The sequence below is a fragment of the Vibrio harveyi genome, assembly GCF_030060435.1.
Classification (GTDB): Bacteria; Pseudomonadota; Gammaproteobacteria; order Enterobacterales; family Vibrionaceae; genus Vibrio; species Vibrio harveyi.
In genome coordinates, this window is record NZ_CP125875.1 from 2,941,245 (window position 1) to 2,998,915 (window position 57,671).

Here is a 57,671-nt window from a genome sequence, read left to right on the forward strand (position 1 = left end):
CTGTCGTAGAACGCACTGTGCTATCACTATCAACATATTCCCATGTTGAATCGGCAATCACTTCAGCTTGGTAAGGTTCAACATCCATTTCTTCCATCAAACGTTGAAAGACTTGCACTAAGTATGGACGAGTTGCTTGCGCGCCATTAGGTTGGACACTTGCCAATACGTTCAAGTTAAAGCACGCCTGTTTATCGATAATACGACCAGCGGCTTGACCATAGTCGAGCGGATAAACCTGCTCTTTGATCGCCCACGGCTGACTTAAATTAATGGTATCGCTGTCTTTGTAACTTTGCTCAATACCAATTTCGGCTAGAGCCTCTACCCCTAAGCTGTACCAATACGCCTGCTGATAATTAATCTGGTTTGAAGCGCGTTGAAACTGCAAAAACAGTCGCTCTGACATACTTGCGGCAACTGTCGTCATGATGGCAAGTAGCATCAAAACGATAAGGAGCGCGACCCCACGTTGACGACTAGCCATTATTACCTCCAGACGAGTTGCTACCGCCAGAGTTATCTTGGCTACTTGACGCAAGTTTTCCATCCGGCGTCAGATAGGTGCGAGTGATCTCACCATAGTCTTTTAGCTTCAAAATAACCGATACCGCTTTAGGTAACTCACTGCTACTTGCCCATTCTTTCTTCCATGACTTTCCATCATAAAAGCGCATATCGAATTCTTCGACCTGAGTGAGTAAAGGCGTCACGATCCCTTCTTGCCCTGTTGGCGTATCTGGGTATCGCCACCACACACGTTGCAGCACTTCATCTTTAATGCGATAGCCCACTTTCGTGACTTCACCACGTGGAAATTGCTGTTGTGGGTTGTGCCAACCTAGACGAGCAAACATCACGCCTTTTGCATCTGAATCAAGCAGATAATCTGACCAAAACAGTAGTTGCTTTGATGGTTCTTCGCCATTGGTACGCATCTGACGCATTGCCATTTGGCGAAAATCGTTATCCATCATCACCATCGCACGTTGCAGCTCATTAAGGCGCTGAGTACGTTCTTGGGACAACACATTGCTGCGCTGCACTTGTGACACGACTTGGTAAGCAGCAACACTCATGCTGGCAAAAATGGCAATCGACACCAGTACTTCAATCAAAGTAAAACCACGTTGATTGCGTTTGCGGTGTTTGTTGATACGTTGAATCTTACTGCGCAACATAACTTCTCACCGTAACCACTGGGCTCGCGTTTTTCTCAGTCGCGACACTGACATCAAATGCTTTCAGCAATGGCTGCGTGGTGGCAACGGGTGTGATTTTCCAATACCAAGTGCGCCCTGCTAGCTCTTCAGTACCGTTCTTTGCTTTAAGCTTTTCCGTTGAGAGCATCACATTCGCCATTTGGTTATCCACAACCATAGCTGCAAACATTTTTTCTTCTAAATAACTGACCGTATTGATGTGTTGGCTCACAGAGCGGATCACACTGATCGCGGCTGTGGCAAAAATCGCAAGTGCGACTAACACCTCAAGTAATGTCATACCTCGAGTATTGCAGTGCGATGTGCCAATACGATTTGGCTTAGAATGTCGTATTGTCATCGTTTTCTGCTTCTTCTCCTGGCGCTAATAACTCTATCTCGCCAGTCTCTTTACCAATGATCCGCCAGCCATCGTTAAATGCATCTCCCTCTTCAGGGAAGAATGACAGAGTGAAAGGCGTAATCTCTGCACTAGAGAAAATGAACACTTGAGGTGGCTTCACTTTCTTTTTCTTTTTGTCCTCTTCCTCGGCAAACATGTCTTCATCAAACAAGGAGCCAGGTTCGAACAGTCGATCGTCTTTATCCCACGCACCACCACCTAAATCCAACTGCAGAGAAATATCCCCCTCAAGCTTGGTTTCACTTGGGATCTGCTTTAATTCCAGTGGTTGCCAGCCATCTTGGGTCAAGCTCAACAAAGTGTAGGTAGATTTAACGTCATCAACACGCAAACCAAAATCTTTACCACTTAGTACTGCTTCTTCATTAAGCAGTTGTAAGCGCTGAAAAAAACTGTGCGCGTATTGTTTGGAAAGGTCTTTTTGACTGGTAGGCAAAGTTGCGATCACCGCGACAGCGGTAAGGGATAACAAAACCAGCACCAATAGAATTTCTATCAATGTAAAACCGAGGTGTTTTTGCATTTTTTTCATTAGTGCTGGTTTAAGCGAGGGCTTATTGGAAATCTTGCATGTTCCAGTTGCCGATATCTGCAGCCGGACCTTCGCCGCCTTCTTGACCATCAGCGCCTAGAGTAAAGATATCAATCGTGCCATTGTCACCAGGGCTTAGGTACTGGTACTCGTTGCCCCATGGATCAGATGGTAGACGCTTGATGTAACCACCGTCACGGTAGTTACGTGGCTCTGGGTTAGAAGGCTTATTCACCAATGCATCTAGACCTTGGTCTGTCGTTGGGTAAACGCTGTTATCCAGCTTGTACATGTCCAACGCGTTTTCCAATGCCACGATGTCTGTGATCGCCTTTTGTTGGTCTGCTTTTTCTTTGTTACCTAGTAGGTTAGGAACAACAACACTCGCCAAAATACCTAGAATAACAACAACAACCATTACTTCTAATAGAGTGAAGCCTTGTTGCTTACTGCGCTTAAATTTCATTATTTTCTCCGAAAGTTAGATTCAAGCCGTGCCATCAATAGACACGACTTAACTCGAATTTTATCCGCTCATCAAGTTATTCATTTCCAACATTGGCATCAATGTCGCCATTACGATGAAAAGAACGAGACCAGCCATCAGTGCAATTAACACTGGAGTGAAAATCCCCAAAGCGATATTCACTGTAGATTCAAAGTTTTGGTCTTGGTTGTCAGCCGCACGGGTTAGCATGCTCTCTAGTTCACCACTCTGCTCACCACTAGAAATCATGTGCAGCATCATTGGTGGAAACAAGCGAGTTTGATCCAACGCTTTGCGCAGACTTGCACCTTCACGTACGTTGTCAGCCGCCACTAAGACCTGTTGTTTCACGTATCGGTTTGACATAACGTCCACCGCGACGCGCATACCTTCAAGAATAGGAATCGCACTTGAAGTACAAATCGATAACGTGCGCGCAAATCGAGACGTATTAAGACCTCGAGAGATTTTACCTAGCAAAGGCAGACTGAGGATTTTTCTGTCCCATGCTAAACGGAAATTGGGTCTTTGCAGTGCGAGCTTCAAGCCATAGAAAAACACCACCAACACAACAAAGATGATTAAACCCCATTCTTGGACAAATTCACTGGCTGACAACAATACTTGCGTCGACTGTGGTAGCTCTTGCCCCATTTGAATGATTGGTTCGATGATTTTCGGCACCACTGAAGAAAGCAGTAACGACACGATACCCACCGCAAACACCACAAGTACCACAGGGTAAATCATGGCTTGAAGCAGTTTATTACGCATCTTCTGGCGGTTTTCTACGTATTCCGCTAATCGCTCCAATACCGCATCTAAGTGACCGGATTTTTCACCAGCAGCCACCATAGAACGAAATAGCTCATCAAACACATGTGGGTAATCACCCAAACTGTCTGCCAGCGGATAACCCTCAGTCACTTTTGAGCGCACTGCTGCGATCATCGAACGAATACGCGGCTTTTCAGCTTGCTCAGAAACAGCTTTTAAACACTCTTCCAAGGGCATACCAGATTGTACAAGCGTTGATAGCTGACGCGTAATCAAGGCAAGTTCTGCGGTTTTGATACCACGTTTGAAGCCAACCGAACCACCTGAAGACTTAGCGGCTTTCGCTTTGGCTTCCATCACCTCAACAGGGATCATGCCCTGCTCTTTTAGGCGTTGGCGCACCTGACGGGCGTTATCCCCTTCAATAGTGCCTTTCTTTTGTTTGCCTTTCGCATCCAGCGCTTTGTATTCAAATGCTGCCATTACGCTTCCTTGGTCACTCGCATGACTTCTTCAAGAGAAGTGATACCACGGTGAACCTTACTTAAACCATCACTACGAATGCTTGGTGTGTGTGCACGTACGGCTTTTTCAATTTCTTGCTCACCCGCTTCACTGTGGATCAGCTCTTGAACCTTCTCATCCACCATCAGCAGTTCATGAATACCAGTACGTCCACGGTAACCTTTCTGGTTACACACTTCACAACCTTTAGCACGATGCAAAGTCAATGATTCGTGTTCTTCTAAACCAAACAGCTTCTTCTGTTCTTTATCCGCTTCGTATGGTTCTTTACAGTCAGAACAAAGCGTACGAACTAGGCGCTGAGCTAGCACGCCCAATAGCGAAGAAGAAATCAGGAATGGTTCGATACCCATATCGCGTAGACGCGTGATTGCGCCAACTGCGGTATTGGTGTGTAGCGTTGACATTACTAAGTGACCAGTCAAAGACGCTTGTACGGCAATCTGTGCGGTTTCTAAGTCACGGATCTCACCGACCATCACGACGTCTGGGTCTTGACGAAGAATCGCACGCAAACCACGCGCAAAAGTCATGTCGACCTTCGGGTTCACTTGCGTTTGACCGATGCCATCGATATCAAATTCAATCGGGTCTTCAACGGTAAGAATGTTGCGCTCGTTGCTGTTGATCTCTTGTAAGCCAGCATACAAGGTGGTCGACTTACCCGAACCTGTCGGACCGGTCACCAATATGATGCCATGAGGACGACCAATCAAATGACGGAAGTTATCATGCACAGACGGCGTCATACCCAAACTATGCAAATCAAGACGAGTTGCGTTCTTATCCAACAGACGCATTACGACACGTTCACCATGTGATGAAGGCATGGTCGATACACGCACGTCTACTGCACGACCACCAATACGCAGCGAAATACGACCATCTTGAGGTACGCGTTTTTCTGCAATATCAAGCTTCGCCATTACCTTCACACGAGAAACCAGCAAAGGAGCGAGCTTACGGCTTGGAGTTAAGACTTCACGCAATACACCATCAACACGGAAACGAATCGAAAGGGTTTTCTCAAACGTCTCGATATGGATATCCGACGCCCCTTCTTTGATCGCTTCACCAAGCATGGCGTTAATCAATTTGATGATTGGTGCATCATCTTCAGACTCCAACAAGTCTTCATCGTGCGGCAATTCTTCCGCTAAAGAGAAGAAGTCATCACTGTCTGCACCAATGTCTTCCATCAACTGACGAGCTTCAGAAGAGTCTCGTTGATAAGCTTCAGTGAGCTTTTTGTCGAACGCTTCTTTATCCATCGCTTGAGGGATAAAGTTTTGTTTTAGAACTCGGCGTACTTCAACGAGAGCCGCAGGATTGAGCGGCTCTACGTAATACAGAATTGGAGGGCGCTCAGGGTGCTCCGTCTCCAATACCAGTTTAAAGCGGTTGGCAAAACTGAATGGCAGACGGCGCATACTTGGCGCAGTGTCTAACATATCAACCATTATTCTTTACCATCTGATCGATGAAGGCTTGGATTTCAGCAGGGTGCTTACGTTCCTGACCAAATTCAGGCATCACTGGAATGTTTGAATCATCCATCAGTTTCAAACCTTCTTGTGCTTTGTATAGCTGCTCAGCACGGATGAAGTTGTACTTACGCTGCGTAATACCATCAGCCGTCATACCATCACGGATAATGGTCGGCTTGATGAACACCATCAAGTTACGCTTCTCAGTTTGTGTGCTGGTTGATTTAAACAGATGACCAAGCACTGGAATATCGCCCAGCAGCGGCACTTTAGATTCACTTTCAAGTGCACGCTCATCAACTAGGCCACCAAGAACCAGCATTTGACCGTCTTGAATCATTACTGAAGTGTTCAATTGGCGCTTAGCAAAACGCACGTCGACAGCACCATTTGCACCTAGCACGTTAGAAACTTCTTGTTCAATGTTCAGTTGAACAGAGTCACCTTCGTTGATCTGAGGAACCACTTTCAGTTTGATACCCACTTCCTTACGATCGACCGTTTGGAATGGGTTGTCATTGTTTGAGCCTGCAGTAGAACCAGTAATTACTGGCACTTCCTCACCAACAATGAATGACGCTTCACCGTTATCCATTACAGTAATGCTTGGAGAGGACAGAATGTTTGAGTTTGAGTCTGATGACACTGCCGTAATCAGTGCAGTCCAGTCACCCATCATGATGCTCATTGCCGCACCATTAACACCACCAAGAGCAGATGCTAGGGTCGAATAGTCACCTTGTTCAGTAGTAGTCTCATTACGTAAGAAATTGCCGTCTTGATCATAAACAGCTTTCGTGGTGGTGGTGTCTTTCGCTTCTTCCAAGCCGACCATCACCTTACCAATCGGGGCACCAGTGTTGCCGTATTGGATAACCGCACCCGTTTCCAACGAGCCCCATTGAACGCCAAGGTTAATACCATCACCTTCCGACATTTCAACGATTAGCGCTTCAATCAATACTTGCGCACGACGGATATCCAACTGAGAAATCACGTCCTGCAGTGCCATCATGATATCTGGCGGAGCCGTCAGTACGAGCGAGTTAGTAGCCTCATGAGCTGCAATCACCACTTCACCACGTTTTGCAGAAGATGAACCACCTTTTTGACCCGCTTGTTTCTCAGCCTGTAGGTTATCAGAAACACCTTTTAGTACATCAACTAGGTCTTCTGCTTTAGCGTACTTGAGGTACACCACGCGGTTGTTACCTTTAGTCGCCATTTCGACATCAAGTTGACGAATCAAACGCTTCAGACGAGCACGTACTTTTGGGTCACCAGAAATCAGGATTGAGTTGGTACGCTCATCCGCTACGATTTTTGGTTCTAGGAATTCAGGTGTGCTTTTTTGGTTCGTCGTTTTGTTCAGGGCATCAACGATACGAACCATTTCAGAAGCAGATGCATTACGCAGCTCAACCACTTCGATCTCTTTGTCACCCGCTTGGTCAACACGCTTGATGATTTCAGCAAGGCGGTTAACCACCGCAGCACGACCTGTGATCAAAATGATGTTAGCAGGGTCATAGTGCACGACGTTACCCGCGCCCGCATTATCGATAAGTTGACGCAGTAGCGGCGATAATTCACGAACCGATACGTTACGCACCGCTACCACACGTGTAATCACGCTGTCGCCTTGCGCACTGTCATCACCCAAAACTGGAATCGCAGAGGTTTTTGAATCTTTCGCCTTGATGACTTTTAGTACGCCGTTGTCCATTTCCACAACAGCATAGCCATACACCTCAAGAACGTTAAGGAAGAAGCTATAGTATTGCTTTTCGTTAAGAACGTCGTAGCTGCGTACGTCGATTTTGCCGCGTACCGATGGGTCAACGATGATGGTCTTCTCTAGGTTACGACCAACAATGTTGATGAATTCTTGAATGTCTGTGCCTTTGAAGCTAGCACTAAACTCGTTCGCCATCGCACCCGGTGCGCAGAGTAGTGTACCTGCTAGTAACCAAGCACTTTTGCTAAACCAATGTTTCACGTATGTCTCCCTGAACTTACGCTGGTTGCCTAAGTATTACAATTGGATATAGATGTCGTACTGTTGGCCATCACGCTCAACAGTCAAATTCAATTCTTGCGGATCGTTCATCACTTGCATCAGTTCTACTGAAGATGATGGATCACTTAAATCGATCCCGTTTAATTGCACCGCAATATCACCAGCTTTTAGACCGACATCATTAAACAGTGCCGCATCACGTCCTGGTGAAACGCGATAGCCGACAATCCCTCCGTCTTTCTTAACCGGAGAAATGTTGATGTACTTGAATACGCTTTGCGGATCTTTAGCAATTTCCGCACGGATTTGATCAACCTTTTCACTCACCGCGGATGAGTTATTTGCTTTTTGAGCTTTGGGTTGATTAACCGGTCGACTTTCAGACAGTTTGCTGTACTCGATGCCTTGTAGCATCAAGGTTTCGTCTCGACCTTGGTTGTCAATGATCACGCGATCGACCAATACCGCTTTTAATTCTGCTCGTGTGCCGTCAATTTCTTCGCCAATACCATATGTCGCTTGCTTACCTCGATTGGCAATAACCGCCAAACTCGTTTTTGCGTTACTGCTCGCAACTGCACCAACAAGTGTTAGGTTTAAGCGGGTTTTAGGCGCATCTTGCACGACAGGTTGTTCTATTACGACCGGCTTTTGCTCAGTGTACTTCCCGAACAAATTGGCATTTTGGAGGGCGTTAAAATCAATCGCGTCTTTTTTACTCGTTGACGCAACAGCACTTGCTGACGGCTTCCATTGAGCCACATCAGAAGTTTGAGGCATTGCTAGCCACACCACTTTGCCAAGTATCCAACCCGTCATTGCTATAAATAGACAAGTAAGAAGCACACTAAGTTTCGCTTGAATGGTGTGATTGTTGGACTTAATCTGAGCCAGTAGCGGGCTGCTTGCTAATCCTGCACTTAGCTCTAAACGCTTCACTGAATTGATTCCTTTATTCTTACGTCCGTCGACCTTAAGTATAAGTCAAAGAATGTCGACCCTATCTTGCTAAAATTGCAATAAAATTACTACTCAACAAAGAGCAGTGAACTATATCACAAGTTCCTTTTCATACCTTTTTCTTATGCCGTTTTTGCCAACTCCCTTGAAAAAAAACAGCCTTGGCACCATCTGTAGGTGAATAATCCACCAGTCACTGCGCCATTAATGCAGTGATTAGATTGCACAGAGTTCTATGAGTTCCGTAAATGAAGCCGTAAGGCTAGATAAATGGCTGTGGGCTGCCAGATTCTATAAAACCCGCTCTATCGCTCGTAATATGGTCGATGGCGGTAAAGTCCACTATAATGGGCAACGAAGCAAACCAAGCAAAATCGTTGAATTGGGTGCTGAGATTCGCCTTCGTCAAGGTAACGAAGAGAAGACGGTGATCATCGAGAAAATCTCTGATCAACGCCGAGGCGCACCTATCGCTCAAACGCTATATCGCGAGACTGAATCAAGCATCAGCCAACGTGAAGAGCATGCGATGCAGCGCAAACTCAACGCCCACAACCCAAGTCCGGAACGCCGCCCAGATAAGAAGCAGCGCCGCGACATCATCAAGTTCAAACACCAATAAAAGCCGGAATTACCGACGAGGAAAGCACTCCATGGCAAATAATGTTTTAAACCGCTACCTATTCGAAGATCTTTCAGTACGTGGCGAGTTGGTTCAATTGGATGAAGCATACCAACGTATTATCTCCAGCAAGGAATATCCGGCAGCACTGCAAAAACTGTTGGGTGAGCTACTCGTTTCAACCACTCTTTTAACTGCAACTTTGAAGTTCGAAGGCTCAATCACTATCCAACTACAAGGTGATGGTCCTGTATCACTAGCTGTCATTAACGGCGACCACGATCAGAAGATCCGCGGCGTTGCACGTTGGGAAGGCGACATTGCTGAAGACGCAAGCCTGCACGACATGATGGGTAAAGGCTACCTGGTGATCACCATCGAACCTAAAAAAGGCGAACGCTACCAAGGCGTGGTTGGTCTAGAAGGTGAAACGCTAGCTGACGTTATCGAAGGTTACTTCGTAAACTCAGAACAGCTAAAAACACGTCTTTGGATCCGCACTGGTGAACATGAAGGCAAAAAGCACGCAGCAGGTATGATGATTCAGGTAATGCCAGATGGTACAGGTACACCTGAAGACTTTGAGCACCTAGAGCAACTGACTGCGACAGTGAAAAACGAAGAGCTGTTCACACTACCTGCAAATGAACTGCTTTACCGTCTATACAACCAAGATTCTGTTCGCCTATACGAACCGCAACCGGTGGAATTCCACTGTGGTTGTTCTCGTGAGCGTAGCGGTGCAGCGATCATTACTGTTGATAAAACTGAAATTTATGACATTTTAGCCGAAGAAGGATCAATTTCTTTACATTGTGATTACTGCGGCACGTCATACACGTTCGACGAACCTGAAATTACCGAACTGTATACGCAGGCAACTTCAGACAATAAAACCGTGCATTAATTTTCATAGCTTAACAAGCATGTAATTTACCCTTCAAAAGGCCAGCGCAACGCTGGCCTTTTTGTGATCAAACCCTCGTATAACTTAGCTTTCCACGTAATAAAGCAACCGCTTAATTTTAAATAATTAATAATTCTTTTGCCCTAGCGCAAAGGTTTGCGCCCACGATAAACTATTCGCACCAATATGTGACGGGTTACCTAAAACCACATTGAAATCATGGATAATTTTTGAACTATATCCCTGTTTTCTCCCCGCCCCGTTGCTAGCATGGTGAGCAGATAAAAATTAAAACATTCTTACAAAATCCCTACAAAAATCCTTATAAGGAGCACCTATGACCGTTATGGAACATACAAAGGCTGCAACACTTGATCTAACCAAACACGGACTGCATAACGTTAAAGAGGTTGTTCGCAACCCAAGCTACGAAATGCTGTTTGAGGAAGAGACCCGTGCTGACCTAACAGGTTATGAACGTGGTGTGGTTACAGAACTCGGCGCGGTTGCCGTAGACACTGGTATCTTTACTGGTCGCTCACCAAAAGATAAGTACATTGTTAAAGATGCAACGACAGAAGAGCACATGTGGTGGACTTCTGACGCAGTGAAAAACGACAACAAACCAATCAACAAAGAAGTATGGGACGACCTAAAAGAGCTAGTGACCAACCAGCTTTCAGGTAAGCGTCTATTTGTGATTGACGGTTATTGTGGTGCAAACCCAGACACTCGTTTGAGCATTCGAGTGATCACAGAAGTTGCATGGCAAGCACACTTCGTGAAAAACATGTTCATCCGTCCAACAGAAGAAGAGTTGGCAACGTTTGAACCTGATTTCGTCGTAATGAACGGCGCGAAATGCACGAACGAGAAGTGGGAAGAGCACGGTTTGAACTCTGAAAACTTCACCGTATTCAACCTAACAGAGCGCACTCAGTTGATCGGCGGTACTTGGTACGGCGGCGAAATGAAGAAAGGTATGTTCGCCATGATGAACTACTTCCTTCCGCTGAAAGACATCGCATCAATGCACTGTAGTGCAAATATGGGTGAAGAAGGCGATGTAGCAATCTTCTTCGGTCTGTCTGGCACAGGTAAAACTACCCTATCTACTGATCCTAAACGTGCACTAATTGGTGATGACGAGCATGGTTGGGATGACGACGGCGTATTCAACTTCGAAGGCGGCTGTTACGCGAAGACCATCAAGCTATCTAAAGAAGCTGAGCCTGATATCTACAATGCTATCCGCCGTGATGCGCTATTAGAGAACGTAACGGTTCGTAGCGATGGTTCTATCGACTTTGATGATGGTTCTAAGACTGAAAACACTCGTGTGTCTTACCCACTGCATCACATCGACAATATCGTTAAACCAGTATCGAAAGGCGGTCACGCAAACAAAGTGATCTTCCTATCGGCTGATGCGTTCGGCGTACTTCCTCCTGTGTCTAAACTGACACCTGAGCAAACTAAGTACCACTTCTTGTCTGGCTTTACCGCTAAGCTAGCAGGTACTGAGCGTGGCATCACGGAGCCGACGCCAACCTTCTCAGCATGTTTTGGTGCAGCATTCCTAACTCTACACCCAACTAAGTACGCAGAAGTGCTAGTGAAACGCATGGAAGCAGCAGGTGCAGAAGCTTACCTAGTGAACACTGGTTGGAATGGCAGCGGCAAGCGTATCTCTATCCAAGATACACGCGGCATTATCGATGCAATCCTTGATGGCTCAATTGAGGATGCGAAGACTAAGCATATTCCTATCTTCAACCTAGAAGTGCCTACTTCACTTCCTGGCGTGGACCCAAGCATCCTTGACCCACGTGATACCTACGTTGACCCATTACAATGGGAAAGCAAAGCAAAAGACTTGGCAGAGCGCTTCATCAACAACTTTGATAAGTACACTGACAACGCAGAAGGTAAATCACTAGTGGCTGCAGGTCCTCAACTCGACTAGACCACTCGCTAACTCTTCGTGACTTAGCTACAAAAATAATCGTCAAGCCCCTCTTTTGAGGGGCTTTTTATTGAATCTGCCTCAAGATTGATACAAGCTTAAACCTATCTTAGTAAGTCGAGACTCTCACACTTACTTCATATTACTTACAGGTTTTGGCAGGGATGAAAACAGCAGTTCGAATTCTACTTCTTATACTCATAGTGACGATTGCAATTCCGGTTGTCTTTGTGGGGATGCTGACCACCTCTTATTCTCGCCAAACATGGAATCTATTTTCTGATCTAGTCGATCTACCGCTGCATGCAGATAACGTGCAATACGAATTTCCTTATCACCTCACCCTCAATGGAGTGGCGACAAAACAAAAAAACTTGCCGTTCATTGAGCAAGTCGATCTATGGCTGAACCCCGATGTTCGTCGTGACGGAAATTGGATTGTCGACAGTCTGTTGATTGATGGTCTGAGCCTGCAACACGGCATGCCAACATTGCCGACGCTCAGCAATGTTTATTTCCATCAAATCGCGTTAAAGAACATCGATTACGCAGATGATGCATTCAGCATTAATGGCTTGAATGTACAGATCCAAAACCCAATTTGGTCGAGCGATGCTCAGCAAATACCTTATGGTGAGGTTCAACTTTCGGCTGATCAATTGTATTGGAATGGCGAAGCTTTCGATAAGTTGCTTATAGACTTGGATTACAAAGCCCAAGACAGCACGCTTTACGGCGCTTCATTTAACTGGCGTGGCAGTGAAGTCTCAGGACAAGGCGAACAGTACCCACAAGGCTGGTCACTGGTGAATGTGACCCTTGATAAGCTGAAAATCGATAACCTACAGTTGCAATCTTTACTCGCTAAACCATGGCAAGCGTTGCCAATTAATATCAACCATATCAACAGCCTCGATCTCCTGAATGCAAATATTGAGTACGGAGATTGGCATTGGCACAACCTTGAGTTATCAGTAGAAAACGCCTCTCTGCCACTGTCATTTTGGAAAACAACAGCACAGGTTTCTTTGCAAGCTGACAGCGTCAGTTTCCAAGACCAAACCGCAGTTGAGCCTCGTTTGAACGCCCAACTCAAGCCAGAGTCAATCCAACTACAAGAGCTAAGCTTTGATTGGCAGCAAGGTAGTGTGCAGGTATCTGGTGAGTTCGAGCCACAACATTGGAAAATCAACAGCGCAACCATCAATGGATTGAAATGGGCTATCCAACCTGACGATAAGACCGACTGGTGGCAAATCGCCACAGAAAGGCTCCAGCAAGTCGATGTGAAGCAGTTAGAGATTGAACGCAGCCAAGTTATCCAGTTATCTAAACAACCTTACTGGCAGCTTTCTGGCTTGAATTTGGAAGGTGACAAGCTCGAAGTAAAACACCGCAATGGTCACTGGGGAATTTGGAACGGTAAGCTTGATGCTAGCGTGGTAAACGCAAGTTACGATCAAGTAATCACATCACACGCAGCCATTTCTACACAGAGTGACAATGGCTTGTGGCAACTGACACGTTTGTTTGCACCGTTAGAGCAAGGCTATATCGAAGGCTTAGGGCAAATCGATCTCAGCACCACCAGCCAACCTTGGGCGTTGAGCCTCAACGCCGATGGGATTCCCTTGCAATTGCTTCACCCCTATTTGCCAACAGTGCTCGCGGTCAATGGCTTCTCAGATCTAAGTCTCGACTTAAAAGGCTTAGCCGGCGATCAAAACATGCTTGCTTACAGCTTATCGGGCGAAGTGGAAGCCAACTTACGTGATACCACCTTAAAGTCACAAGCGGATAATTCACTCACAGCGATCACTTTGAGCCCTTTGCGTTTGGCAGCTCAACGTGGTGCTGTTGAGCTTCAACCAGTGACCATTTCAGGCGAAGCCATCTCGGGCAATCTGTCTGGTGAGTTTGATATGGCGAACAACCCGTTAAGTGGCGTGATTTACCAACTCCAAGAAGCGTGTGGTTCGATCCAAGGTGATGTGCTAAGTGGCGAAGTCAAAACAAATGAATGCACAAATACATCAAAACAGACTGAATCAGTAAAACCAGCAGAATCAGAACAGAGCTCGTCAAAAACAACAAGCCGCACCAGTATTGATCCCATCAACTTAGAACAATATGAGGAAGAGTTAAGTGAGATTGTAGAGGAAGAACAAGAATCAGCCGTAGCGCCGCATTCAGAAGAGCAACTTATCACACAACAAAAAGACTCAGACCTTGCAGAAAAATCAGCGAAAGAAAGCGAGAACTCAGCTATCGATGAAACCAAGGCAGAACAAGGCGCATCTGAAAGCCAAGATGCGCCGCAAGAAATACCAAAGTCTGAGAATCTAACAGCTGAGTAACTTAGAGTAATTCGGCAGTAGCATATACGTACCGACAAAATCAACCGCTGGTACGTCTCCACTGTAAATCACCACATGGATAACGATACGCGCTTTACGCCCCGATGCGAGCCTGTCCAAATCACCACTAATGCCATCGAGCGAGGTACTCGCTACTGGGTTCTGCTCGACCGGATGACGATAACGAATTGAACTGTCTGCTAATACGATGTCACCGTGCAAACCACGCTCTTTCATCAACAGCCACGTCATGCCCCACCCAGTTAGCGTTGCTAGGGTAAACGCAGAACCGGCAAACATGGTGTTGTGCGGGTTTAGGTTTGGATTGAGCTGCGCACTGCATTCAAACTGATAGCCAGTGTACTGGTTAATTTTGATCCCCATTTTGTCTGCAATCGGGATCTGCGCTTCCCAACGCTGTTGCAGCTCGGTACACCAATCAGGACGACGTAGCACATCCGCCATTGGGTCAAGCTGTTTAACCATTTGTTGGTGACGCACGGGACCACGTTCATCGGTCAGCTCACCGCGACGCTCAAAACCATTCTTCTCATAGAAGGCAATCGCATCTTCACGGGCATTACACACCAGACGCTTCGCCCCTTCTTGTCGAGCTAGCGACTCAAGCGCCACCAGCACTAATGAGCCCATGCCTTTACTGCGACGGTTGTTCTTCACCGCCATATAGCGGATCTGACCATCGTTATCTGGGGTAATGTACAAACGACCAATCGCCATCGGACGACCACGACTGTCGGTAATCATGCGGTGATGGCTCATGCCATCGTACTCATCACGCTCGGAGCCTACAGGCATACGCCAAGGTTCGCGCAGCAACTGCCAACGAAATTGATAGTACTTGTTGAGCTGATTTTCTGTTTTTGGAGTTATGAGTTTGAACATATCAATCCTTTGAAAGTACAAATCAAATGAAAGCCTTAGGAGAAAATACCCAAGCAAATTCAATTTACTTGGGCTTAAAGCTTAGACCATGATGTTGTGGTTGCCAGATTAGACCTGTAGCCAAAAAGTCACTGGACCGTCATTAATTAATGACACTTTCATATCTGCCGCGAAGCGACCGCGTTGTGTTGGCAGTTCTTGCTCACACAAATCCGAGAAATAGTCATACAGACGTTCTGCATCCGCAGGGTGCGCGCCACGAGAAAAGCCTGCGCGAGTGCCTTTTTTGGTATCCGCTGGTAACGTAAATTGAGACACCACCAAAACCTTACCGTTCACTTGTTTGACGTTAAGGTTCATTTTGCCTTCATCGTCTTCAAACACACGATACGTGGTTACGCGCTCCATCAAACGTTTTGCTTTTGCTTCATCATCGTCCTTCTCTACACCAAGTAGGACAAGTAGACCTTGGTCGATTTCACCGACAACTTCACCGTCTACACGAACGGCGGCTTCACTGACTCGTTGAATTAGCGCTATCACGACTCTCGCTTCCTTCATCTGTTAATTGCAATTCAGCGGTCGAGTGTATCATTTCTAGGTCGTCACTCCAGTGCTCTCTTTCCCCCAGAGCAGCAGTCACTTCCGCGCCAATCAATACGATCAGCCAGCACAGATACACCCACACAAACAGGATCGGAATCGCGGCGAGCGCACCGTAAATCAGCTGATATGACGGGAATTGAGTAATGTAGAAAGCAAAGCCTTTCTTACTCAGTTCAAACAGCACAGCGGCAATGGCAGCACCAACCGCACCATGGGATAGATAAACCTTTTTGTTTGGCACTAAGAAGTACAACCCCATGAACGCAAAGAAGGACAACAGTAAAGGTAACCAACGTAAAAACAGGTTGTAAGCGCCCGATAAGGTTTCGTTTTCAATTAGCTTTAGCGATGTCACGTAGGAGGTCGCTGCAATACTCGCGCCGACTAGAATCGGACCAAGGGTCAACACCATCCAATACATGGAGAAAGAAAACACAGGACGACGTTTATCTTTCACTCGCCAAATGTAGTTTAAGTTCTTGTCGATATTCGAAATCAGCATCAAAGCGGCAACAAACAAGAACGCACCACCTACGGCGGTCATCTTGCCTGTGTTTGAGACAAACTCTTGCAACGCAACTCTGACTGCATCACCAGAAGCAGGGACAAAGTTATCAATGATGTAACCTTGCAAGGTTTCGCCCACATTCTCAAATACCGGAAACTTCGACAATATCGACAGCAATACCGTCAACATCGGCACAATAGACAACAAAGTGATGTAAGCTAAATAGCCTGCATTAACGTTGACGCGATCGTGCGTCATACGCTTGAGCAAATATTTGAAAAACGCGACGCTCCCCGGCACGAGCTTGCTCAATCTCACCTTGTAACTCTCTGATAACTGGTTCATAGTTCATCCCATAAATTAGCGTCGAGGACATAAGAATGCCTTATTTATTAGCAATTGTACTATCAATTTTCACTTTGACAGGATGTCAGTCCGCATATTATTCAGCAATGGAACAAGTGGGTTACCACAAACGTGACATTATGGTTGATCGTGTGGAAGACGCCAAAGAATCGCAACAAGACGCACAAGAAGAGTTCACCAGCGCGCTAGAAGCTCTTTCTGCGTTGACTAACTTTGACGGCGGTGAGCTAGAAAGCGTCTACAACAACATTAACGACAAATACGAAGACAGCGAAAAAGCGGCGCAAGATGTACGCGACCGCATTGCAGCAATTGAAGATGTGTCAGATGCTCTGTTTGATGAATGGCAAGGCGAGCTAGACCTATACACCAGTGCGAAACTGCGTCGCTCTAGCGAACAGAAGTTGCGTGAAACCAAAGCGTCTTACAAAACCATGCTTAACGCTATGAAGCGTGCAGAAGACAAAATGACGCCAGTATTGAATACACTGCGTGACAACACGCTTTACCTCAAGCATAACTTGAACGCAAGCGCGATCGGCTCACTGAAAGGTGAATTCTCTAGCCTAGAGAAAGACATTCAATACGCAATCAAACAAATGAATGCCGCGATTACTGAGTCAGATAAGTTCTTACAGCAGCTGAATCAAAAGTAATTCGATAAAGCCTCCTCCTCGTGAGGAGGTTTTGCTATCTAGCGACCATGCTATCCCTCGCTCCGTCAGTTACCGGCATACCTACCAAGCTCTATCTTTACTCCCCACCTTCTACCTCAGCAACTAAGCCCATTACTTGTCGAACAAACACCACCCGTTCAGCTACGCTTCCCCATGGCACTTCAACCACTTCATACCCCAGTTCAGTATAGGTATCGACTAAGGTTTGATGGATTTGTAGCGCCTCTTTAAAACTGTGTGGACGCACATCATCTTGAACATAAATAGAGGCTTCAGGTCGACATGTGAGCACCTTACTCTGGTACCCAGCACTCTCAATCAAGAAGGCTTGTTCAACGGGACAGCCGCCCACTTTTAAATACGCCACGATGTCTGGGATAGCGCGGTCAACAAAAGCGACTGGATGATTCAGCGCTTCTCGCTTTTGCTTGCCCATAAACTCAAGGCATAAGTTGGCAAACTCAGGTAAATTCGTCCAAGGCAAAATACCATTGTCCAATTGGCTTTGCTGCTCAATCAAGGTACGTGAACCTTCAGCAAAGGTGGCGTACCCCAACTCGCCTAACGCATTCAACAAGGTGGTTTTACCTGCACCCGGTCCACCAGTGATAACAATTGGCGTCATCGTCTTATTCCTTCAGATACAAAAAGCCCCGAGCATAACTCGGGGCTTATTCTTAATCGAATCCGTTACAGCAAATTATTTTGCTGAACGTGAAGCACGTTTACGATCGCTTTCCGTTAGGAATTTCTTACGGATACGGATGCTTTCAGGTGTTACTTCTACTAGTTCGTCATCATCGATGAACTCTAGTGCTTGCTCAAGAGTCATCTTGATTGGTGGAGTAAGAACCTGTGCGTCATCTGTACCAGATGCACGAACGTTGGTTAGCTGCTTACCTTTCAGTGCGTTTACTGTTAGGTCGTTGTCGCGGCTGTGAATACCGATAACCATGCCTTCGTAAACTTCAACACCGTGACCGATAAATAGACGACCACGTTCTTGAAGGTTGAATAGTGCGTTAGTTAGCGCTTTACCCATTGCGTTAGCAATTAGTACACCATTTACACGTTGACCGATGTTACCGCCTTTGTGTGGCGCGTAACGATCAAACGTATGGTATAGAAGACCAGAACCAGAAGTCAGCGTCATGAACTCAGTTTGGAAGCCGATCAGACCACGAGATGGCATTTCGAAGTCCATACGTACACGACCTTTACCATCTGGAGACATGTCTTTCAGCTCACCTTTACGTAGGCCGATGTTCTCCATGATGCCGCCTTGGTGCTCTTCCATAACGTCGATAGTTACCGTTTCGAACGGTTCCAATAGCTGACCATCTTCTTCTTTGATGATTACTTCTGGACGAGATACAGCAAGCTCGAAGCCTTCACGACGCATGTTTTCGATCAGGATAGATAGGTGAAGCTCACCACGACCTGATACGCGGAATTTGTCTGGATCGTCTGTTTGCTCTACACGCAATGCAACGTTGTGTACCAATTCCTTCTCTAGACGCTCAAGGATGTTACGTGAAGTAACGAACTTACCTTCTTTACCCGCGAATGGAGACGTGTTTACTTGGAACGTCATTGTTACTGTTGGTTCATCAACAGACAGCGGCGGTAGTGCTTCTACTGCGTTTTGCGCACAGATAGTGTCAGAGATTTTTAGCTCGCCAAGACCTGTGATTGCAATGATATCACCAGCGTTAGCTTGCTCAACTTCGTGACGCTCTAGGCCAAGGTAGCCCATTACTGTACCCACTTTACCGTTGCGAGTTTTACCGTCAGCACCGATAACTGTTACTTGTTGGTTTGCTTTCACGCTACCACGAGTTACACGAGCAACACCGATAACACCAACGTAAGAGCTGTAGTCTAGCTGAGAAACTTGCATCTGTAGTGGACCGTCTAGGTCAACTTCTGGAGCCGCTACTTCTTCAACGATAGTTTCGAATAGAGGTTCCATGTTTTCGCCAGTTTCGCCTTCTTCTAGAGAAGCCCAACCGTTAAGTGCTGACGCGTAAACAACTTTAAAGTCTAGCTGTTCGTCAGTTGCACCTAGGTTGTCGAATAGGTCGAAGACTTGGTCCATAACCCAATCAGGACGTGCACCAGGACGGTCAATCTTGTTGATTACAACGATTGGTTTAAGACCGTGAGCAAATGCTTTTTGAGTTACGAAGCGAGTTTGCGGCATTGGACCGTCAACAGCGTCAACGATAAGTAGAACTGAGTCTACCATCGACATGATACGTTCTACTTCGCCACCGAAGTCCGCGTGTCCCGGAGTATCTACGATGTTGATGCGGTAGTCATTCCAGTTAATTGCTGTGTTCTTAGCAAGAATGGTAATGCCACGCTCTTTTTCAATGTCGTTCGAGTCCATGACTCGCTCTTCAGCTTCACCGCGAGACTCAAGCGTGCCTGATTGTTGTAGCAGCTTGTCAACCAACGTTGTTTTACCGTGGTCAACGTGCGCGATAATCGCGATATTTCTTAATTTATCAATCTGTGGAGTAGCCATGGATATTGATTCACTTAGATAGATGAAATGCCCTCATGCTGAGAACGGGTGCTCTCTGACGACATTTACTGATTAAAAAAACGGCCATAATGTACCAGATTCTAGCAAAAAGCATAGAGATATGTGATCTACTCCCGAGCATTTCTGTCAAATTTACGCTTAACACCCGCTTTAGAGCGCCATGCGAATTGATTCAACGCAACTTTATTCCAATCGCGCATATTACAAATTGACTCTTGCTCAAAAACTGGGCTGAATAAGCAACGTAGTTGTCACATTGTGGTGCAATAATAAAATAATGCACCATAACGGTGCGCCTACAGATCATTTTGGTGCAATCGTTTGCACCAAACTCGCGTATAAAAACGCAATCCATTGAAATTAAGGGAATAATTTTTTTGGCACGGTTTTGGCTTTAGAGAAACCAGCATCGATTAATAAAATGTCAAACAGATTAATCAATGCTGGATTTAATTAATGTTTCATAAATCGAGCTTTTACCGCTTTATTAACACTGGAGGTTATCCAAGATGTCAGTAGAAAACGTTTTATCACTGATCCAAGAAAACGAAGTTAAGTTTGTTGACCTACGCTTCACTGATACAAAAGGTAAAGAGCAGCACATCTCTATCCCTGCTCACCAAATCGACGCAGACTTCTTCGAAGAAGGTAAAATGTTCGATGGTTCATCAGTTGCTGGCTGGAAAGGCATTAACGAATCAGACATGGTTATGATGCCAGACGCATCTTCTGCAGTGCTTGACCCATTCACTGAAGATGCAACGCTAAACATCCGTTGTGACATCCTTGAGCCTGCAACAATGCAAGGCTACGACCGCGACCCACGCTCTATCGCTAAGCGCGCAGAAGACTTCATGCGCTCTACTGGTATTGCAGACACCGTTCTTATCGGTCCTGAGCCAGAGTTCTTCCTATTCGACGACGTTAAGTTCGCAACTGACATGTCTGGTTCTTTCTTCAAGATTGATGACGTAGAAGCAGCATGGAACACAGGTTCTGATTACGAAGAAGGTAACAAAGGTCACCGTCCAGGCGTTAAAGGTGGTTACTTCCCAGTAGCTCCAGTAGATTCATCTCAAGACATCCGTTCTGCAATGTGTCTAGTAATGGAAGAAATGGGTCTAGTTGTAGAAGCGCACCACCACGAAGTAGCAACTGCGGGTCAAAACGAAATCGCAACTCGCTTCAACACGCTAACAACGAAAGCTGACGAAATTCAAATCTACAAGTACGTTGTACACAACGTTGCTCACGCATTTGGTAAGACGGCGACATTCATGCCTAAACCACTAGTTGGCGACAACGGTAGCGGCATGCACGTTCACCAATCTCTAGCAAAAGATGGCGTAAACCTATTTGCTGGTGACAAGTACGGCGGTCTATCTGAAACTGCACTTTACTACATCGGCGGTATCATCAAGCACGCTCGCGCAATCAACGCATTTGCGAACCCATCAACTAACTCGTACAAGCGTCTTGTACCAGGCTTCGAAGCACCAGTAATGCTAGCTTACTCAGCGCGTAACCGTTCTGCTTCTATCCGTATCCCAGTGGTACCAAGCCCTAAAGCGCGTCGTATCGAAGTTCGTTTCGGTGACCCAGCGGCTAACCCATACCTATGTTTCGCAGCAATGCTAATGGCTGGTCTTGACGGTATTAAGAACAAGATCCACCCAGGCGAAGCGATGGATAAAGACCTTTACGACCTACCAGCTGAAGAAGCAGCAGAAATCCCAACTGTTGCATACTCACTAAAAGATGCACTAGAAGAACTAGATGCAGACCGTGAGTTCCTAACTGCAGGTGGTGTATTCTCTGACGACTTCATCGATTCTTACATCGGTCTTAAGTCTCAAGACGTAGAGAAAGTAAACATGACAACTCACCCACTTGAGTTCGAACTTTACTACTCTGTATAAGGTTTCAGCTGTGTAAAATGTAAACGCAGTTACAAAATATTAGGCTCGCCTCGCAGGCGGGCCTTTTTTGTATTCGCTCACTCTATTTGGGCGTTTAACATGGAGGGATAACTAAAATACGCTCAGACTCTTTTGCTTGATAAGTCAAAGAGCTAAGCACCTAAACGTGAAATCATCTATCAAAAGAAGGTGAGCAATGAAAGTTCAGCTTTTACCATCACTATGCGCCCTCAGTAGTGTACTGATTGCAACGACAGCCTTAGCTCAAGTCGCGTACACTTGGGTGGATAAAGACGGTGTGGTGCACTTCAGTGACACACCAAACCAAGGCGCAAAGACCATCTCTCTGCCAAATCTTGAATCCAGCGCTCCAGCCCCTAAAGTGGAGAGCACCGAGTCTCTCGCTCCACAAGCAAATGCAGCTCAGGAGCCGACCACAGAGAAAAAAACTAAAACGGATAAACCGTTACCCCTTTCCCTCTCTATGCTCACTCCACAGCACGATGAAACCATTCGCAGTAACTCTGGTGTCATCAATATTCAGCTCGAAGCAAACCGCAAATTAGGCATCGGCGAACAACTGCAACTCATCCTTGATGGTAAGCCTTATGGAGCTCCTCAAAGCCGCTTAACTTGGCAGTTAAACAATATCGACCGTGGCACACACACCCTTGCGGTAAAAGCAAAAAGAAGCGGCAAGCTTATTGCATCTACTAGCCCTATAACGGTGCATTTACATAGAGCGAGTATCAAGCCGACCATTAAAGGGGCAAAGTAGAATATTAAGTGAAAAAAACCGCACTCTGATGGCGCTTTTCACTTTTTCTTCTTAGATTTATTCGCCATACTTACGTTCTATTGCACCAATATAGTGCAACGCACAATCACAACGCAAACAAGGACGTAATGTGGATACCAGTCTCTCCAGTGCTATTCTCAATAATATGGTGACAGCTACGCTGATTCTTGATGATGGGTTAGCGGTACGTTACGCCAATCCCGCTGCTGAGTTGTTGTTCTCACAAAGTGCTAAACGCATTGTTGAACAGTCGTTATCTCAGTTAATTCAGCATGCGTCACTGGATCTCGCCCTGCTCACTCAACCATTGCAGAGCGGACAAAGCATCACTGACAGCGACGTCACTTTTGTCGTCGATGGGCGTCCTTTGATGCTCGAAGTCACCGTCAGTCCTATTACATGGCAAAAACAGCTGATGTTGTTGGTTGAGATGCGCAAAATTGATCAGCAACGCCGCCTCACTCAAGAGCTCAATCAACACGCTCAACAACAAGCGGCGAAACTGTTAGTACGCGGTTTGGCGCATGAAATTAAAAACCCACTCGGCGGTTTACGCGGCGCAGCACAACTATTGGAAAAAATGCTGCCCGACCCTTCCTTGACGGAATACACACACATCATCATTGAACAAGCCGACCGATTGAGAGCCTTGGTTGATCGTCTTCTTGGACCGCAAAAGCCGGGTAAGAAAGCACAAGAAAACCTGCACCAAGTGTTGGAGAAGGTACGTCAATTAGTCGAATTGGAGTCACAGCATTCGATCGTCATCGAACGAGACTACGATCCGAGCTTGCCAGAGATTTTGATGGACGCGGACCAAATCGAACAGGCAATGCTCAACATCGTCAGCAATGCGGCACAGATTCTGTCCCACAAAGAACACGGTAAAATCACCATACGCACCAGAACGGTGCATCAAGCCAACATTCATGGTCAGCGTTGCAAACTCGCGGCTCGCGTTGAAATCACTGATAACGGACCAGGAATTCCACCCGAACTGCAAGACACGCTTTTCTACCCTATGGTCAGTGGACGCGAAGGCGGAACCGGACTTGGGCTATCTATTTCACAAAATTTGATCGACCAGCATAGCGGCAAGATTGATGTCGAGAGTTGGCCAGGTCACACCACTTTTACTATTTATTTGCCAATCTGACTTGGTTAATTGGCTTTGCTATTCGTCAGTTTTTAGGCTTTTGCTGCAAGGATTTATTACATGAGTAAAGGATATGTTTGGGTCGTCGATGACGACAGTTCGATTCGTTGGGTCATGGAGAAAACCCTCTCCTCAGCCGACATCAAATGCGAAACCTATGCGGATGGGGAAAGCGTTTTAATGGCGCTAGAACGTGAAGTACCAGACGTTTTAGTTTCTGACATTCGCATGCCGGGTATCGATGGCTTAGAGCTATTAAAACAAGTACAACGCGACTACCCAGATCTCCCCGTCATCATCATGACGGCGCATTCCGATTTAGATGCGGCAGTAAACGCCTACCAAAAAGGCGCTTTTGAATACTTGCCCAAACCGTTTGATATCGACGAAACGCTCACATTGGTAGAGCGCGCCATCGCTCACAGCCAAGAGAACAAGCGCGAGCAACTTCTACCGGACGATATCCCTACTGATACACCTGAAATCATTGGTGAAGCACCAGCAATGCAAGAAGTATTTCGTGCTATCGGTCGTTTATCGCGCTCTTCTATTTCTGTTCTGATCAACGGTGAGTCGGGTACCGGCAAAGAATTGGTTGCTCATGCCTTGCACCGCCACAGTCCGCGCGCCAACAAACCTTTTATTGCCCTCAATATGGCTGCGATCCCAAAAGACTTGATTGAATCGGAACTGTTTGGTCACGAGAAAGGCGCATTTACTGGTGCCAATAGCGTCCGTCAAGGTCGCTTTGAGCAAGCCAATGGTGGCACGCTGTTTTTGGATGAAATCGGTGACATGCCATTAGATATTCAGACCCGATTATTGCGCGTGTTGGCGGATGGTCAGTTTTATCGCGTTGGCGGGCACTCTCCAATCCGTGTCGACGTTCGTATTGTCGCAGCCACCCACCAAAACCTTGAAAAATTGGTCCATGAAGGTGATTTCCGCGAGGATTTATTCCATCGTTTGAACGTTATTCGCGTGCAAATCCCCGCACTGAGAGAACGTAAGCAAGACATTGAAAAACTCACCCAACACTTCCTCGTTCGAGCGGCTGATGAACTCGGTGTTGAAACCAAAACCCTGCATCCATCTTCGGTGGAAATTCTTAATCGCCTTGATTGGCCGGGTAACGTTCGCCAACTGGAAAACATCTGTCGCTGGTTAACCGTTATGGCCAGCGGAAGTGAGGTGCTACCTAGTGATTTGCCTGCCGAATTGCTGGAAGAAAAGAAAATCATCACTGAAACCACCAGCGGCAGTTGGCAAGAACAATTGGCGGATTGGGCACGCCATGCGCTAGAAGCTGGGGATAAAGAACTGCTTTCCTACGCTTTACCAGAATTTGAGCGCATTTTATTGGAAGCCGCATTAGAACATACTAAAGGTCATAAGCAAGATGCCGCTAAAGTATTAGGTTGGGGACGCAATACCCTAACCAGAAAATTGAAAGAACTGTACTGACCTTAAGCGGCAACGAGTTTGACAAAAGGTTATCAAGCGCACACTTTTGCTCTCGCTTGATAACCTAAGTATCAGTACAATTATGGTACGACACCCCTTATATGGCTAGGCAATGTCAAACGCAACGACTCAAATTACACTACGCACCGCTGTACTCATCCCTTTTGTGATGATTTTTTTGCTGGCTATCAGTGTGATTGTTTACGTCCAGAAACAGAGCTATGAAGAGGTTGTTACCGACATCAGTGACAAACAGCTTTCTGTATTAACAGAGAGTGTCCACGATCATCTGAATGATTACCTGCGCAAGCCTTTCACTGCAGTGACTGCGCTTGGTCACAACGTTAGTTACCACAATCTTTATCGCCCGCACGACACCAAAGAAATCCAAGACTATCTGTTAAGTGCCTTTAAGGATTTGTATCATTCGATCCCACAGTTAGATGTCATTGCATTCGGTTCAGAATCTGGGGACTTTACAGGTTTTCGTCGTGAATCTGATGGCGCCTATACACTGATGCTTCAAGACCATCGAACCAATGGCAACTTAGTGATTTACGGTAGTGAAACCATCAGTGATGACATTCGCACCATCATCGAGCCTTACGATCCTCGCACTCGTCCTTGGTACCAACCCATCGCTCAAGACAACAAACCTCGTTGGTCGAGCATCTATGCTAATGCCGACGAACGTCAAGACATCACTCTGTCAGCGATGACGCCTATCTATGAAATGGGTGAGTTTGCTGGTGTGTTGGTAACCGATGTGCGCATCAATACGTTTAACTTATTTTTGCAAAAGCTTAAGCAAGATACGAATGCCTCGGTTTACATCATGGACCAAGAGCAACGCTTAGTGGCGCACTCTGGACAAGGTAGTGTGATTTCTTGGGGGACAAAGTTCTCAGATAAAGGTCAGCGCTTATTCGCTTCAGAAAGTGCAGATCCAGTCATTCAGATGAGCGCGGCTCGCGTCAGTGGCAAAAACCTAAGCTACAGCGATAAGCCTTATACTTTTGAGTTCGACTTCAACGGTCAGCGCACCTTTAGCCGAGTCACGCCATATCATGATGCTAACGGTTTAACTTGGTTTATTGGCACTTCGATCTCTGAGACAGAACTGCTTGGCACCCTACCAAAGAACCAGCAAAGAAGCTGGATGGTGGGTATTTTCGTTAGCTTGGTTGGCATCGTCATTAGCATGCTTATCTTCAGCCGAGTTACTCGCCCCATCAATGCCACAGCGACAGCAGCCCAACACCTTGCGAAAGGCGATTGGGATAGCACTATGCCTCGTCCTGGTTATGTGTACGAGACGACTATTCTGGTGCAAGCGTTTAACGAGATGGCAAGCAACCTCAAAGCGTCCTTTAAAGCACTGCGTGAACAACTTGAGTTTGATTCTCTAACCCGCCTGTATAGCCGCCAAGGGCTAATAGAAGTGAGTGACAGCTTACCTCACTCAGGGCAAGGGAGTTTGTATCTTATTGGGATCAACAAATTTAGAGATATCAATGACAGTGTTGGTCATCACAACGGCGATAAGCTTCTGATACACATCGCTGAACGCCTTAAACAGCAACTGCAAGATGAAGCGACACTAGCGCGCATCGGTGGTGATGAGTTTGCCGTATTCATGCCCAACACAAACAGTGATAGCGACATCAGCTTAGTTGAGCGCCGTTTACACCAACTGTTGGCAGCACCATTTGTTCTTGATGGTGAAACGGTCGTCATTAAAGTTTCTATTGGCGTCGTACGCACTCAGCCCGATCAGACAATGTCTTTATGGCTGCGTAATGCCAGTATTGCGTTGAGTTACGCGAAACAAGATTCTCGCACCAGCGTCTGCCACTACAGCCCTGAAATGGCGAGCGCGTCTAAATTCCGAACTCAGATGATCGCTAAGATTCAAACAGGCATCGATAACCGTGAATTTGTGCCTTTCTACCAACCTATTATTGATCTTGCATCAGGCAACATTTGTGGCGCCGAAGCACTCGCACGCTGGCACAGTGATTCGGGAATGATATCTCCGTTAGATTTCATCCCAATCGCCGAAGAAAGCGGCATGATCAAGACCATTGGTCAACAAATCTTATTCCAAGCGTGTAGTGATACTCGTAAAGCAATCGACAGTAGACGTTGGCCTGAAGACTTCCAATTACACGTTAATGTGTCGGTTCATCAGCTTTCAAGCCCTAACTTTGTTGAATCCGTCGCGAAAGTGCTGCGAACAACGGGTCTGCCTGCCACCAATGTAACGCTGGAGATCACCGAGTCGCGCATCATCGACAGCGCACCAACGACACTGGATAATTTGCTCAAACTGCGAGAAATGGGACTAGGTATTGCTATTGATGACTTCGGCACAGGTTACTCATCTCTGGCTTACTTACACGCATTACCGTTTACCTGCTTGAAGATAGACCGCACCTTTATTAATCGTCTGACTAAAGAGAACCTCGACAGCTCTGTTGTATCAGCGATCATCAACATCACCAAAGGCATGAAGACCAATGTAGTAGCAGAAGGCGTGGAAACGGCTGCGCAAGCACAACTGCTCAGTTCACTTGGCTGTAATCAGGTTCAGGGCTTCTACTACAGTCGCCCAATGCCGATGGAAGAATGGCCAACACATTTGGTTAACATGAAGTAGAAAACAGCTGAAATCGTTGATTTCCTAGTCATCCTCTACTGACAACTTGCCTAACTGTTATTTATACTTAACTGCAAATCTTCCCCATGTATTGTCATTGATAATGTTTGGGCTGAGTTCCTGTTCACAACAAACCCGGATCGCCATAATGATAACTAAGAATCTTCCCCTAACTGATTTGCACCGTCACCTTGACGGCAACATTCGTACTAAGACTATTCTTGAGCTTGGTCAGCAATTTGGTATTGCGCTACCTGCTTACGACATCGAGTCACTAACACCACACGTTCAAATTGTTGAAGCTGAGCCATCTCTTGTTGCTTTCCTTTCTAAGCTTGATTGGGGCGTAGCAGTGTTGGGTGATCTAGATGCGTGTCGCCGCGTTGCTTACGAAAACGTTGAAGACGCACTAAACGCGCAAATTGATTACGCAGAACTGCGTTTCTCTCCATACTACATGGCGATGAAACACAAACTACCAGTCGCAGGCGTAGTAGAAGCAGTAGTTGATGGCGTGCAAGCGGGTATACGTGATTTCGGTATCAAGGCAAACCTAATCGGTATCATGAGCCGTACTTTCGGTACTGATGCGTGTCAGCAAGAGCTTGATGCAATCCTTAGCCAAAAAGACCACATGGTTGCCGTTGACCTTGCTGGTGATGAGCTTGGTCAACCAGGTGACCGTTTTGTGTCTCACTTCAAACAAGTGCGCGACGCAGGTCTGAATGTAACGGTGCACGCAGGTGAAGCGGCTGGCGCAGAAAGCATGTGGCAAGCTATTCAAGAGCTTGGAGCGACACGTATCGGTCACGGTGTGAAAGCAATCCACGATCCTAAACTGATGGATTACCTTGCAGAAAACCGTATTGGTATTGAATCGTGCCTAACGTCAAACTTCCAAACTAGCACTGTTGAATCATTAGCAAACCACCCACTGAAACAGTTCCTAGATCAGGGCGTACTTGCGTGTCTAAACACGGACGATCCAGCAGTGGAAGGTATTGAACTGCCTTACGAATACGAAGTGGCGGCACCAGCAGCAGGCCTAACTCAAGAACAGATTCGCCAAGCACAAATCAACGGTCTAGACATCGCTTTCCTATCAGATGCAGAAAAAACTGAACTGAAAGAAAAAGTGAAAGATCGCGCTTAATTGCCGCAAAAACATAAAAAAATGCCAGCATTTGCTGGCATTTTTTATATCTAGAATCGGCTAAAGATTAGATAACGCGCGAGAATTGCTGCTGACGCGCTTTCGCTCTTAGGTATTTATCGAAGCTCATGCAGATGTTACGGATCAACAGACGACCACGAAGCGTAACGCGAATTTCACGGTCATCCACTTCCACTAACTCGTCATTAATGAAGGTTTGTAGTAGCTCTAGGTCTTCTTTGAAGTATTGCTCAAACTTAACGCCAAATTCAGACTCAATCGCCTTCTTATCCAGCTTAAAGTTACAGATAAGCTGTTTGATCACTTCACGACGTAGCAAATCATCCGCATCCAGTGATACACCTTTCCACAGCGCGTGGCGAGATTCATTCACTTGTGCGTAGTACTTTTTCAATTCTTTTTGGTTTTGTGCGTAGGCATCACCAATCATTGAAATTGCAGAAACACCAAAGCCTACCAAGTCACATTCACCTTGCGTCGTGTAACCTTGGAAGTTGCGGTGCAAGATGCCTTCACGTTGAGCAACAGCAAGCTCATCATCTGGCATAGCAAAGTGGTCCATACCGATGAACTGGTAACCAGCACCTGTTAGCGTAGCGATGGTGTCTTGCAGAATCGCCATCTTCTCTTCCGCTTTTGGCAAATCTTCGTCTTTGATCTTACGCTGCGCAGCAAACAGTTGTGGCATGTGCGCATAGTTAAACACAGACAAACGACCTGGCTGCATTTCTAACACTTGCTCTAGTGTCTTCGCAAAAGATGCCTTAGTTTGCTTCGGTAAACCATAAATCAAATCAAGGTTGGTTGAGCGGAAACCAAGTTCTTTTGCGCGAGCAACCATCGCAAAGATAAATGCTTCATCTTGCTCACGGTTCACGAGCTGTTGAACTTCTTTATTGAAATCCTGCACGCCAATGCTCAGACGGTTGAAGCCTTCACCACGCAAGTGATCCAGCATAGTGAGCTCGATTTCACGTGGGTCAACTTCAATACTGATTTCCGCATCCGCACTAAACGTAAACTCTTGGCGTAGCAAGTTCATCACACGCGTGATTTGCTTTTCAGATAGGAAAGTTGGTGTACCACCACCAAAGTGCAATTGAGTCACCTGGCGTTCACCCAATAGTGACGCGCGTTGACGAATCTCGTGCTCAAGTACATCCAAGTATTCGTCAGCCTTATGCGAATGGCGAGTAATGACTTTATTACAGCCACAGTAGTAGCAAAGCTTATGACAAAACGGAATGTGAACGTACAGAGATAGCGGACGATCTGGGTACTGAGTGCATGCCATATCGTAGTCCGAAATGGTAAACGCTTCATGAAACTCCAGTGCTGTCGGGTACGACGTGTAGCGCGGGCCAGAGTAGTTGTACTTATCCAATACCGCTTGATCCCAGACAATTTGCTGTTTCGATTCAGTGTGTTGATTCGACATGGTGGTACTTTCCGTTAAATGCTAGGGAGACGAAAGCCGTCGCCCGATATTCAGAAACCGTTATTTTGCCATACGACGATGACAACTACGGTAGTCGCTGTCGGCTTTTTAAGTATAAAACCAAAGAAGTGCTAGCGTGATCACGATACCCCCATTGGTTATAAGGAAACCATCGGGGGCACCAATTAGATCATCTGAATATTGATTTGGTTATTCAGTGGCTGAACGTCTTTTTGCAACACTTTGAGCTCTTCGATGATCGCGTCCGTTAAGCGCTGTTCAGCTTTGTGACGCGTCAGGTTCTGTTGCATACGTTCTTTTTTGGCAAGCTGCTGGCGATCTTCGCCGCGCGCCATATCTTTCACGGTATGGTACAACTCAGAAATCGCAGGGTATGTGGCATCAAAATCGATACGGTCTTCACCTTGGACATAATCCATGATGTTGTAAACACGAATACTGATTTCCGACAAGTCACATTGCCCTTGGATGCCCGCCTGACACAAGGTATGCACGTTCTCAAAAATGTTGGCGTTACGCTTATCGATCGCCAATTTTTGATGCTTCAGCTGCAATTCCTTTTGCTTTTTCAATTGAAGCAGAAGGTAACCTGCATAAGAAGCCAGCGCGATAATAATCACTGCACCCGCAATCGCTAATAAGGTTACGTTCATGGATTACTTATCCTTTGTAGTCGTCGAAGTTGATATCGTCGAAGTCTGCAAGTAGATCGTCGTCGTTACGAGACCCTTTTACTGCTGGCGCAGTAAAGTCTTCGTCGTCTTCTTCCGGCTCTAGTAGACCTAGTTGATCCATTAGCTTCTCGATGCGATCTAGCTTCTCGTCTACATATTTCTGTAAACCAGTACCTAGGTTCTCACCCGCTTCGATACGATCCAACAACACGTTCAATTGCGCATCGTTTTCTAGCATCTCTAGCTCTTGCTCAGCAGATAGACGACGCTCTTGTTTAGTTTGCTTCTTCGCTGGCTCAACAATCAGAGGAATCTTCTTCTTGCTGCCTAAGCGAGGATCGCGTTTTTGCGCTGCGGCTTGTTTCTTCTGCTCTTCCGCATCAGAGTTGCGGCTACCAGTCTTCAAGCCTTTACGCTTTTTCGCGCGCTTACGTAGACGACCTTCTACATCAGATTCTGTACGGTTACGAGTTACAACAAACTCAGGTGCGCCAGAGGCACCTGGCTTTCTTGATTTCTTTTTACGGCTCATTACTGGGTCTTCCTCAGTAAAATTACATCATTACCAATAAATTCGAGTTCGAGCTTATCCCGCTCTGCTAGGAACTGGAACGTATCACGGCTAAAGAACACCACATGCGTCGGATCGTTCTTATAGTGCCATGTCCGAAAGGCTTCTACATCGATGACCATTTTCGTCATCAGGCCTATCCAGCCACCTGGCTTAACTAAATTCAACCATTGCTTCCACACCATATCTGGGTGGTAGAGGTGTTCGATCACCTCTGTTGCTGTCATGAAATCGTACTGCTTTTCCAACACACAAGTATCTGGGTGATAGTAAAGATCGTACAACGCCATGTTGTGCCCCGCTTCTTCTAACATTAAGGAAAGCGTAGGGCCCGGACCACAACCAAAGTCGATTCCGTTCGATTGTGGTGAAATTCGCTCTGCGATTGGGTCAGCAATTCGTGCCAAAAAACGGCGATATCCCATATCTTCAGGATTGTTCTCATGCAGATCATAGTGAGCTTTTTCAGTTTCCGCATCCAAACGTTGGTCTGGATTGACGAATACCAAACTGCACTGCTCACATTGAAGATACTCGCGTTGCTTATCTTCAAAAAAGTGGTGAGTGCGCTGATTCTGGCATAAAGGACAGGTGTGCATGCTGACTTCCTCAAACAGGGATGCGAAACATACCAGAAAGTGGACTCAGATTGGAGTGTTACTGGATACTTTTTCAGCAGTTTTTGTTAAAAAAGTTTTTATCGGAATTGAAGGTATAAAAAAAGCGACAGTGAGACTGTCGCTTTCTGAATGCCACCAATAGTGGCGAAACTGTGTTGCACTCATTTGGTGCACCAAGAATCCTTTTGTTTTTCGAGCTTTCCTTGCCAAAAAGTGTTGTTCTTCATCTTCCTGATGAGTTTTGGCTATCCGTTTACTTCCTGTCTACTGAGCTACTTCCTGAGCTTGATCCGTTTCGCTGTCTTAACCGTTAGACTAGATGACCATCCATATCTGATAGGCTCCTTGCCTACCTAAGTCCCTTTTCCGACTATCAAACGTCCTTCGTTTGCGTCCTTGGAGACCTTATATCCATGGTCTAAATTCCTGTCATTCACTCCTTGTGAACAGCCTCTACTTTACGGACTGGATAAAAACCGACAAGTCATTGAAAAAAATTATTGATAGGTTTTTTGGGTCAAAAATAAATAGTTCAATCTATCAATAACTTAAAGAACAAGATGAGAAATAGTATCGAACAAGTATGGCAAATGTCTCACAAAGCACCGAGCTAACTATCACTTGTGAATGAAAATCCATATGTGATCAAGATCACTAACAAAAATGCCCCAGCAAAAAAGCTAGGGCATATTTGTATAACTGTGCTCGAACTATGTAGGGGTTTAGTGCAGACCGCCAACGTATTTCGACAGAACTTCGATGTCTTCGTCTGTCATTTTTTTCGCGATGTCACGCATCATGGCGTTCATATCGTTACCACGGTTACCATCACGGAACTTTTCTAGCTGAGCTTTGATGTAGTCAGAGTGCTGACCAGAAATTTTAGGGAAACCTGAAAGCTCAGTGCCGTTACCACGAGGACCGTGACATGCGATACATGCGGTTAGACCGCGTTCTGCGTTACCAGCGGTGTAAAGTACTTTACCTTTGTCAACAACATCTTCTGGTGTTGAACTCTCTGAGATTGGTAGAGAGGCATAGTATGCAGACAGATCAGCGATGTCTTCATCGCTCAGTGGCATTGCCATACCACTCATCACAGGGTCGTAACGACCTTGCTTACCACCACTAGTCATACCTAGTTTTAGATCTTTTAACTGCTTCTCAAGATACTTAGCGTGTTGGCCTGCAAGTTTCGGGTACATTGCGATTGCACTGTTACCGTCCGCTCCGTGACAGGCGACACAAGTTTGTGATTTTGCTTTACCAGCTTCAATATTACCTTGGGCCCATACTGAGCAACTGGCTAAAAGACTCAAAATTAGCGCTAATTTCTTCATGACATTCCATTATAATTATCAAGCTTCCAGTACCACGGAATGTGAACATACCGCGTACACTCATGGTACAATAGGCGACCTTATGCCGAGCACGGTTATTTTACACAATTTCACAAAAAAGTAATCAATCGACTACACAAAGTCGAGATGGAGTTAACAGTGAGCGTAAAAATTCATTACCAAAACACGCATTTCATCACCAGCGCACCCGATATTCGTCACTTACCTGAGGACGAAGGTGTCGAAATTGCGTTTGCAGGACGCTCAAACGCTGGTAAATCGAGTGCACTTAACCGTCTTACTAACCAAAAAAGCTTAGCAAAGACATCAAAGACACCAGGTCGTACTCAATTGATCAACCTTTTCAAAGTGGAAGAAGGTTGTCACATTGTCGATTTGCCAGGATATGGCTTCGCTCAAGTACCGGTTGAGATGAAGAACAAATGGCAAAAATCATTAGGTGAATACCTACAGAAACGCGAGTGCCTAAAAGGCTTGGTGGTTCTGATGGACATCCGTCACCCAATGAAAGATCTCGACCAACAAATGATTTTCTGGGCAATCGACAGCCGCATCCCTGTTCAAGTTCTTCTGACTAAAGCAGACAAACTGAAAAGCGGTGCTCGCAAACAAACGCTACTGAAAATCCGCAAGCAAGTGGAAACATTTGGTGGTGACGTATCGGTTGATGTGTTCTCTTCACTGAAAGGTCTAGGTGTCGATCAGCTACGTGCCAAACTGGACACTTGGTTTGCACCAGCATTTGCACACTTGATTGAAGAAGACGAGCAAAACGCTCCAGAGAGCGGCGAAGAATAATTAACAAAATTTGTTAAATTTTTTCGACACAGCCCTGCCTTTTGGTGGGGCTTTTGTTTATCTGTCATCTAAAAACGTGAATTTCAGGCAATAAAAATCCCCACCTTCCTGGCAGGGATAACGGGAGAGAAAAATTGGTAATTATTGTTATGTGGCGAAGCATTACTGAACTGAGATTCGATTTCAATAGGTTAAAAAGCAATCTTATTTCCTGCTCACCGACAAATATCCCCACCCAAACCATCCAATAGTCTTAACATTCAGATAGTTAAGTTAAACGAAGTATCAAAAAGACGTAACTTAGTTTCTTTCAAGAAAAAATAATAGTGTGACTGGCGTAAATTTACAGCATGAATAACGCAATAAATTTAAAGGAAAAATCGAGATTTTGCAGTGACTTAGAGAGGTCAAAAAAGAAGGTTTTTGAGGGTTTAGCTTAACTTACTGATCAAAAAGAAAATTTTTCTTTCGCCCAATAAAAAACGCCCCAGTCAAAAACTGACTGGGGCGGCTGAATCAGCCTAATCCAATAACGTGAAACAAAAGGTCTGAAAGATAGAACATCTTACCTCTGTACCCTACGAGAGATAATGTACAACAATTGGTCAGATTTGCAAAGAACTTTTGTAGTTTTTTTTCATGAAAGTTTTATTAAGCAACATTAAATCTCAGATCTGATTTGCTTTTTTAATGACACAAAAAAGCCAGCGTTTGTGCGCTGGCTCATACTAAATGGGCTAAATTGGCTTAAAAATGACTAGTGTGCTTGATCCCAGTTGTCACCGTGACCAGCTTCTGCCACTAGAGGCACTTTCAGCTCTGCTGCAGATTCCATCAAATTCTGTACTTTACTTTCAATTTCGGACAAAGACGACTCTTCAACTTCAAATACCAGTTCATCGTGTACTTGCATCAGAAGTTTCACTCGACCGTTGCCTTCTTCTTGAATCCACTGATCAACTAACAACATCGCTTTCTTGATGATGTCCGCAGCGGTACCTTGCATCGGTGCATTGATCGCTGCACGTTCTGCCGCCTTACGACGCATGCCGTTACGAGATTGAATTTCAGGAAGGTGTAGACGGCGACCAAAGATGGTCTCGACGAAGCCTTGCTCTGAAGCCGCACTGCGCGTGTCTTCCATGTACTGCATCACGCCTGGATAGCGCTCGAAGTACTTGTCCATGTACGCTTGTGCTTCACCACGAGGAATACCCAGTTGCTTCGCCAAACCAAACGCACTCATGCCGTAGATTAGACCGAAGTTAACCGCTTTCGCACGGCGACGTTGCTCACTTGAAACGTCTTCAATAGAAACGCCCATGATTTCTGCTGCGGTTGCTGCGTGGATATCTTTGCCGTCACGGAACGCATCAAGCAGCGCTTGGTCACCAGATAGGTGCGCCATAATACGCAATTCAATCTGAGAGTAGTCGACTGCCAGAATCTTGTAACCCGTAGGGGCAACGAATGCCTGACGAATACGACGACCTTCTTCATTACGAATTGGGATGTTCTGCAAGTTAGGATCGGTTGAAGATAGACGACCCGTTGCTGTCACCGCTTGGTGGTAAGAAGTATGCACACGACCCGTTGATGGGTTGATCATCTTCGGCAACTTATCGGTGTAAGTTGATTTTAGCTTCGCCAGACCACGGTATTCCAAAATCAGTTTTGGTAGTGGGTAATCCAGAGCCAGTTCTTGCAGCACTTCTTCATTTGTAGAAGGTGTGCCTGATGGCGTCTTCTTGATAACTGGTAGACCCATTTTTTCAAACAGAAGCGCTTGCAGTTGCTTCGGTGAGTTCATGTTGAACTCTTGTTCTGCAATCTCATAGGCTTTCTGCTCAAGCTCGTCCAGACGTGCAGCAATTTCTACAGATTGCGCGCTAAGCTTCATGTCATCAATCAATACACCAGTACGTTCAATGCGAGACAGCACAGGCACGAGAGGCATTTCGATTTCTTCGTATACGGTTTTTAGCTTTTCATCTTGCTCGATGTTAGCAAACAAACGGTTATGTAGACGAAGTGTCACGTCCGCATCTTCTGCAGCATATGGTGAAGCTTCATCCAGTTCGATTTGGTTGAAGGTCAGTTGGTTCTTACCTTTACCTGCGATTTGCTCGAATGAAATACAGCTGTGCTGTAGGAAACGCAGTGCCAAACTGTCCATATCATGTTTGCCACCTACGCTGTTGTAAACGTAAGACGCCAACATGGTGTCGTGCTTGATGCCTTTCATCTCAATACTGTAGCGAGCCAGCACAGACGCATCGTATTTTAGGTTTTGACCGACTTTCGCCTGAGCCTCATCTTCAAGAATCGGCTTTAGCTGTGCCAGTACCCAATCACGATCCAGTTGCTGAGGCGCATCTAGGTAGTCATGAGCCACTGGTACATAAGCAGCAATGCCTTCGTCAGTTGCAAATGACAAACCAACCAAGTTTGCCACCATGTAATCTAGGCTGTCAGTTTCGGTATCAAACGCAAATAATTCAGACGCTTTTAGCTTGTCTAACCAAGCATTAAATGAAGCTTCATCTAGGATGGTTTCGTACTGGCTACGGTCGATTTTTACTGCTGAAGTGTCCATATCTGCTTTAGATGAAGCAGAGCCCCCACGCGCAGCGCCGGTTGATTCATCCGCTTCTACTACACCTGTGCCGCCTTCTAATAACTCGTTCAACCAAGACTTAAACGTCAACTGACCGTACAGTTTGATCAGCTCATCGGTGCTTGGTTCTGCTTTTAGCAATGATTCTGGCGTCTCTTCCAGTTCCACATCCAGCTTGATAGTGGCAAGCTCGTAAGACAGCATCGCGTTGTCTTTGTTGTCGACTAGCTTCTTGGCCATGGTTTTTGAACCACGGAAGCCAAGCGCAGCGATATCATCAAGGTTTTCATACAGCTTTGTCAGGCCACCAATGCCTTGTAGCAAAGCAGTAGCGGTTTTATCACCCACACCCGGAACGCCAGGAATGTTATCAACTTTATCGCCCATCAACGCTAGGTAATCGATGATCAATTCTGGTGGGATACCAAACTTCTCAACCACACCTTCACGATCCATCACAACGTTGGTCATGGTGTTGATCAAGGTAACGTTGTCATCCACCAACTGCGCCATATCTTTATCGCCAGTACTGATCAAAACAGGCATGCCTTGCTGCGATGCTTGATAAGCCAGAGTACCAATCACATCATCGGCTTCTACGCCAGGAATACAGATCAATGGCAGACCCATAGCGCGAATAACGTTGTGCAGAGGTTCAATCTGGCAACGAAGATCGTCCGGCATTGGTGGACGATTCGCTTTGTATTCCGGGTACATATCATCACGGAAGGTTTTACCCTTCGCATCGAAAACCACTGCGATACGATCAGAAGCAAACTGACGCATCATGCTGCGTAACATGTTGACTACACCGTAAACTGCGTTAGTTGGAATTTCACCGTTACTCATCGTGCCTGGGTAAGCGTGAAAAGCGCGATATAGATAAGAAGAACCGTCGATCAGAATCAACGGATTTTCAGGAATACTTGCCATAATTGTCTGTATCCAAATCAGTACTTAATAGATCTGCTTAGAATGCCATGACTGCTGATCCGAATCTATCTTGTTCGCTCGATCAAGGTCGCGGAAATTTTCCGATGTTATTCACGAAACTTGCACCTTCTTGTGGATAACTCTGTTTATAGAAATTATCCACTGGTTATCCAACGGAAATAAAACCAACAAAACACCAGCGTAAGGCATTGTTTTTAATAAAAATAAATACCAACAGGCGAGAAGATCAACGATCCTAAAATGATCATGACATGTGGAAAAGTTGCCAATAGAGGCGTCAATTAGAAATCTCAGAAAAGAAAAAAGCGACCCAATTGGGTCGCCTAGCAGAAGTGGTGAAGCTATTTCCATTTATATGGCAGCTTAACCAAGAAGCTATAAATTACACTGGAAGCAATGTGAGCAATGTCGTGTCAAAAAGAATTCGTGCAAGTTCTGGGGAAAATGTTTCATTACCTTCTCAACACTCAGTTAATTAGCAACTCAACGTCCTTGTGAACTTTCCTCATTCCCTAAGACAGGTTTAATAATAATGATTCTCATTTAACAGTCAATACCTAAATGAGAAAAAATCTCATTTATTTTTTATAGCGCCTTAATGAAGTGGACTCGAGACTCACGCAAGTTGGTTTTTTCTTCAAACTTTTCAATGATATAGTCATTTCTTAGCAACAAACGAAGCATGGCAGGAAATTGATTGCGTGATTTCACTTTTAACGTTTTGTAGCCCTGCTCTGCGACCCATTCTTCTTGCGCTTCCAATAACATCTGAGCCACACCCTCATTGCGCGCTTCTGGCGCAACGCCACCAAACCAGCTGTAAAAGGTGTAATCATCTAACTCATAGCCGATTTTAAAGCCAAGGATAGCTCCTGCTTTCTCAGCGACTAAGATTAAGCTTTTTTTATCCCCAAGACGCTCCGCCATGGATTCAACCGTCTCACCACGTGCAAACTCAGTAACACGAGCCACCACTTGGATCGCTTCTTCCAGCGTGCCTTCACGAATCAGCATTGTCATTGTCTTACTCTCCAGAAATAAATATACCCAAGTAACTTCAAGCCGTGTGTATTCCGTCTTGAGGGTACTTGGGTATATTCAGACCGACAACAATTGTCGGTCTGGTTTTTCTCATTGAGCGATAATTACTCGTCTGTCGCTTCTTGAGTCTTTACTAGGTGCTCTGCAGCTTGTGCATTTTCTTCCGCTAACCACTCTGCTACATCTTTCGCGAAGTAAGTCAGGATGCCATCCGCGCCTGCACGTTTGAAGCAAAGCAGAGATTCCATCACGGTCTCGCGCTCTTTTAGCCAACCATTCATGATGGCTGCTTTATGCATCGCGTACTCACCAGAAACTTGGTAAGCGAACGTTGGAACTTGAAGCTCAGTCTTAACACGACGAACCACATCAAGGTAAGGCATACCTGGCTTAACCATCACCATGTCAGCGCCTTCATTGATATCAAGAGCCACTTCATGTAGCGCTTCATCCGTATTCGCAGGGTCCATTTGGTAGTTTTTCTTGTTGCCACCTTTTAGGTTCGCTGATGAACCAACTGCATCACGGAATGGACCGTAGTAGTTTGATGCGTATTTCGCAGAGTAAGCCATGATTTGAGTATGGATGTGACCCGCTTCTTCTAGTGCTTCACGGATTTTACCGATACGACCATCCATCATGTCTGATGGTGCAACCACGTCTGCACCCGCTTCTGCGTGAGACAGCGCTTGTTTTACAAGTACTTCGGTTGTCTCATCATTCATCACGTAGCCATCTTCATCGATGATGCCGTCTTGACCGTGAGTAGTGAACGGGTCAAGTGCCACATCTGTGATCACTCCGATTTGAGGTACGTGCTCTTTTAATGCACGTACTGCGCGCTGAACCAAACCTTCAGGGTTGTAAGCTTCAGCAGCACATAAGCTTTTAGCGTCTTGGTTTACGACAGGGAAAAGCGCGATTGCTGGTACGCCTAGGTTTGCTAGGTATTGTGCTTCTTCTAGCATTAAATCAATCGACAAACGTTCTACACCCGGCATCGATTCAACACTTTCACGACGATCTTTACCCATCAGAATGAACATTGGGTAAATCAAATCGTTTACTGAAACTTGGTTTTCAGCCATCAAACGACGACTAAAATCGTGCTTACGCATACGACGCATACGGCGTGCAGGGAATGGACCTTGAATTGATACAGACACCACTTTCTCCTTGTCTGGAAGGTTACGATGATCAAATCATCTGGTGGCAAAATCATATCACTCTTGATACACCTTGCGAGCAGCAATATGGAAAAACGGCATGAAAAAAACCGAAAATGACCCCGCACTCACACTCAAGTATACTTCTCACTAATTCCATACACCGATAAACCATAGAGACCAACCATGATCGATACTCACGCTCATATTTACGCTAGCGAATTTGATAACGACCGCGACGAGGTGGTGAAGCGCGCTTTAGAACAAGGCATTGATAAAATTCTGCTGCCGAACATCGATCTTGAGTCTATTGAGCCGATGCTAAAAACCGAAGCGGCTTATCCTGAGGTTTGTCGTTCAATGATGGGGCTGCATCCATGTTACGTCGATGGCAATGTCGAGCAAACACTGGAAATCATCCGTGGCTGGTTTAAAAAGCATAACTTCATTGCAGTGGGTGAAATCGGTATCGATCTGTACTGGGATAAAACCTTCCGAGCAGAACAAGAGATGGCGTTTGTGACTCAGTTAACCTGGGCTAAAGAGATGGATTTGCCTGTCGTTATCCACACTCGTGATTCAATTGAAGAAACACTGACCTTACTTCGTCAAGAACAAGATGGTCGCTTGCGTGGTGTATTCCATTGTTTTGGTGGCAGCGTAGAAGAAGCACAGGCGATCAACGAGCTTGGGTTCCACTTAGGTCTGGGCGGAGTATCAACCTTCAAAAACGGCGGTATGGATAAGGTTATCCCGCATCTGGATATGAACTGGGTGATTCTAGAAACAGACTGCCCGTACCTTGCCCCTGTTCCACATCGTGGGAAACGTAACGAACCAGCTTACACTTCTTTAGTGGCGGCGCGCGTGGCGGAACTACGCGGAGAAAGCCTTGAAGCGATTGATGCGCTGACGACCAAAAACGCAGAAGAGTTGTTTAGCCTGAAGTGATATAAGTACTTACATAAATTAAAATAAAACATTTCGTTATAATTCAATATATTAACCTTAAATATATAAGTAACATGCTATTGAGATATAAGCGCTTCTCTCCCTAAACTATTGCCCATATATTCAATGATATGGGCTGCTCATGAACACTTGCCAACACGGTATTTACTTACAGCGTCAAAAACGCACCCTATTGCAAAAACTAATGGGCATCAAAGAGGTATACATCTGCTCAAGGTGCGGATACATCCGCAAAATTACATAGTCTTGGTATACCCAAGTAACCTCGAGATGCTAGGTTCAGCGAGACTGACTTGGTTTGTAGACGCAGCGGCGATTTAAAGGTTTAGTGCTACAAACCAATTATTTCATAATCATATAGTTGTACTCTTAACTATATAGTTAGTCCCATTGAATTATGTACATGATTTCACATAAAATACCCGCCGGCTTATAAAATAAAAAAGATAGGATTCGCAATGTGTAATCACGGAGTGTATTTACAACGTCAACAACGCAGTTGGTTTCAAAAATTGATTGGAATTAAAGAAGTATATGTCTGCTCTAAATGCGGTCACGAAATCAAGCTTCGATAAACTGTAGATACCAAAAAGCGGCTCCATGAGCCGCTTTTTTAATACTAAATGGTGGAGTTGAAGTTACTTTACTCTTCCACTTGCTCTTCTTCATCTTTACGTGTGTAGAAACGCGCGAAGAACAAACCCACCTCAAACAGCAAACACATAGGGATTGCCAGTAGGGTCTGAGAAATCATATCCGGCGGCGTAAGTAACATACCGACAATAAATGCACACACGATGATGTATGGACGCTTCTCTTTCAGATCTTGTGGTGTGGTTGCGCCAGTCCAACATAGCAAAATGATCGCCACAGGTACTTCAAACGCGATACCAAACGCCATAAACAGCGCCAGCACAAAGTCGAGGTAACTCGAGATGTCGGTTGCGAACTCCACCCCACCAAGAGAGATGGCGGTAAAGAAGCCAAACACCAGTGGGAATACCACGAAGTAGGCAAACGCCACACCGCAGTAGAACAACAGTGAGCTAGAGAACAGCAATGGCATGATCAATCGACGTTCATGCTTGTACAAACCTGGCGCGACAAAGGCCCATACTTGGTACAAGATAAACGGCACCGCAATAAACACCGAAGCAATCAAGGTTAGCTTCAAAGGTGTGAAAAACGGTGAAGCCACATCGGTTGCGATCATCGTTGCACCTTCAGGTAGGCGTTCTACCAAAGGCGCTGAAACAAACTCATAAATGTGGTTAGAGAAGTAAATTAGTCCAACAAACACCACCAATACTGCAGCAATGGCTTTGAGCAGTCGGTTGCGAAGTTCTAATAAATGACTAATTAAAGGTTGTGTCTGCTCGACGGTAGACATGGCAAACCTCTTTTTTAAAACCTGATCAAAAAGGAGCTACCAATCACTAGTAGCTCCTCCTAATGAGACTATTCGGCTTTCTTATCTGCCGCTGTAACCTTAATCTCTTCCGCTTTCTCAACGGTTTCAGTCGCAGGTGCCTCTTGTTTAGGCTCCGCTTCTGATTTGGTTGGTTCCGCGTAAGGGCGGTTTACAGATTGCGCCGCTTTCTTCAATTCTTCGACCGAAGATTTCAGCTCAGGAGATAGATCATCCATCCCCATTTGCTCAGCTTTGCGCAAGTTTTCTTGCAGTTCTTGAACTTTCAGCTCGTGTGACAACTCGTCTTTGACGCTATTTGCCATACTCTTCGCTGCTCCGACAAAACGAGAGACACTGCGGATGGCATGTGGCAAACGCTCTGGACCAAGAACAACCAGACCAACAACAGATATTAATACCAGTTCCCAAAAACCGATATCAAACACGTTTTACGCCTGCTCTTTGTCTTTTTTCGATTCAGGAGCTGCTTCTTTCTTTTGCTGCTCTTCTAGACTTTTTGGCTCGAAGTCTGCGTCTTTGTCGTCTTTCTTCGCAGGCTCATCTTCGCTCATTGCTTTTTTGAAGCCCTTAACGGCACCACCCAGATCGCCACCGATACCGCGTAGTTTCTTAGTTCCGAATAGCAATACAACAATTACAGCAATGATTAGAAGTTGCCAAACACTGATACCACCCATTCTTTTTACCTCGGGTCTTTAAACAAAATTATTTCAAGAGTTTAACGTCTATCGACGATAAGCTCGCCAACTAAGCAACCAAAATGTGACCCCTGCGATACCGCTAGCGATCGATAGCTGCTCATAAGCGTTATCCACCAATATTGCCGAGCATACGACTAAAGTGGCTCCAACGCCAAATAAAAACTTTCCTGTCGCCTGCTGACGCTTGCTGTGACGGTAACCTTGATAAAGCTGATCCATGCGTTGATTCATGGCTTTACCTTGTTTAAGGCTATCGTAAAGCAGCTCCGGCAGTTCCGGTAACTTCTCTGCCCAAAACGGCGCACGGTCTTTAATGGCATTCACTAAAGCTTGCGGACCGACTTGGTTCATCATCCATTCTTCAAGGAAAGGTTTCGCGGTCTCCCACAAATCTAGTTGCGGGTACAACTGGCGACCCAGTCCTTCGACGTACAACAGCGTTTTTTGTAGCAATACAAGCTGCGGCTGCACTTCCATATTGAATCGACGCGCAGTGTTGAACAGGTTCAACAGTACGTGACCGAACGAGATTTCACACAGTGGTTTAGCAAAAATTGGCTCACACACAATGCGAATCGCAAATTCAAATTCATCGACATTGGTATCGGCAGGTACCCACCCCGAATCAACGTGCAATTCCGCTACGCGGCGGTAGTCACGATTGAAGAAAGCGAGGAAGTTTTCCGCCAGATAGCGTTTGTCTTCACTATTAAGTGTACCAACGATCCCGCAATCCAGCCCAATCCACATCGGATTCTCTGGATGCTCCGGTTTAACGAACACGTTGCCCGGGTGCATGTCGGCATGGAAAAAGCTGTCTCGGAACACCTGAGTGAAGAACACACTCACCCCGCGTTCCGCGAGCAATTTCATATTGGTGCCATTCGCTTCCAAGCCTTCAATATCAGAGACTTGGATGCCATATATTCGCTCAGAAACCATGACAGTTTCATTACTAAAGTCAGGAAAAACTTCTGGTACGTAAAGCTCTTCACTGCCTTCGAAGTTGCGACGCAGTTGAATCGCGTTCGCCGCTTCACGACGCAAATCGAGTTCATCAAGTAAGGTTTTTTCGTACTCGCGAACCACTTCAACTGGTTTCAAACGACGTGCTTCAGGCATCGCTCCGGCGACTATACGCGCCATTCGGTGCATCAGTTTTAGATCTGAATCAATGACCGGACGAATATCTGGACGGATGACCTTTAATACCACTTCTTGGTTAGTGTCTTTTAATCGAGCCGTATGCACCTGAGCAATCGACGCAGACGCTAACGGTTTGATATCAAATTCAGTAAACCAGTTTTCTAATGGACCGCCCAGAGCGAGTTCCATTTGTTCTTTCGCTAACTGCCCATCAAATGGCGCAACTTGGTCTTGCAAAAGCGCAAGAGGATCAGCGATATGCGGAGGGAAAAGGTCACGGCGAGTCGACATCATTTGACCGAACTTAATCCAAACCGGACCAAGTTCTTGCAGAGCGAGACGAAGGCGCTCACCCAGCGGTTTCTCTGGGTGCTTGTTCTTAATCCAGAATAGGCTTTTGCGCATCAAAAGCGGCGCTTTGGTCAGTTGATGATCAGGCAGCAACTCATCCAAGCCGTATTCCAGCTGAACTTTAATGATTTGGTATAAGCGTTTTATTTCTGCTGGCGTCATGAGTTCTCCAGCGCAGGCTTATCCGAATCGAATTTGTTTAGTAGTGCGTTTAGGCGCGCTTCAACACGAGAAGCTTGGCTACGAACGTCATCCACTTGGTCACAGAAGTGGGCAATTTCCAGCGGTGCTGGCGCCAACTTCCACTCTTCTGTTACCACTTGAGCAAGATGGCGTTGGTGTTTTTCTGCTTGAGAAGCAAAGAAGCCGCTGACGTTTTTTGTGCCTTGCACAAAGGTATGTGCCACGACATCACCTGTCAGGCGAGACAACCACTCTTCGATGTCGGGTTTGCAATCCACCATCAATTGAGAGAACTTCTGCGCCAATTGGATATCACCTTCAAGCTCAAGCTTATCTTGCTTGATAAGGCGAGTGATGTTGGCTTGATCGCGCAGCTCAGGCAGTACACTTAGATTCAACGACAGATAACAATCTGGCTGACCTTCATAGTTGCCCAAAACATCGATTTGCTGGCTGAAGATGAACGTCAGTGTCTTATTGATTTCTTTCAGATGAATTTGAATCACCTGACCTTTAAGACGTGACAAACGACGACCCAATTCAGGATCGTCTTTAATCAGCGTATTTAATGTCGTCTCAATAACGGCAGTGATAAGAGGTTCAAATGGCATACCGCTTATCCTTAGAATTTGTAGCCGCGGTGCAGCGCCACAATACCACCCGTTAGATTGTAGTATTTGGTGTTTTCGAAGCCCGCTTCTTTCATCATGCCTTCCAGCGTGTCTTGATCTGGGTGCATGCGGATAGATTCGGCTAGGTAACGGTAGCTGTCTGCGTCATTCGCCACTAGTTCACCCATTTTTGGCAATAGGTGGAATGAGTACGCGTCGTACACTTTTGATAGTGGGTCTAGGATTGGTTTTGAGAACTCAAGCACCAACAGACGACCACCTGGCTTCAACACACGGAACATAGAGCGCAGCGCTTTGTCTTTATCAGTGACGTTACGTAGACAGAAGCTGATAGTGATCACGTCGAAGTAATCATCTGGGAATGGCAGTTCTTCTGCGTTCGCTTGAACGTAATGCACGTTACCTACAATGCCGTTGTCGCGCAGTTTATCACGACCTACATTCAGCATTGAGTTGTTGATGTCCGCTAAGATCACGTGACCTTGGTCGCCAACAATGCGCGAAAACTTCGCCGTTAAATCGCCAGTACCACCACCTAGGTCAAGAACACGTTGTCCCGGACGAGCGCCACTGCAATCAATAGTAAAACGCTTCCAAAGGCGATGAACGCCACCTGACATCAAGTCATTCATGATGTCGTATTTTGCTGCCACTGAGTGGAAAACTTCGGCAACTTTGGTCACTTTTTCGTCTTTTGCCACTGTGGTAAAACCAAAGTGGGTAGTGTCGTTATCTAACGCTGTATTTGATTGCACACTTGTGTCCGTCATTCTGATTCCTCTTGGGCAGCACTTTCTCACTACGGGGCGGTTGATAACAAATAGGGTCGCCCACTGTACTGCGGGCGATTAGTTTACTTTATCCTCAGCCGGATGTCTTTCTACTAAAGAAGCATTTTCCGAAAATGACTCACTCTGCGCCAACTGAGCAAGATCTGGCGAGATTGGACGTTTTACTTCCACTCCTAGTTGCTTGAAGCTTTCAGCCTGACGGATCACGTTGCCACGCCCTGTGGCCAGTTTATTCATTGCCCCTTGGTACGTTTGGTTAGCTTTATCTAATGCGCCGCCCAGTCCTTCCATGTCGTCAATGAACAAGCGGAGTTTGTCGTACAGCTTCGCCGCTCGTTCCGCGATCAATTGGGCGTTTTCGTTTTGGCGTTCGTTACGCCACAAGTTATCTATCGTACGTAGCGCCACCAGCAAAGTGGTAGGGCTGACCAAAATAATGTTTTGTTCCATCGCATCTTTAACCAAGCTTGGGTCGGCTTGAATCGCAACTTGGAATGCAGGCTCCACCGGAATAAACATCAACACATAATCTAAGCTCTGGATGCCTTTTAACTGGTGGTAATCCTTAAGGCTCAAGCCTTTGATGTGCGCGCGCAGCGCGGCTAGGTGATCGCTCAGCGCCTGCTCTCGTTGAATGTCGTTCTCTGCGTTGAAGTAACGCTCGTACGCCACCAGCGCCATTTTCGAATCGACCACCACTTGTTTGTTTTGCGGTAAGTGAACAATCACATCTGGTTGATAGCGTTTGCCCGCCTCATTTTGCAAGCTCACCTGAGTTTGGTACTCATGCCCTTCACGCAAACCAGATTCTGCCAATACACGAGCCAGAACCACTTCACCCCAGTTGCCTTGCTGCTTGTTGTCACCTTTCAGAGCTTGAGTCAGATTGACTGCTTCTCGGGTCATATGCTCGTTCAAGCGTTGCAGGTTCTTCAACTCATGCACCAAAGTGTGACGCTCTTTGGCTTCTTGGCTAAAGCTGTCGTTAACTTGTTTCTTGAACCCTTCCAGTTGCTCTTTGAGTGGAGACAGCAAACCTTCCAAACTCTGACGGTTTTGCATGTCGACTTTGGCGGTTTTCTCTTCAAACAACTGATTCGCTAAGTGTTCAAATTGCTGCTTCAAACGCACTTCTGCTTGCTCAAGAATTTGAAGTTTTTCTGCATTAGCTTGGTTAATTTGCTCGTGACGCGCTTGCTGCTCACCAAGTTGGGTTTCAAGACGCGATTTATGCTCTCGCATCTGCCCTAGCTCATCAAAATACTGCTGACGCTCCTGTTTCACCGCTTCGAAATAGCGCAGTTTTTCCATCGCCGCCATCAACTTGCCATGACTTTGGCGCACCTCGAATGCCGCTTTATCGCGCTCGTCATCAAGCTCATCCAATTCTTGCTGTGCTTCGGCGAGGCTTTGCTTCACCTGTTCAAGTTGTTGTTGATGAAGCTGTTTTTCAGAGGAGAGCTGTTGTTCGAGCAATTGAGTTTGCGTGGCAAAGCGTTGTTTAACCCACCAACCCACTGCAACACCGCTGATGGTCGCGGTAAAAAGAGAAGACAGAATGAGAGATTGATGCTCAAGAATCCATTGCATAATAGCGAGTTAGCCTGTGTTTTTTATCTTTAATAATGGTATTTACATACTGGATAAATGTCCAGTTTGTTGGATGAAAAATCCTCGCATACACTAGGCGCTCCGTACAACATACTCACACCTGCTCAAACCAACATCAATGAGCGGTACATCATCACACAGAGGCATCATGAACGAGCGTCGCGCCCTAGGATTTGGGCTATCAGCGGTATTACTTTGGTCAACAGTAGCGACCGCATTTAAATTGACTTTGGCGGAATTCTCACCGATTCAGATGCTGACCATGGCGAGTATTGTCTCGGCTATCGCACTTATCGTGGTATGTGGCGTGCAGGGAAAGCTGAATCAACTCAGTTCAACGTTTCTTGCCAATCCTTGGTACTACTTACTGCTCGGATTGATTAACCCACTGGCGTACTACCTCATCTTGTTTAAAGCCTACGACTTATTGCCAGCCTCCCAAGCGCAGGCGATCAACTACAGTTGGGCGATCACGCTCACCTTGATGGCGGCGGTTTTCTTGGGTCAAAAGATCCGCAATAAAGACTGGATTGCTTGTGGCTTTAGTTACTTGGGTGTCATCGTAATTGCCACCAAAGGCAACGTGTTAGGAATGGAATTCGAAAGTCCGCTTGGTGTGGGATTAGCGCTGCTTTCAACATTGCTTTGGGCAAGCTACTGGATTCTCAACACCAAAAACAAAGCCGACCCTGTAGTGGGCGTACTATTGGGCTTTCTGGTCGCGATTCCGTTTGCAATTGGTTTAAGCATTTATGAAGGCGCAGACTGGAGCCAAATCACCGCGAAAGGTTGGGCGGCAGTGACTTATGTTGGTCTGTTTGAGATGGGCGTAACCTTCGTGTTGTGGCTAACGGCACTCAAGCTCACCGAGAACACCGCACGCATCAGCAACCTGATTTTTGCTTCACCATTCATCTCGCTCATGCTGCTTGCGACCATCATTGGTGAAGAGATTCACCCATCCACTTTGATTGGCTTAGTGCTGATCATCAGTGGCTTGGTGATTCAACAAGTGAAGTTCGGCAAAAAGCAAAAACAGGCGAACACCGTTCAATGATGACGTCCGAAACCATTGCAAAAATGAGACGCGATTTATAAAAAAGAGAGCTAGCTAACAGTTTACTCGATTAATGAAGTGTTCCTTGCTTGGATTTGTTCGGGCTTTGGATACGATATAGCCAAAGCCCGATATGAACGTCTAATTAGATGTTAACAACATAAATCCAAGGGCGCTCAGGATGCTTTATTAACTATGTTTCGCTTCGCTATCTCCCCTGCATTGATGACAGACTGGAAACAGGCTCTGCAACAATGCTGTGATGCCACACAGGCGCACGGTCAGCTTTATACTTTCAGCTACACTCGCCAATGGCGCTTGAGTGAGGTGGCGACATCGCCGCAACATCATCGTGAAATCGTCGCGATTCTCGATCCAGCCACTGAGCACTTTATCTATCCTCAGCTTGTTGTTGAGCAAACGCCCTTTCAAAACCAAACCTTGAGTTACTGCCCGATATGGTTGCCGAGCGGTGAGCTGTTTGCTGCATTCGCATTGGTTCATCCAACCGATCAAGATACTGTCATTTCTGGATGGTTAAGCGCATTGGCAGGACGCGTCGGCTTTGATGTTGCTCAGACTTACCATAAAGAGCAGCAGCGTCACGATGTTCAATTGCCAGAGTTACTGCCATCCCTGCAAGAGTTCATCGATTGCTTAGAAGACCACACGTGGATAAAGAGCACTGATGGTCGTTACGCGATGACCAACCGCAGCGTTGAAGACTCTTGGCAAATGACGGGCAGTGAAATTGTCGGCAAGAATGATTTCGAGTTATTCAGCAGCTGTCGAGCGAAGAAGTTCATTGATACCGACCAGTTGGTGATCGCTACAGGCAGCCAAAACACGGTTGAAGAGTGCACTCTGATTGATGACAACAACAATCCGACTTGGCTGGAAACCATCAAATCGCCAATCCGCAATCAAACCGGAGAGCTGATTGGTATTTTGGGTATGACACGCAACGTCACTCGTCGAAAAATGGTAGAAACTCAGTTGTCATTGGCGTCAAAAATCTTCGATAACTCCCACGAAGGGATGGTGATCACCGACCGCAAAGCCAACATTCTTGATGTGAACAGCGCCTTCACCCATATCACTGGTTACGCAGCAGAAGAGGTGATCGGTAAGAACCCAAATATCTTGCGTTCTGGGCATCACGACCACGAGTTTTATCAGCAGTTGTGGCGTCAGCTAGAAAGCAAAGGTCAGTGGAAAGGCGAATTCATCAACCGCAAAAAAGATGGCAGCATTTACCCGCAGCTCGCCACCATCAGTGCGGTAATGGACGATAAGAACCATCTGATCAACTACATCTGTGTGTTCGAAGACATCTCGGTGCGTAAAGCGCATGAAGAAAAACTGCAACGCATGGCGTTTTACGATCCATTGACCAACCTTCCTAACCGTACTCATTTGATCAGCTTGCTAGAACAACACATTGAAAACGGTCAGAAGCATCAACACGCGTTTGCGACTCTGTTCCTCGATATCGACCACTTCAAGCACATCAACGACAGCATGGGGCACTTCTGTGGCGACCAACTGCTAACTAAGCTCGCTGAACGTCTGCAAGATGTGCTGCACTTGCGTGCTCATGTGGCACGTATCGGTGGCGATGAGTTTGTCATTATATTGCCGAATATCGAATCGGATTCGCAGCTGATCGACACTATTGAGGACATACTTTGCCTGTTCAATCGTCCTTTTGAAGTCAGCAAGAACGAATCTCTGCGCATCTCCACCAGCGTAGGCGTGGCGCGTTATCCTCAAGACGGGCAAGACAGCGAAACCTTACTCAAGAATGCCGATACAGCCATGTACTTGGCGAAGAAAAACGGTCGTAACGGCTACGCATTCTACTCACCGGATTTGACCGATAAATCCGTGTCTCACGTGCGTATGCAGTCTGCTTTGCATGAAGCGATTGAGAAGAATCAACTGCACCTAGCGTACCAACCGCAATACAACTTAAGCGCCAACGAACTGGTTGGCGTAGAAGCCCTGCTACGCTGGCAACATCCTGATCTTGGAATGATTTCTCCGGCAGATTTTATCCCGATTGCAGAGAAAACTGGCTTGATTCAGAGCATTGGTAAATGGGTCTTGGAGCAAGCTTGTTTGCAAGGTCGCGCATGGCTGGATAACGGCATTGAATTTGGCAAGCTTGCGGTGAATGTATCGGCTCTTCAGCTACAACAATCAGACTTCATCAGCAAACTTGGAGTTATTCTAAAAGAGACCGAATTCCCGGCGCACCGCCTAGAGCTGGAAATCACCGAAAGCTTCTTGCTGATTGACCCACAACAAGCCATCGCATCACTCAACTTGCTGCGCGAGCTCGGCATTGAGATTTCCCTTGATGACTTTGGTACCGGCTACTCATCACTGTCTTACCTCAAAGGTTTGCCAATCAACAAATTGAAGATCGACCGCTCTTTCGTAAGCGATGTTCCAAGCAATACCGACAGCAATGCGATCGTGAATGCCATCATAGCCATGGGACAAACCCTGTCATTGAAAGTGGTTGCCGAAGGCATCGAAACTGACGAACAAGCTCAATACCTATTCGAGCGCGGCTGTATCTATGGACAAGGCTTCCGCTTTAGCGCCCCAGTTCGCGCAGAGAAGTTGTTTCGTTAGAGATCGTTCGCAAAAGTAATCTGCCCAGATAAAACATCAGCATGTTTTATCTGGGCTTTCTCGAAACTTCTTCTGATTAATTCGACATCCAAGCCCAAACTGCACAGGCTTGTTGAATTGCGAAGGGGAAGAAGCAAAAAATGAAGAACTCAATATTACTCTTGCTCAGTATCATGGGCTTTACCATTGTGCACGCCCAACCAACATCACCCTCATTGCTCGCAACCTATGCTAACTATTTGGCAAACGCATCAGAGGAAAATATCTCAGAGACTTATTGGCAGTATTTCTCGAAGGAGGCACTCACAGGTATCGAGGTAAGCTCTCCAACAACAAAAGAGCAGTTACTGTTCAAACAGTTGATGAGGTCAACAAGCAGTGTCTATGAGGTGCATTTCAACGACTATGGCTGCCTTAGCGTGAATGGCAAAAACTCGAACGATGAGCCCATCACGTTCAATATTGAATATGAGATAGAAAATAGCCGGGCGTTGATATCACACATCGATGTGCAGCTGCATAACTCAGAAAAAGAGTTCCCGACCAAAGCAACATGCCCACGAGACTATATGGTGTTTTGAAGTGAAGGATAGGCTGAGCTGAGACAACGCTCAGCCTAAAGAAAATTTTGCTTAAACCCACTGACCAGCAACAAAGCCGCTCGACCAGCACCATTGGAAGTTATAGCCACCTAACCAGCCAGTTACGTCCATCACTTCACCGATGAAGTACAAACCTTTGATGTTCTTACATTCCATGGTTTTTGAAGACAGGTGATCAGTGTCTACACCGCCTAGGGTCACTTCTGCAGTGCGGTAACCTTCCGTGCCGTTCGGTGCGACTGCCCAGTTTTCTAGACGCTCAACGATGGTTGCCATTTCTTTCTGGTTGAACTGCTTAAGAGGTTTGTCTGCTAATTCTTTACGTTCAATCAGCACTTCAACCAAACGCTTTGGTAGCACTTTTGCTAGCGTGTTCTTCAACGATTGGTTTGGATGCTTCTCGCGGCTGCGTTCTAGTAGCTCGGCGATGTCGTCGTTTGGTACGAGGTTGATCGTCACCTTCTGACCCGCTTTCCAGAATGACGAGATCTGCAGTACCGATGGACCCGACAAGCCGCGGTGAGTAAACAGCAATGCTTCTTTGAACATAGTACCGTCTTGCGCAGTGATTTCTGCCGGGATCGCAATGCCCGATAGCTCAGCAAAATCTTCTTTGTCTTCTTTATGCAGTGTAAACGGCACCAAACCTGCTGTAGTGGTAATCACCGGGATCTCGAACTGTTCAGCAATCTTGTAACCGAATGGCGTCGCGCCCAATTTAGGCATCGACAGACCACCCGTTGCCACCACCAAAGATTCACATTCGATATTTTCAGTACCAGCATGCAGACGGAAGCCCACATCGGTTTTCTCGATCGAATGTACATCACATTGGTAGCGTTGTTGGATGTTTGGCATGTCGCATTCTGCTAGTAGCATCTTAACGATGTCTTTTGCAGTAAATGCATCAACACAGAACAGCTGTCCATGATCGCGCTCTTCAAACTCGATGCCATGCTTGCTGATCATCGAGATAAAGTCCCAGTTGGTGTATTGAGACAACGCCGATTTCACGAAGTGTGGGTTTTGGCATAAGTAGTTGCTCGCTGAGACGTCGTAGTTAGTGAAGTTACAACGACCACCACCTGAGATAAGGATTTTACGTCCTGGCTTTTTCGCATGATCCAGCACGAGCACACTGCGACCGCGTTTGCCTGCTTCTGCTGCACACATCAAACCCGCCGCACCTGCGCCGATTACAACAACATCAAATTTCTTACTCATGGGTAACGCTCAATTACTTATTTAAATTGGTTTATACCCAAGTAACCTCGAGATGCTTGGTTCAGCGAGGATGACTTGGTTTGTAGACGCGGCGGCGATTTAAAGGTTTAGTGGGTCTAAATCAAAAATCGACAACAAAGTATACAAGCCAAGGCAACTCGCCCTTCGGGAGCGTGTCATTGACCCGATTTCTACGTCAAACAACTTGGAAAGAGCTGGCTATTACACTGCGTTGTTTTCCTTGAAGTCAAATCAATGACAACGCTCTGAACTCTTCATCTTGAAGTCACTTGGGTATGTAAATCCAAAAATAAAAAAGGATGTGCGTAATGCACATCCTTGCTTTCTGCGGGCGCTATTCTAACGACAAAAGTCGAGCGGGAAAAGCGCTTAAATTCCAAGCACAGCTTGCTGGCTTAAAGAATGAAGGCAGCCAGTAGGGTCACACCAAGTAAAGCGGTCGATAAAATGAATAACCCGCGCACCCTTTCGCATTTGCCAGTAAAGATCTCATCGTGATGATGGTGATACTCTTTACTCTTAATGTAATGGTACAGCCGCACCTGTTTGGTGACGTTACCATGGGTGGTGAAAAATCCATTGCCATCCACTTGCTGATAAAGCAAAGGATGCGCTTCACGCATGATGTAAATTAAAGAACGAAGAGCGGTGAGATAACGGACCATGTTTACTCCCGTTACTACCATTAGCGCAAATAAGATTGTGTCTCCACTGATCATCTTTTCCTCCCTACATCTTCAACGATGCTCAAGAGATAAAGACGATCAATGCTTCGTCCTTAACCCGCTGCTTACCGCGTCGGGAACACGTTATGCAGCTGGAGCACCCATAATTGAAGATGAACCTTCTTTTGCCATTTGTGCTAGATCTTTATCGATGAAGAACAATGCTTTACCGTCTTCACCAACTAATTCGATCTTATCTAAAATCCCTTTAAACAACTTCTCTTCTTCGTGCTGTTCAGCCACGTACCACTGTAGGAAGTTAAACGTTGAGTAGTCTTGGCTTGTAAATGCAACATGCGCCAATTTATTAATCTTTTCCGTGATCATTTGCTCATGTTCGTAGGTTTCACGGAAAACATCGCCAAGGCTAGCAAAGTCATGCTTAGGTGCTTCAATTGCACCTAGGATTGGCATTGAGCCAGTTTCACTTACATAAGTGAAAAGACGTTGCATGTGCTCCATTTCTTCTACGGCGTGAGCGCGTAAAAATTCAGCCGCACCTTCAAAACCTTTGTCTTCACACCAAGCACTCATTTGTAAGTATAGATTGGATGAGAAAAATTCTAGGTTAATTTGCTCATTCAATTGTTCAACCATAGTTTGAGACAGCATGTTAACTCCTATTTATGTGCATGCAATATACCCAAGTAACCTCAAGATGGGTGGGTTCAGCGAGAATAGCTTGGTTTGCAGACGAGGCGACGGTTTGAAGATCTAGTGGTTCTAAATCAATAATCGTCAACAATGTTTGCAAGCCAAGATAACTCGCCCTTTGGGAGCTTGTCACTGAACCGATCTCTTCGTCAAACATTTTGGTAAGAGCGAACTATTACGCTGCAATGTTTTCCTTGCGCTCGAATCAGTGACAAAGCTCTGAATCCCACGTCTTGAAGTCACTTGGGTATAACGCCACTATAACATGATTACTGTGGCAACACTTTGTACCTACGATATTGATATGAGATCACTTCAGCAAAATTATCTGAGACTTAGTGCTAATCTGACACTATGACCTTATCAAGGAGATAGCAATATGAGTTACAAACACGTACTTGTGGCAGTCGACCTCTCAGACGACAGTAAAGTGTTGATTAAGAAAGCCGTGTCACTGGCTAAACCTCTGGATGCGAAAGTCTCTTTCATTCATATCGATGTGAATTACGCCGAGCTTTACACCGGGCTTATCGACATCAACATGGCGGAGGCGCAACACCAAGCGATGGAAGCGTCTCGTACACAGTTAGCGAATTTTGAAGAATACGCAGAGTACCCAATCACGCATACGTTGGTCGGTAGCGGTGATTTGAGTAACGAACTGTGCGATACCATTCAGGACTACAATATTGATTTGGTGGTTTGTGGTCACCACCAAGATTTCTGGAGCAAGATTCTTTCGTCGACGCGTCAGCTTATTAACTGCTCACCCGTCGATATGCTGGTCGTACCGCTAAAAGACTGATTTGCGTTGGCGTGACCTTAAAACTTGGTTAGACTGCGGGCACATTTGTTGTTGATAAAGATTCTCATCCATGGCTTATCTATCCGCAGTTACCCTACTTTGGGCATTCTCATTTAGCCTGATCGGCGTTTACCTTGCCGGTCAGGTTGACTCTTGGTTCTCAGTTTTCATGCGCGTCGCGCTGGCGAGCCTAGTCTTCATTCCTTTCTTAAAATTCCGTGGCGTAAGCAAATCTCTGATCGCGAAATTGATGATCGTGGGCGGCTTCCAACTCGGCTTAATGTATTGCTTTTACTACCAGTCTTTCCTACTCCTTTCTGTACCAGAAGTACTGCTGTTCACCGTATTTACCCCTATCTACGTCACCTTGATTTATGACTTCTTGAAAGGTCGATTCTCACCTTGGTATTTGGTTACGGCGGCAATCGCAGTGCTGGGCGCAGCGTGGATTAAGTTTGCAGGCATCAATGAAAACTTCTTGATGGGCTTTTTGGTCGTACAAGGAGCGAACCTGTGTTTTGCCATCGGTCAAGTCGGCTATAAGTACATTATGGAAACCGAATCGGTTGAACTGCCGCAGCACACGGTATTTGGTTACTTCTACTTGGGCGCATTATGCGTAGCGACCGTCGCCTTTGCTCTGATGGGTAACTTGGACAAAATGCCAACCACAGCTACGCAATGGGGCATTCTGACTTACCTTGGTTTGATTGCATCAGGCTTTGGTTACTTTGCGTGGAACAAAGGCGCAACCATGGTCAACGCAGGTGCACTTGCGGTAATGAACAACGCGCTTGTCCCTGCTGGTTTGATTGTGAATATCGTGATTTGGAACCGCGATGTTGATGTGACGCGACTTGCTATTGGTGGTGCTATCATCATGCTATCACTGTGGATTAATGAGACTTGGGTGAAAAAACGCGTAGAGATGAGTTACGCCAACAAGTAACACAGCTAATCCTACAAACATTTCGACAATAAAAAACGCTCTCCAACTGGAGAGCGTTTTTTTGATGTGATTCGATTAATGCACTTTGGCTTGCGAGCTTGCGCTCATCAATGTGTTTGGTGGCGTTGGTAGCAACACCTCTAGTTTGGCATTTCGCGCTTCAAGCTTGCGCTGGCGTTTGAGCAATTTTTGCTGCTTTTTGGCTAACTTAAGCAACTTCTTCTGTTGCTTGTAATGTTTCTTGACCGCTTTCTTCGCCTTCTTCAGCGCTTTCTTATCTGACAAATCAAACATAGCTGGCGCCTCTAGCTTAGTGGTTGAGGTTACGGCTGCGACTTTTGCTGCCAGTTTTTTCTCTTTCACTCGTTCCACAACACGTTTAACGATCGCGGCTTTCTCTGCGCTTTGTTCTGGTGCCATGATGATTGGGGTATCTTGAGTTAGAGATGGGGTTGGCAGTGCTTCCGCCAATAGACCACAAGCCTGTTGCTCGGATAGCGGTTTGTCTTGGCACTTTTGAGGTGGAATCGCGGCAGGCTTACACAAGGTGTTTTTCGATGCAGAAGAACGAGCACAAGAACGACAGACAAACTTAGGTGCCACCACGAGACGGTGAATATCACCCAAACTCTCAGCAATCTGTTTGCGGCTCATCTTACATAAACGTTTCGCCATGCTACTACTCCAGCTTCCCAATTCTCGACTGTTTTACTCTACGGCATCACATAAGTGAAATAATAATAATTCTTAGTTAGATATACAGTCAGTATGCCGAATTAGCAAGAGAAAAGTATCAATAAGCAGAGCAAACACCAGATACAAACACAGCGCCAAATTAGGCGCTGTGAGAAGAAGTTTTTTGT

Annotated in this window: 52 protein-coding genes (1 of these 52 only partly in view); 18 read left to right on the forward strand and 34 right to left on the reverse strand. The window is 46.0% G+C overall.

The genetic code is table 11. The annotated features are described in order from the left end of the window. The 9 genes in view from gspK to gspC are tightly spaced (at most 60 nt apart) and all read right to left on the reverse strand, a layout consistent with a single transcriptional unit that may run on beyond the window. A protein-coding gene (gene gspK / locus QMY49_RS13935) for a type II secretion system minor pseudopilin GspK (RefSeq protein ID WP_005448494.1) crosses the window boundary here: on the reverse strand, positions 1-487 show its start. It extends 524 nt beyond the left edge of the window; the window shows 487 of its 1,011 coding nt (coding positions 1-487); its start codon is at positions 485-487; the stop codon falls past the left edge of the window. Further along, positions 480-1,181 (reverse strand): type II secretion system minor pseudopilin GspJ, encoded by a 702-nt coding sequence (gspJ, locus tag QMY49_RS13940; protein ID WP_009698978.1) that lies wholly within the window; start codon positions 1,179-1,181, stop codon positions 480-482. The genes gspK and gspJ overlap by 8 nt, the downstream gene beginning before the upstream one ends. Continuing rightward, entirely contained in the window at positions 1,168-1,563 is a 396-nt protein-coding gene (gspI, locus tag QMY49_RS13945) for a type II secretion system minor pseudopilin GspI (RefSeq protein ID WP_020480854.1), read from the reverse strand. The genes gspJ and gspI overlap by 14 nt, the downstream gene beginning before the upstream one ends. Beyond that, complete coding sequence (locus QMY49_RS13950; RefSeq protein WP_283312054.1) at positions 1,544-2,149, reverse strand: prepilin-type N-terminal cleavage/methylation domain-containing protein; 606 nt, start codon at positions 2,147-2,149, stop codon at positions 1,544-1,546. Before QMY49_RS13950 ends, gspI begins: the two co-directional genes overlap by 20 nt. Positions 2,150-2,180: 31 nt before the next feature. Next, the gene (gene gspG, locus QMY49_RS13955) at positions 2,181-2,624 is read right to left on the reverse strand and encodes a type II secretion system major pseudopilin GspG (protein ID WP_005434493.1); all 444 of its coding nucleotides are present in this window, start codon (positions 2,622-2,624) and stop codon (positions 2,181-2,183) included. Between the two features lie 60 nt (positions 2,625-2,684). Further along, positions 2,685-3,905, reverse strand: coding sequence for a type II secretion system inner membrane protein GspF (gene gspF, locus QMY49_RS13960; protein WP_009698980.1), 1,221 nt, complete (start codon positions 3,903-3,905; stop codon positions 2,685-2,687). Next, complete coding sequence (gene gspE / locus QMY49_RS13965; protein WP_005448500.1) at positions 3,905-5,407, reverse strand: type II secretion system ATPase GspE; 1,503 nt, start codon at positions 5,405-5,407, stop codon at positions 3,905-3,907. The genes gspF and gspE overlap by 1 nt, the downstream gene beginning before the upstream one ends. Then, positions 5,400-7,433: a type II secretion system secretin GspD gene (gene gspD / locus QMY49_RS13970; RefSeq protein WP_047512640.1), complete on the reverse strand. Its 2,034-nt coding sequence runs from the start codon at positions 7,431-7,433 to the stop codon at positions 5,400-5,402. Before gspD ends, gspE begins: the two co-directional genes overlap by 8 nt. 36 nt (positions 7,434-7,469) lie before the next feature. After that, positions 7,470-8,393 carry a type II secretion system protein GspC gene (gspC, locus tag QMY49_RS13975; RefSeq protein WP_009701537.1) on the reverse strand — a complete coding sequence of 308 codons (924 nt, stop codon included), beginning with the start codon at positions 8,391-8,393 and terminating at the stop codon, positions 7,470-7,472. 256 nt (positions 8,394-8,649) lie between these two features. On the opposite strand from gspC, the gene hslR reads away from it, so the two are divergent. The 4 genes from hslR (at position 8,650) to QMY49_RS13995 (ending at position 14,266) form a co-directional block, all read left to right on the forward strand. Then, positions 8,650-9,036, forward strand: a complete 387-nt coding sequence (hslR, locus tag QMY49_RS13980) for a ribosome-associated heat shock protein Hsp15 (RefSeq protein WP_005448506.1) — start codon at positions 8,650-8,652, stop codon at positions 9,034-9,036. Between the two features lie 31 nt (positions 9,037-9,067). Further along, a complete protein-coding gene (hslO, locus tag QMY49_RS13985) occupies positions 9,068-9,943 on the forward strand; it encodes an Hsp33 family molecular chaperone HslO (protein ID WP_283312057.1) in 876 nt (291 codons plus the stop codon). 337 nt (positions 9,944-10,280) lie between these two features. Beyond that, positions 10,281-11,909, forward strand: coding sequence for a phosphoenolpyruvate carboxykinase (ATP) (gene pckA, locus QMY49_RS13990; RefSeq protein WP_005448514.1), 1,629 nt, complete (start codon positions 10,281-10,283; stop codon positions 11,907-11,909). A 164-nt stretch (positions 11,910-12,073) separates the two neighbouring features. Next, entirely contained in the window at positions 12,074-14,266 is a 2,193-nt protein-coding gene (locus tag QMY49_RS13995) for an AsmA family protein (RefSeq protein ID WP_283312059.1), read from the forward strand. Here the strand turns inward: QMY49_RS13995 and QMY49_RS14000 are convergent. The 3 genes from QMY49_RS14000 to QMY49_RS14010 all read right to left on the reverse strand — a co-directional run bounded on the left by QMY49_RS14000 (position 14,252) and on the right by QMY49_RS14010 (position 16,628). Then, entirely contained in the window at positions 14,252-15,169 is a 918-nt protein-coding gene (locus QMY49_RS14000; protein WP_009704014.1) for a bifunctional GNAT family N-acetyltransferase/hotdog fold thioesterase, read from the reverse strand. The two genes, QMY49_RS13995 and QMY49_RS14000, sit on opposite strands and share 15 nt — an antisense overlap. Positions 15,170-15,277: 108 nt before the next feature. Then, entirely contained in the window at positions 15,278-15,712 is a 435-nt protein-coding gene (gene dtd / locus QMY49_RS14005) for a D-aminoacyl-tRNA deacylase (protein WP_005434513.1), read from the reverse strand. Beyond that, a complete protein-coding gene (locus QMY49_RS14010) occupies positions 15,684-16,628 on the reverse strand; it encodes a virulence factor BrkB family protein (RefSeq protein WP_005448517.1) in 945 nt (314 codons plus the stop codon). The genes dtd and QMY49_RS14010 overlap by 29 nt, the downstream gene beginning before the upstream one ends. 35 nt (positions 16,629-16,663) lie before the next feature. On the opposite strand from QMY49_RS14010, the gene QMY49_RS14015 reads away from it, so the two are divergent. After that, a complete protein-coding gene (locus tag QMY49_RS14015) occupies positions 16,664-17,305 on the forward strand; it encodes a DUF2959 domain-containing protein (RefSeq protein ID WP_026138173.1) in 642 nt (213 codons plus the stop codon). Positions 17,306-17,402: 97 nt separating this feature from the next. Here the strand turns inward: QMY49_RS14015 and QMY49_RS14020 are convergent, their stop codons facing one another. Together QMY49_RS14020 and typA are read right to left on the reverse strand one after the other, a co-directional pair. Next, positions 17,403-17,951, reverse strand: coding sequence for an AAA family ATPase (locus QMY49_RS14020; RefSeq protein ID WP_047512646.1), 549 nt, complete (start codon positions 17,949-17,951; stop codon positions 17,403-17,405). Positions 17,952-18,026: 75 nt separating this feature from the next. Then, positions 18,027-19,856 carry a translational GTPase TypA gene (typA, locus tag QMY49_RS14025; RefSeq protein WP_005448526.1) on the reverse strand — a complete coding sequence of 610 codons (1,830 nt, stop codon included), beginning with the start codon at positions 19,854-19,856 and terminating at the stop codon, positions 18,027-18,029. 530 nt (positions 19,857-20,386) lie between these two features. On the opposite strand from typA, the gene glnA reads away from it, so the two are divergent. The 6 genes from glnA to add all read left to right on the forward strand — a co-directional run bounded on the left by glnA (position 20,387) and on the right by add (position 29,027). After that, positions 20,387-21,796 carry a glutamate--ammonia ligase gene (gene glnA / locus QMY49_RS14030; protein WP_005448527.1) on the forward strand — a complete coding sequence of 470 codons (1,410 nt, stop codon included), beginning with the start codon at positions 20,387-20,389 and terminating at the stop codon, positions 21,794-21,796. 196 nt (positions 21,797-21,992) lie between these two features. Further along, a complete protein-coding gene (locus tag QMY49_RS14035) occupies positions 21,993-22,574 on the forward strand; it encodes a DUF4124 domain-containing protein (RefSeq protein WP_283312064.1) in 582 nt (193 codons plus the stop codon). A 130-nt stretch (positions 22,575-22,704) separates the two neighbouring features. Further along, positions 22,705-23,751, forward strand: a complete 1,047-nt coding sequence (gene glnL / locus QMY49_RS14040; protein ID WP_283312066.1) for a nitrogen regulation protein NR(II) — start codon at positions 22,705-22,707, stop codon at positions 23,749-23,751. A 60-nt stretch (positions 23,752-23,811) separates the two neighbouring features. Then, a complete protein-coding gene (gene glnG, locus QMY49_RS14045) occupies positions 23,812-25,215 on the forward strand; it encodes a nitrogen regulation protein NR(I) (protein WP_005448532.1) in 1,404 nt (467 codons plus the stop codon). A 112-nt stretch (positions 25,216-25,327) separates the two neighbouring features. Further along, the gene (gene gepA, locus QMY49_RS14050) at positions 25,328-27,874 is read left to right on the forward strand and encodes a phosphodiesterase GepA (RefSeq protein WP_283312068.1); all 2,547 of its coding nucleotides are present in this window, start codon (positions 25,328-25,330) and stop codon (positions 27,872-27,874) included. Positions 27,875-28,022: 148 nt separating this feature from the next. Then, complete coding sequence (gene add / locus QMY49_RS14055; protein ID WP_283312069.1) at positions 28,023-29,027, forward strand: adenosine deaminase; 1,005 nt, start codon at positions 28,023-28,025, stop codon at positions 29,025-29,027. A gap of 67 nt (positions 29,028-29,094) precedes the next feature. On the opposite strand, the gene hemN is transcribed toward add, so the two are convergent. The 5 genes from hemN to QMY49_RS14080 form a co-directional block, all read right to left on the reverse strand. After that, complete coding sequence (gene hemN / locus QMY49_RS14060) at positions 29,095-30,486, reverse strand: oxygen-independent coproporphyrinogen III oxidase (protein ID WP_005448537.1); 1,392 nt, start codon at positions 30,484-30,486, stop codon at positions 29,095-29,097. A gap of 185 nt (positions 30,487-30,671) precedes the next feature. Then, on the reverse strand, positions 30,672-31,160 hold the full coding sequence (locus QMY49_RS14065) for a DUF2489 domain-containing protein (RefSeq protein WP_005448538.1): 489 nt from the start codon (positions 31,158-31,160) through the stop codon (positions 30,672-30,674). A gap of 7 nt (positions 31,161-31,167) precedes the next feature. Then, the gene (yihI, locus tag QMY49_RS14070) at positions 31,168-31,713 is read right to left on the reverse strand and encodes a Der GTPase-activating protein YihI (RefSeq protein ID WP_005448540.1); all 546 of its coding nucleotides are present in this window, start codon (positions 31,711-31,713) and stop codon (positions 31,168-31,170) included. Then, a complete protein-coding gene (locus tag QMY49_RS14075; RefSeq protein ID WP_005448542.1) occupies positions 31,713-32,351 on the reverse strand; it encodes a class I SAM-dependent methyltransferase in 639 nt (212 codons plus the stop codon). The genes yihI and QMY49_RS14075 overlap by 1 nt, the downstream gene beginning before the upstream one ends. Before the next feature lie 743 nt (positions 32,352-33,094). Next, entirely contained in the window at positions 33,095-33,712 is a 618-nt protein-coding gene (locus tag QMY49_RS14080; RefSeq protein WP_005448544.1) for a c-type cytochrome, read from the reverse strand. 159 nt (positions 33,713-33,871) lie between these two features. Between QMY49_RS14080 and yihA the strand changes: the two genes are divergently transcribed. Then, positions 33,872-34,531, forward strand: coding sequence for a ribosome biogenesis GTP-binding protein YihA/YsxC (gene yihA, locus QMY49_RS14085; protein WP_005448545.1), 660 nt, complete (start codon positions 33,872-33,874; stop codon positions 34,529-34,531). 516 nt (positions 34,532-35,047) lie between these two features. Here the strand turns inward: yihA and spfP are convergent. From spfP to hemB, 4 genes are all read right to left on the reverse strand, one after another. Continuing rightward, positions 35,048-35,095 carry a small protein SpfP gene (gene spfP / locus QMY49_RS27350; protein WP_438356636.1) on the reverse strand — a complete coding sequence of 16 codons (48 nt, stop codon included), beginning with the start codon at positions 35,093-35,095 and terminating at the stop codon, positions 35,048-35,050. Between the two features lie 193 nt (positions 35,096-35,288). Beyond that, positions 35,289-38,081, reverse strand: coding sequence for a DNA polymerase I (polA, locus tag QMY49_RS14090; protein ID WP_283312074.1), 2,793 nt, complete (start codon positions 38,079-38,081; stop codon positions 35,289-35,291). 606 nt (positions 38,082-38,687) lie between these two features. After that, positions 38,688-39,122, reverse strand: a complete 435-nt coding sequence (locus QMY49_RS14095) for a GNAT family N-acetyltransferase (RefSeq protein ID WP_009701602.1) — start codon at positions 39,120-39,122, stop codon at positions 38,688-38,690. Between the two features lie 125 nt (positions 39,123-39,247). Then, on the reverse strand, positions 39,248-40,309 hold the full coding sequence (gene hemB / locus QMY49_RS14100) for a porphobilinogen synthase (RefSeq protein ID WP_005448548.1): 1,062 nt from the start codon (positions 40,307-40,309) through the stop codon (positions 39,248-39,250). A 186-nt stretch (positions 40,310-40,495) separates the two neighbouring features. On the opposite strand from hemB, the gene QMY49_RS14105 reads away from it, so the two are divergent. Continuing rightward, entirely contained in the window at positions 40,496-41,260 is a 765-nt protein-coding gene (locus QMY49_RS14105) for a TatD family hydrolase (RefSeq protein ID WP_154203282.1), read from the forward strand. A gap of 664 nt (positions 41,261-41,924) precedes the next feature. On the opposite strand, the gene tatC is transcribed toward QMY49_RS14105, so the two are convergent. From tatC to rmuC, 7 genes are all read right to left on the reverse strand, one after another. Further along, entirely contained in the window at positions 41,925-42,671 is a 747-nt protein-coding gene (gene tatC, locus QMY49_RS14110; RefSeq protein ID WP_005448551.1) for a twin-arginine translocase subunit TatC, read from the reverse strand. 68 nt (positions 42,672-42,739) lie between these two features. Then, entirely contained in the window at positions 42,740-43,138 is a 399-nt protein-coding gene (gene tatB / locus QMY49_RS14115) for a Sec-independent protein translocase protein TatB (RefSeq protein WP_005430029.1), read from the reverse strand. A 3-nt stretch (positions 43,139-43,141) separates the two neighbouring features. Further along, the gene (gene tatA, locus QMY49_RS14120; RefSeq protein ID WP_005429959.1) at positions 43,142-43,390 is read right to left on the reverse strand and encodes a Sec-independent protein translocase subunit TatA; all 249 of its coding nucleotides are present in this window, start codon (positions 43,388-43,390) and stop codon (positions 43,142-43,144) included. A 48-nt stretch (positions 43,391-43,438) separates the two neighbouring features. After that, positions 43,439-45,073, reverse strand: a complete 1,635-nt coding sequence (ubiB, locus tag QMY49_RS14125) for a ubiquinone biosynthesis regulatory protein kinase UbiB (protein ID WP_167425218.1) — start codon at positions 45,071-45,073, stop codon at positions 43,439-43,441. Then, on the reverse strand, positions 45,070-45,705 hold the full coding sequence (locus tag QMY49_RS14130) for a ubiquinone biosynthesis accessory factor UbiJ (RefSeq protein ID WP_038890192.1): 636 nt from the start codon (positions 45,703-45,705) through the stop codon (positions 45,070-45,072). Before QMY49_RS14130 ends, ubiB begins: the two co-directional genes overlap by 4 nt. A gap of 11 nt (positions 45,706-45,716) precedes the next feature. Then, a complete protein-coding gene (gene ubiE, locus QMY49_RS14135) occupies positions 45,717-46,496 on the reverse strand; it encodes a bifunctional demethylmenaquinone methyltransferase/2-methoxy-6-polyprenyl-1,4-benzoquinol methylase UbiE (RefSeq protein ID WP_005434558.1) in 780 nt (259 codons plus the stop codon). A 78-nt stretch (positions 46,497-46,574) separates the two neighbouring features. Beyond that, entirely contained in the window at positions 46,575-48,107 is a 1,533-nt protein-coding gene (gene rmuC / locus QMY49_RS14140) for a DNA recombination protein RmuC (RefSeq protein ID WP_283312083.1), read from the reverse strand. 169 nt (positions 48,108-48,276) lie between these two features. Between rmuC and QMY49_RS14145 the strand changes: the two genes are divergently transcribed. From QMY49_RS14145 to QMY49_RS14155, 3 genes are all read left to right on the forward strand, one after another. After that, the gene (locus QMY49_RS14145) at positions 48,277-49,185 is read left to right on the forward strand and encodes a DMT family transporter (protein ID WP_017189944.1); all 909 of its coding nucleotides are present in this window, start codon (positions 48,277-48,279) and stop codon (positions 49,183-49,185) included. Positions 49,186-49,380: 195 nt separating this feature from the next. Then, positions 49,381-51,828: a sensor domain-containing protein gene (locus QMY49_RS14150; protein WP_283312086.1), complete on the forward strand. Its 2,448-nt coding sequence runs from the start codon at positions 49,381-49,383 to the stop codon at positions 51,826-51,828. A 140-nt stretch (positions 51,829-51,968) separates the two neighbouring features. Beyond that, positions 51,969-52,409: a hypothetical protein gene (locus QMY49_RS14155; protein ID WP_017189942.1), complete on the forward strand. Its 441-nt coding sequence runs from the start codon at positions 51,969-51,971 to the stop codon at positions 52,407-52,409. A 51-nt stretch (positions 52,410-52,460) separates the two neighbouring features. Here the strand turns inward: QMY49_RS14155 and QMY49_RS14160 are convergent, their stop codons facing one another. From QMY49_RS14160 to ftnA, 3 genes are all read right to left on the reverse strand, one after another. Then, positions 52,461-53,654, reverse strand: a complete 1,194-nt coding sequence (locus QMY49_RS14160) for a BaiN/RdsA family NAD(P)/FAD-dependent oxidoreductase (RefSeq protein ID WP_009703674.1) — start codon at positions 53,652-53,654, stop codon at positions 52,461-52,463. Between the two features lie 416 nt (positions 53,655-54,070). After that, positions 54,071-54,394 (reverse strand): universal stress protein UspB, encoded by a 324-nt coding sequence (uspB, locus tag QMY49_RS14165; protein ID WP_005448571.1) that lies wholly within the window; start codon positions 54,392-54,394, stop codon positions 54,071-54,073. Between the two features lie 90 nt (positions 54,395-54,484). Further along, positions 54,485-55,012, reverse strand: a complete 528-nt coding sequence (ftnA, locus tag QMY49_RS14170; RefSeq protein ID WP_005434576.1) for a non-heme ferritin — start codon at positions 55,010-55,012, stop codon at positions 54,485-54,487. A 421-nt stretch (positions 55,013-55,433) separates the two neighbouring features. Here ftnA and uspA point away from each other — a divergent pair, with 421 nt between their 5' ends. Both uspA and QMY49_RS14180 read left to right on the forward strand, forming a co-directional pair. Then, positions 55,434-55,859, forward strand: a complete 426-nt coding sequence (gene uspA, locus QMY49_RS14175) for a universal stress protein UspA (RefSeq protein ID WP_005434578.1) — start codon at positions 55,434-55,436, stop codon at positions 55,857-55,859. 70 nt (positions 55,860-55,929) lie between these two features. Continuing rightward, positions 55,930-56,808, forward strand: a complete 879-nt coding sequence (locus QMY49_RS14180) for a carboxylate/amino acid/amine transporter (RefSeq protein WP_005434580.1) — start codon at positions 55,930-55,932, stop codon at positions 56,806-56,808. A gap of 75 nt (positions 56,809-56,883) precedes the next feature. Here QMY49_RS14180 and QMY49_RS14185 read toward each other — a convergent pair whose 3' ends face one another. After that, positions 56,884-57,483 (reverse strand): hypothetical protein, encoded by a 600-nt coding sequence (locus QMY49_RS14185; protein ID WP_187992585.1) that lies wholly within the window; start codon positions 57,481-57,483, stop codon positions 56,884-56,886. Positions 57,484-57,671 lie beyond the last annotated feature (188 nt).

Coding starts and splice junctions, on each gene's coding strand:
- gspJ (WP_009698978.1), bottom strand. CDS start 1,181: ATGTTGCGCAGTAAGATTCAACGTATCAACAAACACCGCAAACGCAAT.
- gspI (WP_020480854.1), bottom strand. CDS start 1,563: ATGACAATACGACATTCTAAGCCAAATCGTATTGGCACATCGCACTGC.
- QMY49_RS13950 (WP_283312054.1), bottom strand. CDS start 2,149: ATGCAAAAACACCTCGGTTTTACATTGATAGAAATTCTATTGGTGCTG.
- gspG (WP_005434493.1), bottom strand. CDS start 2,624: ATGAAATTTAAGCGCAGTAAGCAACAAGGCTTCACTCTATTAGAAGTA.
- gspF (WP_009698980.1), bottom strand. CDS start 3,905: ATGGCAGCATTTGAATACAAAGCGCTGGATGCGAAAGGCAAACAAAAG.
- gspE (WP_005448500.1), bottom strand. CDS start 5,407: ATGGTTGATATGTTAGACACTGCGCCAAGTATGCGCCGTCTGCCATTC.
- hslR (WP_005448506.1), top strand. CDS start 8,650: ATGAGTTCCGTAAATGAAGCCGTAAGGCTAGATAAATGGCTGTGGGCT.
- hslO (WP_283312057.1), top strand. CDS start 9,068: ATGGCAAATAATGTTTTAAACCGCTACCTATTCGAAGATCTTTCAGTA.
- pckA (WP_005448514.1), top strand. CDS start 10,281: ATGACCGTTATGGAACATACAAAGGCTGCAACACTTGATCTAACCAAA.
- QMY49_RS13995 (WP_283312059.1), top strand. CDS start 12,074: ATGAAAACAGCAGTTCGAATTCTACTTCTTATACTCATAGTGACGATT.
- QMY49_RS14000 (WP_009704014.1), bottom strand. CDS start 15,169: ATGTTCAAACTCATAACTCCAAAAACAGAAAATCAGCTCAACAAGTAC.
- QMY49_RS14010 (WP_005448517.1), bottom strand. CDS start 16,628: ATGAACCAGTTATCAGAGAGTTACAAGGTGAGATTGAGCAAGCTCGTG.
- QMY49_RS14015 (WP_026138173.1), top strand. CDS start 16,664: ATGCCTTATTTATTAGCAATTGTACTATCAATTTTCACTTTGACAGGA.
- QMY49_RS14020 (WP_047512646.1), bottom strand. CDS start 17,951: ATGACGCCAATTGTTATCACTGGTGGACCGGGTGCAGGTAAAACCACC.
- typA (WP_005448526.1), bottom strand. CDS start 19,856: ATGGCTACTCCACAGATTGATAAATTAAGAAATATCGCGATTATCGCG.
- glnA (WP_005448527.1), top strand. CDS start 20,387: ATGTCAGTAGAAAACGTTTTATCACTGATCCAAGAAAACGAAGTTAAG.
- QMY49_RS14035 (WP_283312064.1), top strand. CDS start 21,993: ATGAAAGTTCAGCTTTTACCATCACTATGCGCCCTCAGTAGTGTACTG.
- glnG (WP_005448532.1), top strand. CDS start 23,812: ATGAGTAAAGGATATGTTTGGGTCGTCGATGACGACAGTTCGATTCGT.
- gepA (WP_283312068.1), top strand. CDS start 25,328: ATGTCAAACGCAACGACTCAAATTACACTACGCACCGCTGTACTCATC.
- add (WP_283312069.1), top strand. CDS start 28,023: ATGATAACTAAGAATCTTCCCCTAACTGATTTGCACCGTCACCTTGAC.
- hemN (WP_005448537.1), bottom strand. CDS start 30,486: ATGTCGAATCAACACACTGAATCGAAACAGCAAATTGTCTGGGATCAA.
- QMY49_RS14065 (WP_005448538.1), bottom strand. CDS start 31,160: ATGAACGTAACCTTATTAGCGATTGCGGGTGCAGTGATTATTATCGCG.
- yihI (WP_005448540.1), bottom strand. CDS start 31,713: ATGAGCCGTAAAAAGAAATCAAGAAAGCCAGGTGCCTCTGGCGCACCT.
- QMY49_RS14075 (WP_005448542.1), bottom strand. CDS start 32,351: ATGCACACCTGTCCTTTATGCCAGAATCAGCGCACTCACCACTTTTTT.
- QMY49_RS14080 (WP_005448544.1), bottom strand. CDS start 33,712: ATGAAGAAATTAGCGCTAATTTTGAGTCTTTTAGCCAGTTGCTCAGTA.
- polA (WP_283312074.1), bottom strand. CDS start 38,081: ATGGCAAGTATTCCTGAAAATCCGTTGATTCTGATCGACGGTTCTTCT.
- QMY49_RS14095 (WP_009701602.1), bottom strand. CDS start 39,122: ATGACAATGCTGATTCGTGAAGGCACGCTGGAAGAAGCGATCCAAGTG.
- QMY49_RS14105 (WP_154203282.1), top strand. CDS start 40,496: ATGATCGATACTCACGCTCATATTTACGCTAGCGAATTTGATAACGAC.
- tatC (WP_005448551.1), bottom strand. CDS start 42,671: ATGTCTACCGTCGAGCAGACACAACCTTTAATTAGTCATTTATTAGAA.
- tatA (WP_005429959.1), bottom strand. CDS start 43,390: ATGGGTGGTATCAGTGTTTGGCAACTTCTAATCATTGCTGTAATTGTT.
- ubiB (WP_167425218.1), bottom strand. CDS start 45,073: ATGACGCCAGCAGAAATAAAACGCTTATACCAAATCATTAAAGTTCAG.
- QMY49_RS14130 (WP_038890192.1), bottom strand. CDS start 45,705: ATGCCATTTGAACCTCTTATCACTGCCGTTATTGAGACGACATTAAAT.
- ubiE (WP_005434558.1), bottom strand. CDS start 46,496: ATGACGGACACAAGTGTGCAATCAAATACAGCGTTAGATAACGACACT.
- rmuC (WP_283312083.1), bottom strand. CDS start 48,107: ATGCAATGGATTCTTGAGCATCAATCTCTCATTCTGTCTTCTCTTTTT.
- QMY49_RS14145 (WP_017189944.1), top strand. CDS start 48,277: ATGAACGAGCGTCGCGCCCTAGGATTTGGGCTATCAGCGGTATTACTT.
- QMY49_RS14150 (WP_283312086.1), top strand. CDS start 49,381: ATGTTTCGCTTCGCTATCTCCCCTGCATTGATGACAGACTGGAAACAG.
- QMY49_RS14155 (WP_017189942.1), top strand. CDS start 51,969: ATGAAGAACTCAATATTACTCTTGCTCAGTATCATGGGCTTTACCATT.
- QMY49_RS14160 (WP_009703674.1), bottom strand. CDS start 53,654: ATGAGTAAGAAATTTGATGTTGTTGTAATCGGCGCAGGTGCGGCGGGT.
- uspB (WP_005448571.1), bottom strand. CDS start 54,394: ATGATCAGTGGAGACACAATCTTATTTGCGCTAATGGTAGTAACGGGA.
- ftnA (WP_005434576.1), bottom strand. CDS start 55,012: ATGCTGTCTCAAACTATGGTTGAACAATTGAATGAGCAAATTAACCTA.
- uspA (WP_005434578.1), top strand. CDS start 55,434: ATGAGTTACAAACACGTACTTGTGGCAGTCGACCTCTCAGACGACAGT.
- QMY49_RS14180 (WP_005434580.1), top strand. CDS start 55,930: ATGGCTTATCTATCCGCAGTTACCCTACTTTGGGCATTCTCATTTAGC.
- QMY49_RS14185 (WP_187992585.1), bottom strand. CDS start 57,483: ATGGCGAAACGTTTATGTAAGATGAGCCGCAAACAGATTGCTGAGAGT.